This window comes from Burkholderia pyrrocinia, from assembly GCF_003330765.1.
GTDB lineage: Bacteria > Pseudomonadota > Gammaproteobacteria > Burkholderiales > Burkholderiaceae > Burkholderia > Burkholderia pyrrocinia_B.
This window is the reverse complement of the sequence record NZ_CP024903.1, coordinates 1,772,636-1,828,560: the sequence shown is the minus strand read 5'-3', so window position 1 is coordinate 1,828,560 and position 55,925 is coordinate 1,772,636. Positions and strand designations below refer to the sequence as shown.

The window sequence follows — 55,925 nt, the reverse complement described above, 5'->3', positions numbered from 1 at the left end:
GCGGATACTGGCGCAGCCCGAGCACTACACGGTGCAGGCCGACCTGCCGCTGTCGCAGGCGCCGACCTGGCCGGGGCCCGACGCGCCCGACGGCAACGGCAGCGCGCGCATCGTGCCGAAGCCGCTGCTGATGCGCGTCTTCGCGCTCGCGGATGGCGCGCAGCGCTGGCGGCTCTTGCCGGGCGGGCTGTCGCGGGTCGGCACGCGCGACACGCTGTTCAACGCGCCGATGCCGCACGGCGGCAGCACCGTCGATACGTGGGTGATGACCGAAGGCATCGTCGATTCGACGACGCTGCTGCAGACGCACCTCGGCCCCGACGACCTCGTCGAGCGGCCGCGCGCGATCGCGAGCCGCGCGGCCGAGAACCTGTTCTGGCTCGGCCGCTACACCGAGCGCGCGACCAACCTGATGCGACTGGCGCGCGCCGCGCTCGAGCGGCTGCGCGGCGAGGACGATGTCGACAGCCCCGCGCACCTGGAGCTGCTCGACACGCTGTGCCGCGACACGGGCTTGATCGCGGCCGACGCGCCGAACGCCGTCGATGCGCCGCGCGCGTTCCAGCACGCGCTCGCGACGTCGCTGACGCGCGGCGCGGATCGCACGTCGGGAATCGTGTCGTGCCTGTTCGGGATGCGCGCCGCCGCCGCCGCGATCCGCGAACGGCTGTCGAGCGATCAGTGGCGGCTGATCGACGACGCGACGCAGCTGTTCGCGGACAGCGCGGGCCTGCCGGAAGCCGAGGAGCAGATCGGCAACGAGGCGCTGCAGTTGCTGGGGCGCCTCGGCCTGCTGCTCGGCGCGATCACGGGCGCGCAGACCGACAACATGACGCGCGACGACGGCTGGCGATTGCTGTCGATCGGCCGGCAGATCGACCGGCTGGACTTCCTGTGCAGCGTGCTGAAGTTCGCATTCGACGAAGGCGCCGTGCACCGGCAGGACGGCTTCGAGCTCGTGCTGGAGCTGCTGGACAGCACGATCACGTTCCGCTCGCGTTTCCAGCGCGGCTTCGATGTCGCGCCGCTGCTGTCGCTCGTCGTGCTCGATACCGACAACCCGCGCTCGCTCGGCTGGGTCGTGCAGGCGCTGCGCGGCCGGCTGACGAAGGTCGAGCGCGGTGAGGGCTATGCGCTGTCCGAGCTGGCCGAGACGATTCCGGACGTGCCTGCGTGGTCGCTGCACGAATTGTGCGAAACCTCCGACGGTGGCCGGCACGACCGGCTGCTCGACGCGCTCGACGCGACGGTGAAGGCGGTCTGGGAGCTGTCGAACCGGATCGGCGAACGCTATTTCAGCCACGTGCGCGAGGCGGGCAGGACACTATGGTGACGACGAAAGGCGCGGCGAAGACGCCGCCCGGTTCCGGCAATGCTCGACAGGCAGCGGCACCGGCCGCACCGGCGGCACCGGCCGGCGGTGCCGCCGGCCGGTTGCTGCGCGTCACGCACGATACCGAATACCGTTACGCGGCACGCGTCGAATCGGCGCAGCACCAGGCACGCCTGCAACCGCTCGCGACGCCGCGCCAGCAGGTGCTGTCGTTCGCGCTCGACATCGAGCCCGCGCCGGAATCGGTCGGCATGGAGATCGACGCGTTCGGCAACGCACGCGCGTCGTTCGCGCTGAACCAGCCGCACGATGCGCTGCTCGTGCGCAGCCGCAGCACGGTGCGCGTGACGCCGCCCGTGTGGTCGCTCGGTGCGCGCGGCGAGCCGCCGCCCGCGATCGCGCAGCCCGATGAAAAGCAGGCAACCGCGTGGGAAACCGTGCGCGACCGCTTGCAGTTCCGCGCGGGGCAGCCTTACGACGCGGCGAGCGAATTCGTGTTCACGTCGCCGCACGTCGCGTGCGATCCCGAACTCGCCGCGTATGCGGCCGCAAGCTTCACGCCGCAACGGCCGCTCGTGCAGGCCGCATGGGACCTGATGCGGCGCGTGCATGCGGACTTTGCCTATACGCCGAACAGCACCGACATCACGACGTCGGCACTCGACGCGCTGCGGCTGCGCAAGGGTGTCTGCCAGGATTTCGCGCACGTGATGATCGGCGCGCTGCGTTCGCTCGGGCTGGCCGCGCGTTACGTGAGCGGCTATCTGCTGACGCAGCCGCCACCCGGGCAGCCGCGGCTGATCGGCGCCGACGCGTCGCATGCATGGGTCGAGGTGTACGACCCGGCGTGGCCCGAGGACGGTGGCTGGCTGCAGCTCGATCCGACCAACGACCGCGCGCCCGGCGACGACTACGTGATGCTGTCGATCGGCCGCGACTACGCGGACGTGACGCCGCTGCGCGGCGTGATCCGCGGCGGCGGCGCGGATCAGGAGCTGAAGGTCGGCGTGACGGTCGAGCCGCTCGACACGCCGTAACGCACGAAGAACCGGAAGGGCTGCTCGACGACGCGATCCGCAGGATCGGCGACGAACAACTCGTCGAGCGGGCGATCCGCGGCAGGACGATCGTCGAAACCGCACTGTGACCGAACACGCGCGGCGCGGTGGGCCGCATCAAGGCGTATGCTGCGGGTCCGACCGGCTCATCGACGCTGCCCCATGCCCACGACTGGCGCTGCCATTCCCGCTTCCCGCCGCTATACGACGATTCGCGTGATCGCGTATCACGGCATCCTGCAAAACGTCACGTCCTTGCTGGCGTTCGTCCCGGTGCTGCTGTTCCTGCACGACCGGTCGCTGGCCGCGCTTTCGTCATGGTCCGGGCAGCTTTGGGCGCTGCAGGGCGTTTCGGGCGCGGCGGCGATGGCAAGTCTCGTCGGTCATATCGCACTCGCATGTCGCCGCCGATGGGGGCGTACGCTGAATGTGGCGATCTGGGTGGCGCTGAGTGTCGCGTCGCTCATGCTGTCGGCGTGGATCACGGTGCTCATCGCGCTGCCGCTGGCTGTTGCCGGCCTCGCGCTGATGTACAACCGGCTGAGCAACGACTATCTGAGTCTGTCGCACGCCGTGATAAAACCGACGGTTCGGCGCTTCGCATCCGTCGGCCTGCTGGCCACTGCGTCCACGCTGCATTACTGGGCAATCTCGTTCGCGACGATGCGGTCCGGCACCTTCGGCTACCTGTTGCCGAATGGGCGACCGATGGACCTGCTGATCGCGGCAGCGGCAACGCTGCTCCTCGGCACCGCTGTCGCGCCGGGCGGGCAGCGCGCGTGGTGCTGCGGAATGTCGTTGATGACGTCCGCCGTCGCGATGCTGACGATGCTGCTGAGCTACGTGTCGGTCGCGACGCCGCTGGTGCGCTACCTGCCGCACGAATACCGGCGCATCGTCATTCCGTGGCAACCGATCACGATCTATGCAGTCGTGACGTTCTGCATTGCGCTGGTGCTGATACGCGCGACGAAGCCGCCGAAGCTCAGCGACTGGGAGCAGTGGTCGAATCCCGACGCTTCCGCGGATTCGGGTGCCGCGCGCCGGGAAACGACCGCCTGATGCGTCGCGGCTAGCCCGCGAAGCGGTCCGTCGCCGCGAGCAGCGCCTGCAGGATCCCCGGCTCGTTGTACGCGTGCCCGGCGCCGGGCACGATCTCGAACGTCGCGTCCGGCCATGCCTTCGACAGGTCCCACGCGGTGCGTGCGGGCGTCGCGACGTCGTAGCGGCCTTGCACGATCACGCCCGGAATGCCGGCGAGGCGATGCGCGTCGCGCAGCAACTGGCCTTCTTCGACGAAGCCCTGGTTGACGAAGTAGTGGTTTTCGATCCGCGCGAACGCGAGCGCGTAGTGGCCGTCCGCGAAGTGCGCGGCGAGCGCGGGATCGGGCAGCAGCGTGATCGTGCGGCCTTCCCATATGCTCCACGCGCGCGCGGCTTCGAGCTTCGCGGCTTCGTCGTCACCGGTCAGCCGGCGATGGTAGGCGGCCATCAGGTCGCCGCGCTCGGCTTCCGGAATCGGCGCGACAAAGGCTTCCCACAGGTCGGGGAACAGCCACGACGCGCCTTCCTGGTAGTACCACAGCAGTTCCGCGCGACGCATCGTGAAGATGCCGCGCACGATCAGCGCGCTCACGCGCTCGGGGTGCGTTTCCGCGTACGCGATCGACAGCGCGCTGCCCCACGAGCCGCCGAATACGAGCCATTGCTCGGCGCCGACCATTTCGCGCAGGCGTTCGATATCGGCCACCAGATGCCACGTCGTGTTGTTCTCGAGGCTCGCATGCGGCGTCGAGCGCCCGCAGCCGCGCTGGTCGAACAGCAGGATGTCGTAGCGCGCCGGATCGAACAGGCGGCGATGGTCGGGGCTGCAGCCGGCGCCGGGGCCGCCGTGCAGGAACACGGCGGGCTTGCCGGCCGGGTTGCCGCAGCGCTCCCAGTAGATGCGATGGCCGTCGCCGGTGTCGAGGTGGCCGTGGGCGTAGGGTTCGATCGGTGGGTACACAGGCAGGCTCCGGGTGAGGGTCGACAGGAGGCGGATGAGGCGCGGGCCGTTGTGCGGGCGGGGTACGCTACTGCGGATATTGCGGCGCCGCAAAAATTCGTTGCGTTGGCATCGGGCCGGCCGCCGCCGGACAAGGCTTGTCATTATGCCAATTCGCCGCCCCGGACGTCGGCTCGCTGGGGCGAGCGCCGCCGCCGATGCCCGTTCCGGGATTTTTGAAGCAATTTCATTCCGATATTTTTCATACAAAATCCCGGCGGCATATCGGCGGGCCGGAACGGCGGCGCCGGTCTGCTGCCCATCCACCGTGCCAACGGAATCCAGCCGATGAACCATCGCGTCACGCAGTTGACCGGGTTGCGCGCCGTCGCGGTGGCGATGGTTGTGATCGGCCATGCCGAGCACGTGCTGCCCGGCGGCTACACGGGCTGGTACGCGCCGTTGCGGCTCGTCGCCGACGGCCGGCTCGGCGTGCTGATCTTCTTCGTCCTCAGCGGCTTCCTGATCACCAACGTACTGCGCGCCGAGTTCGCGCGCACGGGCGGCATCGCGCTGACGTCGTTCTACGTGCGCCGCGCGCTGCGGATCTGGCCGGCCTGCTATGTGTATCTCGCGACGGTCGCGATCGTGGCCTTCGCCGGCTGGTTCGACGTCGATCGCCGGCAGTGGCTGTATGCTGCGCTGCACCTGTGGAATTACTCGGCGTGGTTCGGGCTGACCGGCGACAACGCGTTGCATCCGGACGGCGCGTGGTATCTCGGCCATTTCTGGTCGCTCGCGCTCGAGGAGCAGTTCTACTGGTTCTGGCCGCTGCTGTTCGTGTATGGCGCCCGCCGCGGCGGCACGCGCTGGCTGGCCGCGCTGATCCTGATCGTGCCGCTGGTGCGCGCCGTCACGTATTTCGTTGCGCCGGCGCTGCGCGGGCAGCTCGGGATGATGCTCCACACCGGCGTCGATCCGATCCTGATCGGCTGTTATGCGTCGCTCAACCGCGAACGGCTCGAAGCGTGGATCCGTTCGTGGCGCGGCGAGACGCGCATCGTGACGGCGATTATCCTGATCGTGCTGCTCGGGATGCCGCTCGCCGAACATCGGCTCGGCGGCTTCTGGAATGCGACGTACGGCGTGACGCTCGAAGCCGCGCTGATCGCGATCGTGATCGTCGTGCTGAATTTCCGCAGCGAGTTCTGGTGTGCGCGCTGGCTGCGCACGCGGCCGGTCGTGTTCATCGGCACGATCTCGTTCAGCCTCTATCTGTGGCAGCAGCCGTTCGCGAACCCGGACCTGCCGGTCGCGCACGCGTTTCCGCTCGGCATCGTGTGGGCGCTGCTGGCCGCGACGGCGAGTTACTTCCTCGTCGAAAAACCGTTCCTGAGGCTGAAGGATCGCTATTCGGCGCGCGAGGCGCGACGCGTGCGGGACGACGCGTTGCGGATGCCGGCAACGACCGACGCGATCGGGCCGAAGGTGGCGGAGTAGGCGGGCAACGCTGCGCGTTATTTCATCGCGGAAGGCGAATACCAGAGGTTCCGGAACATATCGATTCCGTACGACTTGCCGTCGTAGCGGACGACTGTGCGTGCGGTGCGCTTGCCCGTGTCCGAGTATTCGTTGTCCTTGCGTTGCGTCTTCGTGATGTGCGCGGTGATCGACAGGTCCGCGAAACCGTGGCTCGAGGTTTTCTCCACGGCGATCGTCATGCGTGCGGACTCGCTGCGCGCGTCGCCGGTAGCGGGGCCGCAGGCCGTGCCTTCGGTGCTGACCCAGCCGTAGAGATTGGTACCGAACACCGGGCGGATGCGGTTGCCTTCGCGTACCCACAGCGTCAGTTCTTCGCTGGCAGCGGCATCGGGGCAGCTCGGCCCGCGCGCACTGCTCGTGAACACGACGCCGAACGCCCGCACGTCGGGCGACAGCCGGTAGGGCGCCGTGTCGATGTGATAGCTGTTCTCGCCGATCTCGGTCGCCGCATCTTCCTGGACCACCGACCGCTCGGCCGCCACGACCTTGCCGCCCTCGACGAGCGCGACGATCTGCAACTTGTTGCTTTCGTCCGGGTTCTTGCTTTTGGGAAGCGAATCGAACGCCACGGCCGCGATCGTTGTGTCCGGCGCATTCGGCATGACCTTGCACGCCGACGCGACGACGAGCCGGTCCGCGTCGCGCGTGGCGATGCGTGCGCTCGCGATACCGGCCCAGCGGGCGATGGCCGTGACCGCTTCATCGCTGCAAGTCTGGTTGTTGGCGGCATGGACGGCGGGTGTGGCAACGAGTGCCAGCAACGAAACGCAGCGAAGGATTTTCATTGTCATCATGGGGAAAAGGGTTCTTCGCGGATTATCCTGGAACGCGGGGTAGACCGTCGGCGTTCGGCCATCAATGGCCGCTCGACCAAAGTCGGAAAGGGACAATCGAGCGCCAAAAGTACGCCTGTGACGTGACGCACACAGTCGATGCCGCGAGTGCTACCGAACCCGCCCGATCGCCCATTCGCTGCCGGGTGGAGATGCCTGCTGGCCACCTGAAACAAGGCTACACTCATCCATGCCCCGCGCTACCTGAATACCAGCCACCACATCAGTTCGACGGGCGCGGGCGGACATGTTCGTTCCTCATGGCGCCGCTCATTCGCGGCAAAGGAGAAGCCATGGAAAAGATCCCAAATACCACGGCCTTGTTCATCGCAGGCTTTGGCCCGATTGTGATTGAAGCCCGGGCAAGCCGTGAGCTCTACAGTCGCGCCTTCGGTATCCCCTTCAAGGAAGAGAAAGGCGGCTACCTCCATACGGAAAGTCTGAAAGGCGCAAACACTTTCGCCTTGTGGCCGCTCGCTCAGGCAGCTCAGTCGTGCTTCGGCACGGATTCGTGGCGTAGTGACGTACCCATCCCGCAAGCCTGGATTGAGTTTGATGTCGACAACGTCGAAGCGGCTACGGCAGAACTTGAATCACGAGGGTATCGGATGCTGGTCAGGAACCGGAATGAGCCGTGGGGCCAGACCGTCAGTCGCTTCATCGGGCCGGAAGGATTGCTGGTAGGAATCACCTTTACGCCATCGATGCGGGAAGAGAAATGATGGCGGCCACAGTGGCCAGCCCTGCGTGCGGTGACTGTTCTGGCCGGGGAGCCGCACGCGCTTTCCCAGGTAAATGGCTGATGAAGTACCGGGAACGGTCCTCGCCGCCCTTGTGGACCGGGTGGCGGCAACGGGCCGTCAAGCGTCTATCGCCGAGCTTGTCCTTTGGCACGGGCCGGATGCCCTTTGGCGTCACTGCGATCACGGAGGATGACGAATTGTCGAGAGTCGGATTTGCCAATACGGTCTCCTCGGCAGTTGCCTGACGTTCGTCGCGGGCTTGACGGCGGATCGATGCGACTGCCGGGGTTGCATACGGAATCGTGGAAGCTAGACTGGAAGCTCCCCATGCAAACCATGGAGGGAGACATGACGACCATCTATGTCGTGAAGACCGGTGAGCAGTTCCTCTGCACCGCTGAGGATGGCGACATCGGCATGGCACCGGCGATTGAAGGAGCCATGTCATTTCTGTCGTACGAGGAAGCGAAAAAAGCGGCGAACGAGAACGCCGACCCCGGATACGAAATCGTGGCCGTCAACATCACCGGCCGCTGACGCGGAGTTCGTTGCTGGGCGCTCGGTGAGGGAGGGGACCGGCAATTTTTCTTGCTCCATGCGATACGGTGTCCGGTTGGCTGCGTCCAAAGTCATCTGCGAACAGGCTGCATTGCGCATCGAGATTCACACGATGCGGCCAACCAAATACCGCCGCAGTGCGGGCGCCACGGCCTCGCGAGCACGGTGCGGCGTTGTCTCGGTTCGGCCAGTATGCGTCGTTCGACGGCCGAGACCGGATTGACAACAATCGCTGGCATATGGGTGCGGCCGAACGTTAGCTCAAGCCATCGGCCACTATGACTGCGTGAGCAGCAAGTTCAGGTTCTGAACCGCAGCGCCGGATGCGCCTTTGCCGAGATTATCGAAGACAGCGGATAGCAGGACGTGCCCGTGCTCCATGTTAGGAAATACGCTCAAGTGCATATCGTTCGTCCCGTTCAGCACCTGCGGATCCAGGTGCTTTAAGACGCACGATTCGTGTAGCGGCAAAACATGTACGTGGGCCGCCTCGGCATAGTGGCGTGCGAGGCATGCGTGTAACGTGGCGCCGTCCACGTCGGATGCCAGCAGCCGCAATTCCAAGGGCACAGTCAGCACGATGCCCTGGCGGAACGCACCATACGCAGGGACGAAGATGGGTCGCTGCGCGAGCTTGGCGTGCTGCTGGATCTCCGGAGCGTGCTTATGCGCGAGTTCCAAACCATAGACCTGGTAGGACGGTGCGTTGACGGCGCCCTGACCCTCATGCTCTATCACGCCGGCACGTCCGCGTCCCGAGTAGCCGGACACCGCGTGAATGCCGACCGGATAGCTGGCTGGTATAAGCCCGGCCTGTAACAGGGGACGCAGCAGGCCAATCGCACCGGTCGGATAGCAACCGGGATTGGTGACCCGACGTGCGTTCGCGATGCGGTCCGCCTGTCCCGGAGCCATTTCCGGAAAGCCGTATGTCCAGTCCGGGTGCGTGCGGTGGGCGGAACTTGCGTCGATTACTCTGACGGCAGGATTGACGATGGCGTCCACTGCTTCGCGCGCGGCGGCGTCGGGCAGACAGAGGATGGCGATATCGCAGGCGTTGATGGCTTCAGCGCGGCGCCGTGGATCCTTGCGTTCCGCTGCGGGAAGCGTGAACAGTCGCAGGTCGGTTCGGTCGTGCAGCCGTTCGTGGATTTGCAACCCGGTGGTGCCCAGGTCGCCGTCGATAAAAACAAGGGGAAGGCTCATGCGGAAAATACTCCGGTAACTGAGTCTGACAAGTAGATCGAGCTCCTATCTTCCGCGCAGCGCTAGAATAGAGAAAGTTGAATTCGATAACGAAAACATTCAGCTTTTCTGAATCTGGAAGCCGCCATGCGAGAAATCAGCCTGGACCGCTTGCGAACCTTGGTCGCCATTACCGACCGTGGCTCATTTGCCGATGCGGCGCGCGCGTTGCACTTGGCGCCGCCAACGGTCAGCCTTCACATCGCTGAACTGGAGGAACGCATTGGGGCTCCGCTCCTGTCACGCAAGCGCGGACATGTTCGGCCATCGGCGATAGGCGAGGTGTTGGTGGAGCGCGCGCGTCGACTGCTGGCCGATGCAGAACAGGCGTTGGAAGATGTTCAGCGCCAGGTGCAGGGGCTTGCCGGACGCGTGCGGCTCGGTGCGTCGACCGGTGCGATCGCGCACCTGTTGCCGCAAGCGCTGGAGGTGCTGCGCCAACACCATCCCGCTATCGACATTCACGTTGCGGTACTTACTTCGCATGAAACGCTAAACCGACTGGCGGACGGAACGCTGGATATTGGGCTGGTCGCGCTGCCTCAGCCCCCGGTGGCTGGACTCGTGATAAAACCCTGGCGTCGCGATCCCGTCATGGCCTTCGTGCCAGCGCATTGGCGGTGTCCCGCTCGCATCACGCCCGAATGGCTTGCTGCTCAGCCTCTCATTCTCAACGACGCCACTACGCGTCTGTCGCGTCAGACTGCGGAGTGGTTCGCGACCGGTGGCCACAATCCTGCGCCGCGCATTCAGCTCAACTACAACGACGCGATCAAGAGTCTGGTCATGGCGGGTTACGGCGCAGCGCTGTTACCTCATGAGGCCACTACACCACCACCCGACAGGCGTATTGCCATTCGTCCGCTGCGCCCGGCGTTGTGGCGTCGGCTCGGCATTGCGCATCGTGCGGGGCACGTCGAGCGTTCCACGCAACACGTACTCGATGCGTTGTGGGATCTGCGATTGGCGTAGGAATAGCCATTTGCCGTTTCGGTTCGTTCTCGCTGGGACAGCAGCCTATTGCACGCTACGACGAACGAATGGCCGGTTTGTACTGCGGATTCAACCGGTGGATGCAACCGAGCAAGCGACGACCTGGATCTATACTGGGCACCTGGAGGAACTCATGGCCAATCAAGACAGGCTGCACCCGCTACGACCGCTCCTCAAGAACTGGGTTTGGGAGCATGGTCGAATCGGTACTCGCTATCTGGACCGCATCGATGGCGAAATCAAGTTTGACGAAGGCAAGAAGTCGCACTTCGCCACCGAAGAATACTTTTACGTGCCGCTCGACAAGGATGCCGATCTCGATGCCTCTGCCGATGGCCCGGTGATTCAGGAGGCGGGACTTGCCCGTTTTTTGAGGGCAGCGCAGCTGGGCAAGCCGGAGGAAGCCGGTTCCGTGGCGGAGGTCCAACGCGCAGTGCAGGATTGCTTGGAACTTGGTCTGTTCAGCGCATATCAGATTGACGCGCAGCAGGCTTTTGCACGCTATGCGCAGGAACCCATGTTCGACGATGAAATCCGCGCTGCGGTTGTCGACGATATCCGGCGTATCTACGTGGGCGCGCGCGAGAAACTGTTGCTGTACGATTTCAGTGTGCTTTACGGCTTGGCCACGCCGCTGCTCATCAGCGAGGCGCCGTTCGTCGACTGGCGCTTGCGAACGAGTCCGGCCCTTCCGTTCGTCTCGCTTCCTCTTGGGCCTTACTGCCTGCTGGTGGGTGCGCCGTCGGGCCGGAGCAGCCGGATTGGCCCCGTGACCTGGAAGTCCGCTGCCACACTGGGACCGTTGAAGGACCACAACCGCCAGATCGCAGAGCATTCACGTTTGTGGCTGGTCGCGACGACAGATGACCAGCTCGTCGCTGTACAAAGCCATTTGGCTGCATCCGGTAGTCCCAAGCCCGGGGATGTGAAACTCTGATTGAAGTCGGCGGGAAGCCCGCAGCCAGAAGCGGCTACTCGGAAATACCAAGTCGAGCGACCGCTTCGGGTTCGATAAGCGACACCCGCAGAAATCCGCGAAGAACAAAAAAAGGCCCTCGCGGGCCTTTTTTGGTCGACGAACGCGCGGCCGCTTACCGCGTCAGCGCCGCGAAACCATCCAGCAACCGCTCGACGTCGGCCGCTTCGATCGCGCCCATCGTCGAGATCCGGAACAGTTCCTTCGACAGCCCGCCTTGCCCCGCGTAGATCACGAAGCCGCGTGCCTTCAACCCGTCGTGCAGCGTCTCGTACGTGACGCCCTGTGGCAACCGGTACGCGCGCAGCACGACCGACGACGCGCCTTCCGGCAGCACGAGCGGCATCCCGCGCGCGGCGAGGCCGGCCTGCGCCTGGTCGGCGAGCGCCTTGTAATGCGCATGGCGCGCGCGCCAGCCGCCGGCTTCGTCGAACTCGCGCAGCGCCTCGACGAGCGCGTAGTACGCGTGCACGGACGGCGTGAACGGCGTGTTGCGCTGGTCCTGCAGCTTCGCGAGACGGCCGAGGTCGAGGTAGTACGTGCGGCTCGCGGCCTTCGCGAGCGCGCTGCGGCGCACGATCACGAACGCTGCGCCCGGCACGCCGTGCAGGCACTTGTTCGCGGTTGCCGCCACGGCGTCGATGTCGCCGCCGGCGAAGTCGATCGCTTCCGCGCCGAAGCTGCTGACGCCGTCGACGAGCAGCTTCACGCCGCGTGCGCGGCAGACTTCGGCGATCGCGCCGAGATCGTTCAGGCGGCCCGTCGTCGTTTCGTGATGGATCACGGCGACGTGCGAGTAGCCGCCCGCGTCGAGGCGCGCGGCGATCTGCGCGAGATCGGGCGCCTGCATCCATTCGTGCTTCAGCACGTCTTGCGCGATGCCGTACTGCGTCGCGATCTGCGCGATTCGTTCGCCGTACACGCCGTTCTCGATCACGAGCAGCTTGCCGTCCTGCGGCACGAGCGCGGCGATCATGCACTCGACGGCGGCCGTGCCCGAGCCGGTCATCAGCACGGCCGTCCATTCGGCCGGATCGAGTTCGTACGCGGCGACGAGGCGCGCGCGTGCTTCATCCTGCAGATCGAAGAATTCGCTTTCGCGATGGCACAGGTCGGGTTGCAGCAGGCTGCGGCGCACGCGTTCGGTCAGCGTTACCGGGCCGGGGTTCAGCAGCAGCATCAATGGGCTCCTTCAGCATGGGCTTCGGTCTGCGCGGCGCCGATGTGCCGCATCAGACGGGTCTTGACCTCGACCGGCGTCACGGTCGGGCGGGGCAGGCCGTCGGGCACGCCGGTGCGGATCGCGACGCGCACGAACTGCGCGCCATCGCTTGGCGCGGCCAGCGCGGCATCGAGCACGTCGAGCGTGTCGCCTTCGACCGCCGACGCGTAGCCGCATGCAGCCGCGACGCCCGCGAACGACACATGCTGCGACACGGTGGCCTGGCCGCCGGTCGATTCGTGCGCGCCGTTGTCGAGCAGCACGTGCGTGAGGTTGGCCGGGCCGTAGGTGCCGAGCGTGGCGAACACGCCCATCCGCATCAGCGCGGCGCCGTCGCCGTCGACGGCGACCACGCGCAGGTCGGGGCGCGCGAGCGCGAGGCCGAGCGCGAGCGGCGTCACGCAGCCCATCGAGCCGACCATGTACAGCTGGTTCGGGCGATCGTCGAGCGCGTAGAGTTCGCGGCCGCAGAAGCCGGTCGATGCGAGCACGACGGTCGAATCGACCGGCGTGTGCGCGATCACGCGCTGCAGCGCGTCCTGGCGGGTCGGCCATGCAGTGGCCGCTGCATTGGCCGATTCAGCGCGCGACGACGATTGCGCGGCGACATGCGCGCGCGGCTTCGCGGCCGGGTTCGCCTTCAGTTCATACGGCGCGACGCTGCCTTTCTGCATCACGAGCGCGTACGGGCGGCCCGTCGCGTCCATGTGCGCGATCGCGCGGTCTAGCGCCGGGCCGACCTGTTCGGGGTCGGTCGGGAACGTCTCCCACGGGATCTCCATCGTGTCGAGCATCGCGGGCGTGATCGGGCCCATCAGCGCGTGCTGCGGCTCGTCGGCGACGCCCGGCTGGCCGCGCCACGTGACGATCAGCAGTTGCGGCAGGCGGAACGTCCAGGTCAGCGACGTGAGCGGGCTCACCGCGTTGCCGAGCCCCGAGTTCTGCATCATCGCGATCCCGCGCTTGCCGCCGAGCGTCGCGCCCGCGATCAGCGCGACTGCGTCGCCTTCGTTCGCGGCCGACACGTAGTGCAGCGTCGGGTCCTGCAGCACGTAGTTGATGAACGGCGTCAGGTACGAGCAGGGCACGCCCGCGTACCAGTCGAAGCCGCGTTCGCGCGCGGCCTCGACGAACTGGGCCGCTTCGATCATTGTGCGCCCCCGTTGCCGGCGCCCGGTTCGGACAGCGGCGTCTGGCCGTGCGCGAAGTCGCCTGCACGGCGGAAATCTTCCAGATCGTTGACGCCGCGCCAGTGGCCGTGCACGTATTGCACCTCGATCTTCTCTCCGGCGGCGATCAGTTCGTTGAGCAGCGACGGGATGTCGAGCGTGTCGAAATCGTCGCGTGCCTGCAGCGTCGCGAGCATCGTCTTCAGGCGGTCGACACCCGCGCCGCGCACGTTCAGCAGGCCGATCCAGCGGCCGTGCGTCGTGCCTTCGGCAGCGTCGCTCGACACGCGCTGCAGATAGGTTTTCTGGCCGAACAGGCCGCGGTCGTCGGCGGCCGAGCAGACCGCGAAGTCGCGCACGCTCTGGTTCGACGGTTCCGTCAGCGACGAATCGACGACGACGCTGAACTCGGCCTCGCTCTCCGCGAGGTCGCGCAGGATGTAGCTGCGGAACAGCAGGTCGCCGTACGAGATCACGGTGTCGCCGGTCAGGCGTTCGGCCGCGCACGCGAGCGACGCGAGCTCGCCCGTTTGCGCATGGCGCTCGTTGACGACGAGCTTGATGCCCGACGTGTCGATCGCGTCGGCGCGATAGCCGCCGACCACGGTGATGTCGTTTACGCCTTGCTTCTTGAAGCCGTCGACGAGCCAGCGCAGCAGCGGCTTGCCGGCGACTGGCAGCATGACCTTGGGTTTATCTTCGGTGACGGCTTCGAGCCCCTTGCCGCGGCTCGCGGCGAGCACGACCGCCGCGTTCGACGCGCGCGACGACGACGACAGGTAGATGCGCTCGGCCGCCGAGTATTCGTCGGCGTCCTGCAGGCGGAAGATTTCGTTGACCGATGCGACGCGGTCCTCGACGTTGATCAGCGTTTCGTTCTCGTGGATCTCGCGCGTGACGGCCTGCATCGCCGACGCGGACGCGCGGATCAGGTGGTTCGCCCAGATCACGGTGCTGATGCCGGCCTGGCGGAACACGTCGGTCGGCGTGCTGTAGTACTTGGTCGGCACGATCACGAGCGGCGCCTTGCCGCTCCATTCGCGCGCGAACTGCAGGATCTCGTCCGGGCGCGACAGCTTGCTGTGGATCAGGATCGCGTCGGCGCCGGCTTCCGCATACGCATTCGCGCGGCGCAGCGCCTCGTCCATCCCCCAGCCCGCGATCAGCGCCTCGACGCGCGCGACGATCGAGAAGTCGGGATCGGTCTGCGAATCCTTGCCGGCCTTGATCTTGCCGCAGAACTCGTCGATTTCGGCGAGCGGCTGGCGCTCGCCGTCGATGAAGCTGTTCGTTTTCGGGAACTGCTTGTCCTCGATGCAGACGCCGGCGATGCCGCGCTGTTCGAGCTTTCTCACGAGGCGGCGCACGTTGTTGAAGTTGCCGTAACCGGTGTCGCCGTCGAGCAGGATCGGCAGGTCGCTCGCGTCGGCCATGAATTCGAGCACGTCGACGACCTGCGTCCAGCTCGCTTCGTTGTTGTCGCGCACGCCGAACTGCGCGGAGATCGCGAGGCCCGACGCCCAGATCCCCTTGAAGCCGGCTTCGCGGACGATCCGCGCGGACAGGCCGTTGTGCGCTTCCATCAGGAACTCGAGGTCGCTGCTGACGAGCATGCGGCGCAGGCGTGCGCTGCGCGATTCGGTGAAATTGGGTTCGCGTGCGTTCATCGTGCGGCTCCTGCGGTGGTGCGTTGAATCAGGGGGAGGATGTCTTGCGTGGCGCGCGCCACGTCGTTCGGGAAGTCGATCTCGATCCACGGCGAGCCCGTCACGTCGGCGACGTCGAACGCATGGCCGCCTTCGAGCAGCAGGTCGCGCACGGCTTCCTCGTGCGGCATGTTCGCGCGGCCGCTGTCGACGTAGCCCGCGACGATTTTCGCGAGGCGGCGCGCGGTGCCTTCGGTGAAGCGGAAGAAGCCGACCGATTCGCCGATCGTGTCGTAGTCGAGGTCGACCGCGAGCTGCTTGCGCAGCTCGACCGGCACGCCGTTCTTCAGGCACAGCTTGACGGGTTCGTCGCCGGCCTCGAAGTCGCGGTCGATCAGCAGGCGATCGACCGTCTTGTCGGGATCGGCCACCAGCGCGTGCAGGATGTTCTCGTCGTACAGCACGTCCGCGTCCATCAGCAGCACGTCGCCGCCGCGCGTCATCGCATCGGCGACGGTATGCACGGTCAGCACGCTGCCGAGGTCGTAGCGCTCGTTCAGCACGATCTCGGCCTGGCGGCCGAGGCGCTTCAATTCCTGCTCGACCTTCCCGGACTGGAAGCCGAGCCCGAGCACGATCTCGTCGACGCCCGCGGCGTCGAGCACGCGCAGATGGCGCTCGAGCAGCGAAACGTCGTCGAAGCGCAGCAGGCACTTCGGGAACTGCGCTTCGGGCGGTTGTTGCAGGCGCAAGCCGAGGCCTGCCGCAAGAATGATGGCTCGCATGGGTTCTCCAACCATAAAAGCCGGCGGATCTGAACGATCAGTCGGCGAGCGGCTGCGGCGCACGGCGCCGCTGCCAGTTTCTTTCACTGAAATGCAGATAGAGCAGGCCGGGCAGGCCGAGCGCGAGTTCGCGCGCGCGCTTCGCGAGCGACAGCGCGAGCGCCGCGTCGGGCGGCAGGCCGACCAGCGGCGCGAGCAGCAGGTAGCCGCCTTCCTGCGCACCGAGCGAACCAGGGATCGCGAAGGCCGCACCGCGGATCGCCTGGCCGACGCTTTCGAGCAGCAGCGCGTCGAGCCAGCTCACCGGGTGCCCGAGGAAGTGCAGCGCGAGCCACACTTCCGCGGTGCCGACGATCCAGCCGACGAGGCTCAGCGCGAAGGTTTTCGCGACCTTCGCACGATCGCGGTACAGCGCGCCGACCGCGTCGTCGATCGCGTCGGCTCGGGTCGCGAGCGACGACCAGTCGCGCGGGCCGAGCAGCTTCGACGCGAGGCGCAGGCCGCGGCCGAACAGCCCGCGCCGCTGCGCCGCATAGAACAGCACGGCGAGGGCGCCGAGCACGCCGGTGGCGATCAGCGCGGGCGTGCGCAGGTGCGCGACCGACTCGTGCGTTGCATAAAGGCTGAATGCGGCGATGCCGATCAGCGCGAACGCCATCTGCGCGAGCGCCTGCATCGTCGTGCTGACGGTCACGGCCGCCGCCGCATCGGCCATCCGCGTGCCGCGCTGAGCGAGGTGGCGCACCATCAGCACGGGGCCGCCGATCTGCCCGGCGGGCAGCAGGCTGTTCACCGATTCGCCGACCCAGCGCGCGCGCAGCGCGTTGCCGAGCTCGGCGCCCGGCTGGCCGCGGCGGAACATCACGGAGATCGCGATCGCGTCGATCGCGAGCGGCACGACGTGGAACGCCGCGACCAGCGCGAGCCCCCAGCCGGCCGCGAGGAACGTGGACGCGACCGCGCCGACGCCCTGCCATGCAAGGAGTGCGATGAAGAGTGCCGTCCCGAGGGACAGCAGGATCAGGCCGGCGCGTGTCATGACCCGGTCGTGCGTCGCGTGGCCAGTTGCTTGAACACCTGGCGGAAACCGAAATACGCGATCGCGTCCTTCATGTTCGAGATGAAGCGCTTCCACGGCCGCATGCCGGGGTTCGTCACGTATTCGAAAGTCAGCGATACGCGCGTCTCGTTCTGGCCGAGCGGCGTGATGCGGTGGCGCAGCTTGTCGCCGTCGAACAGCACGATGCCGCCGTCGGCGATCTGCACGGAGCCGGGTTCGTCGGCCACGTCCGGATTGCGCGTGTGCAGCTCGTAGTCGAGCCGGCACGACGATTCGTCGATCACGCCGATCAGCAGTGTGTAGCGGCGGCCGTCGTAGTACGACGTGTCGTAGTGCCAGCCGATGTGGTCGCCGGGCTTCGTGTAGTAATACAGCGCGTACGCGTGCGGATCGTTGTCCGGCGACAGCATCAGCTTGTCGCCCGTGACCTTCTCGAGGAAGCCGATCAGCGCCTTCGACCGGTACAGTTCGGCGATGTACGGCGCCTGCTCGTCGATCGCATGCCGGCTGACGCTGCCGCCCTGCTTGTGGCCGGGCAGGTAATTGCGGTTCAGGCCGGCCTGCATCGCGCGGGCGGCGTCCGCGAGCTTCGCGTGCGCGTCGGCCGGCAGGAAGGTGTCGAGATACAGGAACGACCCCTGGCGCGTGTAGTCGCCGCGCAGGCGGTCGAGGTCGAGATGGCCGACGCGGTCGGCCACCGTGCGATCGGGGCCGGACGCGGCCGCGCGCGCAGGCGCGGGGCGTGCCGGGCTCAGCACGGAGTCGTCGCGCGTGCTCGGAGTCATTTGGAAGCCTGGATTTCGGTTGAGTTCTGAGGGAGGTTGCCGCGCCGAACGATGCGCCACCAGTCGATCACGACCCAGGCGGCGAACAGCGGGGCACCGATCGACGCCGCGAGCAGGAACGGCTCGACGCCGTTGGTGAGCGTCACGAGCGGCAGCAGGTAGAGCACGTCTTCCGTTTCGAAGCCGCCGGCGAATGCCTGCTTGGTGCCGGCCTTGCCGGCGAGCGATTCGATCCGCATGCGCAGGAAGAAGATCAGCGCGACGGCCGTGCCGGCCACCGCGCCGAGCAGCACCGGCGACGCGGCCATCTGGCCGCCCTGGGCGACGATGCCGAGGCCCATGCTGACGAACAGCGCGATCGTGACGAGCGCATCGGCTGCGAGATCGTAAAAATGACCGATCTTGCTGGACTTGCCGCTGATGCGCGCGAGCTCGCCGTCGGTGTGGTCGACGAAGTTCGACAGTACGATCAGGAACGCGCCTGCATTGCTCCAGCCGAAGCCGCCGTGCGCAAGGCACCAGGCGCCGGCGAGGCCGATCAGCAGGCGAAGGGTCGTGAGGTGATTCGGGGTGACAGGCGTGTCGACGAGCGGTCGGACAAGCGAGCGCGCCAGCCGCGCATCCCAGGTGCGTGGCAGGGGGGGCTCGGAGCGTGTGGCGGTTTTTCTTTGGTCCATCGGCGAAATATATACGGAATTGTAATTTGTTGCTTTTATTCGACCCATGTTCTGACATGCAGGCGTGTTACGCGGTCTTGCTGACATCGAACGGCCGTGAACCGGATGCGCGAAACGGCTGGCAAACGGGGCGGCCGGACCCGTATTCCAGTGTGGTTCGCATCGCGCGGCTGTCAAGGGCGGACGGGCCCTGGAGGCCGGCGCGGCGGCGATTTTCGCGCACGTCGGCGGGCGGCGTGCGGCGCGTGCGAGCTTGATCTGCGTCAGGCCCGGAAAAGCCGCATCGGGCGACAATTGGCCGCGCCGGACGGGTGCCGGCAATTACCGATTTTCTGGCTGGGAATTTCAACGGAAACCGGCCGATTGATGCGCGATGGTTGGTGATCGTAGGCCGGCTATCCGACCCGCTGCTTTCGTGCACCTTTCGTGTACCTTCGGTGCGCGCGCATCACTTGTCACAGAACGGTCGTTCGATACCCGGCAAATTCGGTAAGGATCTTTTGCATTCAGCGGACATTTCGCGACGATCGCCTCTGCGATACTCCGACCGTGCCTGTGGTGCCGGGCCGCCCCTCGCGGCCCCAAGGGCTTCATGTCGCTCCGGAGACACCCCCCGCGACGTCAACGACAGACCAACGCGTCAGAAACCAGCCATGTCTTCATCACGCATCCTCGCTCCCGCCCTGCGTTCGCTCGTCCGCACCGCCGACGAAGCCGCCGCGCTGATTCGTCCCGGCATGACCGTCGCGATGAGCGGCTTCACGGGTTCGGGCTATCCGAAGGCCGTGCCGGCCGCGCTTGCCACCCACATCGACGCGGCGCACGCGCGCGGCGAGGACTTCCGGATCAACGTGCTGACGGGCGCGTCGACCGCGCCGGAACTCGACGGCGCGCTCGCCCGCACCAACGGCATCTCGATGCGGCTGCCGTACCAGTCCGACCCGACGCTGCGCGACAAGATCAACGGCGGCGAAGTCGATTACCAGGACGTCCACCTGAGCCACGTCGCGCAATACGCGTGGTTCGGGCTGTACGGCGATCTCGACGTCGCGATCGTCGAAGTCGCGGGCATCCGCGAGGACGGGCTGCTGATTCCGTCCGCATCGATCGGCAACAACAAGACCTGGCTCGAACGCGCGAAGCACGTGATCCTCGAGGTCAACTCGCGCCAGCCGCTCGGCCTCGACGGGATGCACGACATCTATTACGGCACTGCGCTGCCGCCGCACCGCCAGCCGATTCCGCTGACGAAGAGCGACGACCGGATCGGCGAGCCGTACCTGCGCTGCCCGGCCGACAAGATCGTCGCGATCGTCGAGACCGACGCGCCGGATCGCAGCAATGCGTTCTCCGCGCCGGACGAGACGTCGAAGCAGATCGCGCAGCAACTGATCGACTTCCTGCGCCACGAAGTGAAGCGCGGCCGCCTGCCGGAAAACCTGCTGCCACTGCAGTCGGGCGTCGGCAACATCACGAATGCGGTGCTCGCGGAACTGAGTTCGGCCGGCTTCTCGAACCTGACCGCCTACACCGAAGTGATCCAGGACGGCATGCTCGACCTGCTCGACGACGGCACGCTGGGTTTCGCGTCGGCCACCGCGCTGTCGCTGAGCCCGGCCGCCGTGCAGCGTTTCGCCGACGAGATCGCAACGTTCCGCGAGAAGATCGTGCTGCGCCCGCAGGAGATCAGCAACCATCCGGAACTCGTGCGCCGCCTCGGCTGCATCGCGATGAACGGGATGATCGAGGCCGACATCTACGGCAACGTGAATTCGACGCACGTGATGGGCACGAAGATCCAGAACGGCATCGGCGGTTCGGGCGACTTCGCGCGCAACGGCTACCTGTCGTGCTTCATGTCGGCGAGTACCGCGAAGGGCGGCGCGATCTCGCGGATCGTGCCGATGGCGAGCCACGTCGACCATACCGAGCACGACGTCGCGGTGGTCGTCACCGAGCAGGGCCTCGCGGACCTGCGCGGCCTGTCGCCGAAGCAGCGCGCGCGCAAGGTCATCGCGACCTGCGCGCACCCTGACTACCGGCCGATGCTCGAGGATTACTTCGAGCGTGCGTCGCGCGAAAGCTTCGGCAAGCACACGCCGCACCTGCTCGCCGAGGCGCTGTCGTGGCACGAGCGCTACGTGCGGACCGGGACGATGAAGGCCTGACGCGGCCTGAAGCGCGTGCCCGTCAATCCATCGCCGCGTGCGCGACATCGACGCTCGCCGTTTTCTGCGGCGGGCGGATCAGCAGCAACAACGGGATCATCAGCAGCGTCGCGACGAACATCAGCTTGAAGTCGTTCAGGTACGCGATCATCGTCGCCTGCTGGTTGATCGTGCGGTCGAGCAGCGCGATTTCGAGGTGGCTGCCGGCGATCGCCTGCACGGCCGGGTTGAACGGCGTGATGTGGGTCGCGAGATCGGCATGCGCGACCTGCGTGTTGCGCGTCATCAGCGTCTGCACGATCGAGATGCCGATACTGCTGCCGATGTTGCGCATCAGGCTGTAGGTGGCCGTGCCGTCCGCGCGCAGGTCGGGCGGCAGCGTCGAGAACGACAGCGCGCTGAGCGGCACGAACACGAGCCCCAGCCCGAAGCCCTGGACCACGCCCGGCCACACGATGTCCGATTCGGACAGCACGACCGTGTACTGCATCATCTGCCATAGCGCGAGCGCGGAAATCGCGAGTCCCGCGAGCAGCAGCATCCGCGCATCCACGTATTTCAGCAGCCTCCCGACGAACAGCATCGCGATCATCGTGCCCGCGCCGCTCGGCGCGGTGACGAGGCCCGTCGTCGCGACCGGGTAGCCCATCAGGTTCTGCAGCATCGGCGGCAGCAGCGCGCGCGTCGCGTACAGCACCGCGCCGACGACGAAGATGAACAGCGTGCCCGTTGCGAAGTTCGGGTCGCGCAGCAGTTCCGACTTGAAGAACGACGCCTTGCCGGCGGTCACCGTATGCACGAGGAAGAACGCGAAGCTGAGCGCCGCGACGAGCGCCTCGATGCGGATCTCGTACGAGCCGAACCAGTCGAGCTGTTCGCCGCGGTCGAGCATCGCCTGGAACGCGCCGATCGCGAGCGCCAGCGTCGCGAAGCCGAACGCGTCGAATTTCACGTGCAGGCGCGGTGCGCGCGCGGGCAGGAAGGTCATCACGCCGGCAAGCGCGAATGCGCCGATCGGCACGTTGATGAAAAACACCCAGCGCCAGTTGTAGCTGTCGGTGAGCCAGCCGCCGAGTGTCGGGCCGAGGATCGGGCCGACCATCACGCCCATCCCCCAGATCGCCATCGCCTGGCCTTGTTTCTCGCGCGGGTTGATGTCGAGCAGGATCGACTGCGACAACGGTACCAGCGCGGCGCCGAACACGCCCTGCAGCAGGCGCGCGCCGACGATCTGCACGAGCGATTCGGACAGCCCGCATAGCGCCGACGCGACCGTGAAGCCCGCGATCGACACGATCAGCAGCCGCTTGATGCCGAGCCGGTCGGACAGCCAGCCCGTGAGCGGCGTCGCGATCGCCGCGGCGACGATGTAGGAGGTCAGTACCCAGGTGATCTCGTCCTGCGACGCGGACAGGGTGCCCTGCATGTGCGGCAGCGCGACGTTCGCGATCGTGCTGTCGAGGGTCTGGATCAGCGTGGCGAGCATGATCGACAGGGTCAGCATCGGCCGGTTCAGGGCGGGCGAGGCGGGGGCGTCGGCGGCGGGGTTCAAGCGGGTGTCTCCGTGGGGCGGTCGCCGTGGGCGGCAATCCGGTATGACTCGAATTATAAGCACACTTATTATATATCCGCTTATTGCAGGGCTGCGGGCCATGGGTCGTTGACGGCTTGACCCTATAATCGCCGGATGGACAAGACCTACGAGAACCGGATCGGCTACCTGATTGCCGACGTAGCCCGCCTGAACGGACGCCTGTTCGACCGGCGCGCGAAGCGCATCGGGCTGACGCGTGCGCAAAGCCGCGTGCTCGCGTACCTGACGTGGAAGGGCGAAATGAATCAGGCGCGGCTCGCCGAATGGCTCGAGATCACGCCGATCTCGCTCACGCGGCTGCTCGACCGGATGGAAAGTTATGGCTGGATCGAACGCATCGCGAACGACGACGACCGCCGCGCGTTCGTGATCCGGCTGACCGACAAGGCGCGCGAGATCTTTCCGCAGATGCTCGAAGTCGGCGATACCGTCGCCGACGACGGGCTGCGCGGCTTCACGCCTGACGAGCGCGATACGCTGGTGCGGCTGCTCGGCCGCGTGCGCCACAACCTGATCGACTGCGGCGGGGAGTGACGCGCGTGGACATCCGGGCGCGCCGGATGGAGGGATCGAAAACAACGAGAGCGCCGGAAGACATGGCACAAGCGCGGCGTGTCGCAGGCTTCGGCGGCGCCCGGCTGAGCCGGCGCCGCCCGGCACGACTTCCGCGAAGCCGCGTGCTCAATGGGCCAGCGCCGCGAGCGTGAACGCCGTCAGATAGAGACCCACCCCGTACGACAGATGCGTGACGACGCTGCGCCGGCGCGCGACGCCCGGGTGCGGCGTGCGCGACGCCGCGATGCCGAAACCGAACGCGGGCTGCATCACGAAGAACGGTGCGACCACGCTGGCGAGGCCGGCGACGAGCGCGGGGAGCGGCGTCGGCGTGCCGATCCATTCGGTGCCCGCGATCGCGACGGGCAGCGCCGCGAACGCGATGCCGATCGCGTAATGCGCGATCCAGCCGAGCGCACGCTCGCCCGGCACCGGCGGCGCGGCGACGATCGACGCATGCCGGAACCGGCCATGCATCATGTGGCCGACCCAGCGGCCGACCAGTGCGTAGTCGAGCGACGGAATGCCGAACGCACGCCGCCGGAACAGCGTCCACAGATCCATCACGAGCGTGGCGCCCGCACCGATCGGCAGCAGGTCGAGCAGGACATCGGGCGCGCTCATCGCGCACCTCCGCGGCGGACGGTGACGGCTGCGCGGCGCAGCGGAATACGGGGCGGTTGCAGCGGTCTCATGACGGTCCAGGCTTGTCTTTACGGAGTCGAGCGACTATCTTGCAACTTCAAGTTCACTTGAGGTCAAGCATGAGCCGTCTGGACATTGCGGACGTCGCGCGGCGCACCGGATTGCCCGCGTCGACGCTGCGCTACTACGAGGAAAAGGGGCTGATCGTCCCGAACGGCCGGCATGGGCTGCGGCGGCAATACGACGAGTCGGTGCTGGAACGCCTGGCGCTGATCGCGCTCGGCCGCGAGGCCGGTTTTTCGCTCGACGACATCCTCGCGATGGTCGGCGCGGATGGCCGGCCGGCGATCGATCGCGCGAAGCTCGACGGCAAGGCCGACGAACTCGACCGCACGATCCGCCGTCTCGGCGCCGTGCGCGATGCGCTGCGGCATGCGGCCGTGTGCCCGGCGCCGAACCATCTCGAATGCCCGTCGTTCCAGAAGCTGCTGCGTATCGCCGCGCATCGTCATCCGGCGCGCCGCACGAAGGCGGAGGGCGCGTAGGCGGTCAGCCTGCGCGATGCGCATTCTCTGGAACATTCCGATCGCCGTTCACGCATGCTCACCCATGCGTGTCGCGAAATCGCGTACATGCTCGATGCGGGATTCGACGTCGACGAATCGTCCGACGCATGACTCATCCCGCGTAATACACGCGGCATTCCCTCTCGCGCCCGCGCACGATGCGCTTGCCGACGAGCGAGCCGAACGTTTCGGTGAAGACGGTGCGCTGGTGTTCGCACTGCGTGGCGTCGTAGAAATAAAGCGAAACCCAGTCCATCGTGTGGCCGGATTCCGGCGTGCGCGCGGTGGCGTGCAGGCACAGTGCCGTGAAATGCCAGCCGCCTTTCGTCATGTGCATCACGGGCGGCGGCACGTAGTCGTCCGCGTTCAGGCGTCGGTGCGTGAGCGTCGGCAGCATGCCGGCGGCGGCCTTGTGGCGATACTGGCGGTCGATGTAGAGCAGCAGCTCGACGGGCGGTTCCATGCCGGGGCCGGCGTGTTGTATGCGGCCCTGCCAGCGCCGGCGGCGGCTCAGCACGTCGTCGAGCGCGGTGCGGATGCCGACCGCGCGCCGCGGTCCGACGCCCGGGATCGTTTCGAGCTGGCCGTTGCGGGCCGCGCGTTCGAGCTCCTCGAGCGTGTCGATGTGCAGCGCAGCGTGAATGCGCAGCGCGAGCCCGTGGCCGATGCCCGGCACGGCTTCGAACGCAGAGGTGCGTTCGGCATCGCCGCGCAGCCGGTCGAGCTGGCGCCAGCGTCCCGTCACCAGCAGCTCGGCGATCGCCTGCGCGACGCCCGTGCCGATTTCGGGCAGCGCGCCGAGCGCATCGACGCCGCCGGCCTCGAACAGCCTGCGGATGTCGCGGTCGAGTGCATCGACCGTTTCGGCCGACGCGCGGTAGGCCGCGACCCGGTACGGATTCGCGCCCTGGTCGGCAAGCCACTGCGCGGCCTCGCGCAGGCGTGCCGCGATGTGCCGGTTTTCCTCGTACGTTTGGCTGGCGGTCGACTGCATGGCGGGGGACCCGGGGAAGCACAAACGAAATGGACGCGGCGAGCGATGCGCCGGTCGGCTTTTAACCATTGTCGTGATACGCGATCAAGAAAACTTGACGCACGTCAATGGCAAACGTAGCACAGGCGCGAAGCGCACGGTCGTGCCGGCAGAAGGCACGACCGTGCGCTTCGCGACGCGATCACGCGTCGAGAAACGACTGCGCGTTCTCGGCCTCGGCGGCCGTGCGCAGCGCGGCGAGCGCCCGTTTCTCGATCTGCCGCACGCGTTCGCGCGACATGCCCGCGTCGTGCGCGATCGCGTCGTAGGTATCGGGCTCGGTGCCGCCGAGGCCGAACCGCCGGCGCAGCACGTCGGCCTCGGCCGGCGTGACCGACCGGAGCAGCGACGTCACGCATTCGCGCATGCGCGTGTCGGCCAGTTGCTCGAACGGGCTGGCCGACGCCTGGTCCTCGATCAGGTCCACGAGGCCGGTGTCCGCGTCGGGCAGCGGCGTGTCGAGCGAGACCGGCTCGGCGGGCAGCGCGAGCACCGCGCGCAGCTTGTCCTCGTCGAGCCCGGTTTCGGCCGCGAGTTCGGCCGGCGTCGCCTGGCGGCCTGTACGCTGGCGAAAGCGCAGCGCATGCCGCCGCACGCGCTGGTACTGGTCACCGACGTGCACCGGCACGCGGATCGTGCGTGAGCGATCCGCGACCGCGCGCGCGATCGCCTGGCGGATCCACCAGGTCGCATAGGTCGAGAACTTGAACCCGCGCCGGTATTCGAATTTCTCGATCCCGCGCATCAGGCCGAGGCAGCCGTCCTGCACGAGATCGGGCAGGTCGACGCCGCGGTTCATGTACTTGCGCGCGATCGACAGCACGAGTCGCAGGTTCGCCTCGAGCATCGCGCGCGTGGCGTCGCGCACTTTCTGCTGGCCGTCGGTCAGCGCTGCCGCGAGTGCCCGCCGTGCGACCGCGTCGAAGCAGGCGGCTTCGCCCGCTGCGGTGCCATGCGGCGCTGCCGCGAACGCGCGCAAGACGCGGCTCGCGTCGTCGACGGCCGGCGCGGCCCATGCGATCGACCCGAGCAGGGCGGCCATGCGGTTGCGGGCGTCGCGGTATTCGGCCGAACGGAAGCCATGCGCATGCAATGCGCCGCGCAAGGCCGAGAGGGCTGCCTGCAGCGCGTCGTAGCTGGCGGGCGCCGGCGTGTCGGCGTCGTCGTCATCGGACGGTCTGGCTGCGCCGGCCGCACCCGTTGCGGGGTGACGCGCAAGCAGCGCGTCGACCGCCGCCGGACAGCCGGCGACCGCGTGCAGCACCTGGTGGCGGCCCGTCTCGATCTCGCGGGCGAGCACGATTTCGCCTTCGCGCGTGAGCAGCGGCACCGCCTGCATGCGCCGCATGTAGAGCGCGAGCGGATCGGTGGACGCGCTCGTGCCGCGTGCGAGGTCGCCGAGCACGGCCCGGCCTTCGTCGAGCGCATCGCGATCGACGTCGACAGGCGCCGTGCCGGCAAACGGCGCAGGCGCGGCCGGCTCGTCGAGCACGGCGATGCCGATGTCGGCGAGCGCGGCGCGCACGACGTCGAGCGCGTCGGGGCTGTCGCTTTCAGGCGGCAGCGCGTCGACGAGGTCGGCGTGTGTCAGATAACCCTGTTCGCCGGCGAGCGCCAGCAACTGGATGATCGGATCGAGCGGCGTGTCCGCCCGGGGAGTAGGGCGTGGCGTAGTCATGTCGATGGCGGCGTGAGCCGCGCTCCTGTCTGGGCGGGCCGAAGTCCGCCGGTTTCCGGCAGCCGGGTGCCCGCGAACGCCCGTCCGCGCCGGTCAGCCTGACATCGTTCAAGTTGAGGGCATTTGCGCCAACTTCAACGCGGGCGCGGCAAACGTGCCAGCACGCGGCATGCCCGCACGACGGTCCGGCGCACGAAACAAAAAGTAACCGATCAGACCAGCGGAAATCTGCAGGGGACGTAAGCTAGAGTCAGGCGCGCGCCCGGCGGCGACGCGCGGATTCTGCCGGAGCACGAGATGAACCCGATTCCCGCCGCGAGGCCCGCCGTCATCGCACTGGCCGCGCTGACGCTCGGCGGCTGCTATTACACGAGCCCATACGGCTATGCGCCTTATTACGCGCCGGTGCCCGCCACGGTGACGCAGCGCGAAATCCCGGTTGCACCGGCCACGCGCAGTCCGGGCCTTTCACCGGCACCCGACACGTCGGCCGACGTCGACGCGCAGGCGCCGGTGTATGTCGCACCGGCCTACGTGCCGCCGCCGTATCCGTACTACTACCCCGCCTACTACCCGGGCTGGTACGGGCCACCTGTCACGATCGGCTTCTGGGGCCGTTGGGGCGGCGGATACTGGGGCGGGCGCGGCGGGTATTGGCATCGTCCGTGGGGCGGCGGGCATTGGGGTGGCGGCCACTGGGGCGGCGGCCATCGGCACTGACCGGCGCGCGGCGGCGCCGCGCGGGAGAGCATCATGAGTCACACGATTGTCCGAAGTCTGTGCGTTGCCCTGCTTGGCCTCGCGGCCGCGCCGGGCGTCGCCGATGCGCAGAGCAGCGCTTACACGAACTCGCCGGCCGAGTTGTACGCCGGGCCGGCACCTGATTATCCGGTGGTCGCGCAGATCCCGCCCGACACCGCGCTGGACGTATTCGGCTGCCTGAGCGACTACTCGTGGTGCGACGTCGCGCTGCCGGGCGTGCGCGGCTGGATCGATGCGCAGTTGCTCGAGTATCCGTACCAGGGCAGCTACGTGCCGTTGCTCGAATATGGCGCGATCATCGGTGTCCCGGTGACCGGATTCGCGATCGGCGCGTACTGGGATCGTTATTACCGGCACCGTCCGTGGTTCCACGACCGCGATCGCTGGGCCCATCACGCGGAGCCGAGGCTCGGCCCCGGCGGGGTCCCGCCGGGACAGGGACGTCCACAGCCGGGCGGGCCGATGCAGCGCGAACCGGGCGGCCCGCCACCTGCGCAGCATGATGCGCGGCCGTCGGCCGCTCGCGGTGGCTGGAACGGTGCGATCCGCCAGCCTGCACCGGCACCTGCGCCGATGCAGGGCGCCCCGGGCAATGCCCGTCCGGCGGGCCCGCCGCCGGCCGTGCTGCATGCGCCGACCGGGCAGGGTGGCGAGGGCCGTACGATGCCGCCGCCGATGCGCCAGGGCGGTGGTGGAGGTGGCGGCGGTTACGGCGCGCGATCGCAAGGCGGCGGAAACGGTGGCGGAAACCACGGTGGCGGCGGTGGTGGTGGTGGCGGGGAACGCGGCACCGACGAATTCCGTCGCTGACGGCGACAGCGCAGCAGTTTCTCCCGGCGCCGGGCAAAAAAAAACCGCTCCGGAGAGCGGTTTCTGGATCAGGCGAGCGGGCGATCGTGCGGCCCGCAGCCCGACTGGCTACCCGTCGCCGGCAGCCCGTCGTCGGTAGGCCACCCCGTCAGTCGTCGAGCAGCGACAGGTCGCGCACAGCGCCCTTGTCGGCCGACATGACCAGCTTCGCGTACGCCTTCAGCGCCGCGGACACCTTCCGCGGGCGCGGCTGCGCCGGCTTCCAGCCCTTCGCGTTCTGCTCGTCGCGGCGGCGCGCCAGTTCCTCGTCCGACACCAGCACGTCGATCGTGCGGTTCGGGATGTCGATGCGGATCTTGTCGCCGTCGCGCACGAGGCCGATCGCGCCGCCCGCTGCCGCTTCCGGCGAGCAGTGACCGATCGACAGGCCCGACGTGCCGCCCGAGAAGCGGCCGTCCGTCAGCAACGCGCATGCCTTGCCGAGCCCCTTCGACTTGATGTAGCTGGTCGGGTAGAGCATTTCCTGCATGCCGGGGCCGCCCTTCGGGCCTTCGTAGCGCACGATCACCACGTCGCCGGCCTTGACCTTGTCGTTCAGGATGTTCTCGACTGCCTCGTCCTGCGATTCGGTCACGTGCGCCGAGCCCTCGAACACGAGGATGCTCTCGTCGACGCCGGCTGTCTTCACCACGCAGCCGTCGAGCGCGATGTTGCCGGTCAGCACGGCGAGGCCGCCTTCCTTCGAGAACGCATGCTCGTACGAGCGGATGCAGCCTTCGGCGCGGTCGAGGTCGAGGCTCGGCCAGCGCGTGTCCTGGCTGAATGCGACCTGCGTCGGGACGCCGGCCGGGCCGGCCAGGTAGAACGTGCGAACCGCTTCGTCCTGCGTGCGGACGATGTCCCACTGGTCCAGCGCGTCCTTCAGCGTCGGTGCGTGCACGGTCGGCACGTCGGTGTGCAGCTTGCCGGCGCGCTCGAGCTCGCCGAGGATCGCCATGATGCCGCCGGCGCGGTGCACGTCTTCGATGTGGTACTTGTTCGTATTCGGCGCGACCTTGCACAGCTGCGGCACGGTACGCGACAGGCGGTCGATGTCCTTCATCGTGAAGTCGATGCCGGCTTCCTGCGCGATCGCCAGCAGGTGCAGGATCGTGTTGGTCGAACCGCCCATTGCGATGTCGAGCGTCATCGCGTTCTCGAACGCCTTGAAGCCGACCGAGCGCGGCAGCACGCGTTCATCGTCCTGCTCGTAGTGCTGGCGGGTCAGTTCGACGATGCGGCGGCCGGCGCGCTTGAACAGCTGTTCGCGATCGGCGTGCGTGGCCACCACCGTGCCGTTGCCGGGCAGCGACAGGCCGAGCGCTTCGGTCAGGCAGTTCATCGAGTTCGCGGTGAACATGCCCGAGCACGAACCGCAGGTCGGGCAGGCCGAGCGTTCGACTTCGGCGACTTCGGCGTCGGAATACGACGGGTCGACCGCGATCACCATCGCGTCGACGAGGTCGAGCTTCTTCAGTTCGAGGGTCTTGGTGACCGGGTTCGCGAGGCGCGTCTTGCCGGCTTCCATCGGGCCGCCCGACACGAAGATCACCGGAATGTCGAGGCGCATCGCGGCCATCAGCATCCCCGGCGTGATCTTGTCGCAGTTCGAGATGCACACCATCGCGTCCGCGCAGTGCGCGTTCACCATGTATTCGACCGAGTCGGCGATGATGTCGCGGCTCGGCAGCGAATAGAGCATGCCGTCGTGGCCCATCGCGATGCCGTCGTCGACCGCGATCGTGTTGAATTCCTTCGCGACGCCGCCGGCGGCCTCGATCTCGCGCGCGACGAGCTGGCCGAGATCCTTCAGGTGCACGTGCCCGGGCACGAACTGGGTGAACGAGTTGACGACCGCGATGATCGGCTTCGAGAAATCGTCGTCTTTCATGCCGGTGGCGCGCCACAGCGAGCGCGCGCCTGCCATGTTGCGGCCGGCGGTGGAGGTTTTGGAACGGTAAGTGGGCATTGTGGTTGCTGAAGAAATATCGCGGAAAAGGGTGGAGGCACGGGAATAAAGGCCCCTCTCGCGCCCGTGCGAACAACCTCTTGAGCTGCGCCCTGGGCAAACCGGGCGATTATCCCATACCGCACGGGGACGTGGTGCCCGCAGGGCTTGCCGCGAGTACGCACCACGCCCGAATCCGGGCCGGATAGCCGGGCGCCGGATCCGGTCCGGCCGTTTCGGGCGGCGAGAGGATGATGCGTTGCGCAGGTACCCGGTGCGGGGCGGATGCGCGTCTTCCCGCGCAGAGACGGGCAGCGCGGAACGTCGGGCGGCCGAGCGTCGCGGCACGCCCGCCGACCCCACGCTCCGGCATCGGCTCAATCGAGCAGCGCAAGGATCTCGTCGTACAGCGCCTTCGGAATCCGCACGCCGTTCGCGATGCTGCGCGCGCGGGCGTCGAAGCGCCGTTGCGACGGCAGCCGCGCGCCCTGCGCGACGATCGATTCGAACATCCGCTCACCGCGCGCGAGCCCGGCGTCGAGATCGTCGCCGAGGAACACCTTCGGATCGAACGCGATCACGAGTTCACCGTGGCACGGCGTCGCGCCGACGCCTTCGTCGAAGTCCATCGACTCGCGGCTCGTCAGGTCGCCGATCAGCGCGCCGCCGAGCAGTTCGACCATTGCCGCGAGCGCCGAACCCTTGTGGCCGCCGAACGTGCGCATCGCGCCCTGCAGCGCGGCCTTCGGGTCGGTGGTCGGCTGGCCGTCGGCGTCGATCGCCCAGTGCGGCGGAATCGCCTTGCCTTGCTTCGCGTGCAGCTCGATGTCGCCGCGTGCGATCGCGCTCGTCGCGAAATCGAACACGAACGGCTCGCCGCCCGGGCGCGGCCACGCGAACGCGATCGGGTTGGTGCCGAACACGGGCTCCTTGCCGCCTTCCGGCGCGACCCAGCTGTGGCTCGGGTTCATCGCGATGCCGACCAGCCCCTCGGCCGCGATCGCCTCGACTTCGGGCCACAGCGCGGAGAAGTGGTAGCAGTGGTTGATCGCCATCGCGGCGATCCCGTGCTGCTTCGCCATCTCGACGAGCACGGGCAGCCCGGTTTCGAAGCTCAGCAGCGAGAAGCCGCGATGCGCGTCGACCGCGACAATCGACGACGACAGCCGGCGCAGTGTCGGCACGGCTTGCGGATCGACCTTGCCCTTGCGCAGCGATCGCACGCAGACGAGCAGCCGGTACACGCCGTGCGAATGGCATTCGTCGCGCTGGCCCTGCGTAATCACGTTGGCGATGGCGTGCGCATGCGCGTCGGACATCCCGTTGTGCGTCAGCACGCGCAGCGCGAGCGCGTGGACTTCATCGAGCGACAGGACGACTTCGGTGGTTTGCTCAGACATGGTTCATCTCCCGCGGCGCGGGCACACCGTCGATCCGCTGCGGCACGTTCAGCGGATTGCCGCTGCGGATCGCTTCCGGCAACAGCGCGTCCGGCAGGTCCTGGTACGACACGGGGCGCAGGAAGCGCTCGATCGCGCGTGCGCCGACGGAGGTCGTGCGCGTGTCGGAGGTTGCCGGGAACGGGCCGCCGTGCACCATCGCATGGCCGACCTCGACGCCCGTGCCGAAGCCGTTGACGAGAATGCGGCCGGCCTTGCGCTCGAGCGTCGGGCGCAGCGCGGCGAACAGCGACGCGTCGCCGTCGGCGAGATGCGCGGCGATGGTCAACTGGCCTTCGAGCGACTTCAGCACGCGATGCAGCGTGTCGGCATCCGGGCAGCGCACGATCAGCGACGCGGGGCCGAACACTTCGTCGCGCAGCTCGGGGTGCGCGACGAACGCGTCGGCCGACGTCGCGAACAACGCCGCGCGGGCCTGGTAGCGGCCGCCTTCGGCGCCTTCCGCCAGCAGTTCGACCGCATCGTGATCGCGCAGCGCCGCGACGCCTTGCGTATAGCTCGCGTGGATGGGCGGCGTCAGCATCGTCTGCGCGGCCGCCGCGCGCACGGCATCGGCCGCCGCGGCTTCGAACGCGCGCAGCGCGGGGCCGTCGACCGCGAGCACGAGGCCCGGGTTCGTGCAGAACTGGCCGGCGCCGAGCGTGAGCGACCCGACGAACTGCGGCGCGATCGCAGCGTGGCGCGCGTCGAGCGCGGCGGGAAACAGCAGCACCGGATTGATCGAGCTCATTTCCGCATAGACGGGAATCGGCTCGGGGCGTGTGGCCGCGATGTGCATCAGCGCGACGCCGCCGCGGCGCGAGCCGGTGAAGCCGACGGCCTTGATGCGCGGATCGGCGACGAGCGCCTGGCCGATTTCGCGCGATGCGTCGAACAGTAGCGAGAACACGCCGGCCGGCATCCCGCATTCGCGCGCGGCCTGCTGGATTGCACGGCCGACCAGCGCCGACGTGCCCGGGTGCGCGGAATGCGCCTTGACGATGACCGGGCAGCCGGCCGCGAGTGCCGATGCCGTATCGCCGCCGGCGACCGAGAACGCGAGCGGGAAGTTCGACGCGCCGAACACGGCGACGGGCCCGACCGGGACGTTGCGCAGGCGCAGGTCGACGCGCGGCAGCGGCTTGCGCTCGGGGCGCGCCGGATCGATCCGCGCGTCGAGGAAACCGCCGTCGCGCACGAGCGACGCGAACAGCGCGAGCTGGCCGACCGTGCGGCCGCGCTCGCCCTCGACGCGCGCGCGCGGCAGGCCCGTTTCGGCGACGCAGCGCTCGACCAGGTCGTCGCCGAGCGCCATGATGTGGCGGCCGATCGCGTCGAGAAACGCAGCGCGCGCATCGAGACCCGTTTCGCGATACGTGTCGAACGCGTCGTCGGCGAGCGCGCAGGCCGTTTCCAGGTCGTGCAGGCTCGCGCCGCCGAAAGCGGGGTCGAGCCGTTCGCCGGTCGCGGCGGCGATCGCGTGGAGGGTGCCGTTCTGTCCGGCGACGGCGGACTGGCCGATCAGGAGTTGACCTGTGAGTTGCATGGTTTTCCTCGGAAAAAGCAGGGGCCGGGCGTGGGGCGCCCGGCCGAAGGGATGATGCGAAAGGGCGCGGGCGCGTCAGTCCTCGTCGTCGTCGAGCTGCAGCTTGTCGGAGCGGACGCCCGTGTTGGCGCCCCAGTAGTAGATGACCAGCGCGACGGCCGCGACGACGAACGTGTCGTACGGATGCGCGAGCCGGCCCGTGCCGCCGAAGCCGCCGAGATACGACAGGACGATCATTGCCGCATAGAACGCGATCAGCCACGCGGACGAGCGCACCTGTTCGGCGAGGCTCAGGTGCGCGGTCGGCACCCAGCGGCGGCACGCGAGATAGATGACGAACATCACGATCTGCAGGCCGAGCAGCCAGGACACCGTGCTCCAGCCCGACCAGTAGACGATCAGCGCGGCGATCACGAACGACGCGGGGCCGGTGATGCAGAACGCGCTCGCGCGGAACGGCCGCGGCAGGTCGGGCGCGGTGCGGCGCAGTGCCGCGACCGACACGGGGGCCACCGCATAGCTCAGCACCAGCGCGGCCGACACGATGTTGATCAGCGCTTCCCACGACGGGAACGGCAGCGTCCAGAAGATCGCGAGGCCGAACGTGAGCCACAGACCCGCGCGCGGGATGCCCGACGCTTCGTCGACGCGCGTGAACACCTTGAAGAACGTGCCTGTCTTCGCCCAGCCGTAGACGACGCGCGGCGTCGCGTTCATGTAGATGTTGCCGCAGCCGCTCGGCGAGATCATCGCGTCGGCGACGACCATCACCGCGAGCCAGCCGACGCCGAGCGCGAGCGCGATGTCGCGGTACGGCAGCGAGAACGCCTTGCTCACGTCATGCCAGCCGGCGGCGAGCATGGCCGTCGGGATGCTGCCGATGAACGCGAGCTGCAGCAGCACGTAGATCAGCGTCGACAGCAGGATCGACAGGAGCAGCGCGATCGGGATCGTGCGCTGCGGATTGCGCACCTCGCTCGCGACCGACACGATCGGCGTGAGCCCGAGGTACGCGAAGATGATGCCGCCCGCGGACACGGCCATCTCGATGCCGGGCATGCCGAACGGCGCGAAGCCATGCACGGTCAGGTTCGCGGGCTTGAAGAACGTGAACAGCACGCCGATCACGGCGAGCGGCACGATGAACTTGAAGATGCTGATGATGTTGTTCGCCTTCGCGAACGTCTTCACGCTCGAATAGTTCAGGTAAAAGAAGAAGCAGAGCAGCGCGGCCTGCACGAGCCAGCCGAGCGTCGTCGGGTCGCTCGACCCAACGACTGTCAGGCCCGGAAACCACGCGGCCGCGTACTGGCGCGCGGCGACGACTTCGATCGCGATCAGGCTCGAGAACGCGATCAGCGTGATGAAGCCCATCAGATAGCCGAGCAGCGGGCCGTGCGAGAACACCGGGTAGCGGACCACGCCGCCGGCGCGCGGCAGCGCGGCGCCGAGTTCGCAGTAGACGATGCCGAGCAGCAGCACCGCGAAGCCGCCGAGCAGCCACGAGAAGATGCCGGCCGGGCCTGCGATCGTCGATACGTGACTCGCGGCGAACAGCCAGCCCGAACCGAAAATGGCGCCGAGACCGATGAAGGTGAGATCGGTCAGCGACAACTGTTTCTTGAACTTGCCGTGACCCGCGTCGGGGTGCGCGGAACGGGAAAGCGGGACGGACGGGTGAGCGTTGCCTTGGCCTGGCATGGGCTTGTCTCCTGGGGGGAATGTCGGTGCAGGCGTCATGAGCGCGCGCTCCGACGGAGCAGCGCGCACGCCTGCCGGCCGGCGTCGCCCGGTTCGAACGACCGGGGCGGGACGCGGGCCGTTCGCGAGCGGCGCGGGCTGGCGCCGGTGCGAACGGGCCCGCGGGCCATGCCGGACCGGAGGCGGCGGCACGCCGGGAAAGCCGGTGCGCCGCCGCCGGGGGAGTCGATCAGAGACCGACGTCGGGCAGCGCCGGGCGCGTTTCGAGCGCCTTTGCGACGATCGCCTTCACTTCCGCGAGCGTGTCGCCCTGCAGCGCGAGGCGCGGCGGACGCGTGATCGCGCTGCCGCGGCCGACCAGCTCTTCGCACAGCTTGATGCACTGCACGAGGTCGGGGCGCGCGTCGAGATGCAGCAGCGGCATGAACCAGCGGTACAGCGCGAGCGCTTCGTCGAAACGCTTCTGCTTCGCGAGGCGGAACAGCGTCTCGCCTTCCTTCGGGAACGCATTCGACATGCCCGACACCCAGCCTTCCGCGCCCACCGCGATGCTCTCGACCACGACGTCGTCGAGGCCCGCGAACAGCACGAAGCGATCGCCGACCGCGTTGCGCAGGTCGATGAAGCGGCGCGTATCGCCCGACGAATCCTTGAAGCAGACGATGTTCTCGCAATCCTGCAGCGCGATCAGCACGTCGGGCGTCACGTCGTTCTTGTAGATCGGCGGGTTGTTGTAGACCATCACCGGCAGGTCGGTGCTTGTCGCGACCGCGCGGAAGTGCGCGGCGGTTTCGTGCGGCTTTGCCGAGTAGACGAGCGCGGGCATCACCATCACGCCGTCGACGCCGACGCGCTGGGCTTCACGCACCGTGTTGCGTGCGAATTCGGTCGTGAATTCGGCGATGCCGGCGATCACCGGAATCTTGCCGCCGGCCGCGTCGCGTGCGGCCTCGATCACCTGGAGCTTCTCGCTCGTCGACAGCGATGTGTTTTCGCCGACCGTGCCGCAAACCACGAGGCCCGACACGCCGTCGTTCACCAGGTTCTTCACCACGCGATGCGTGGCGTCGATGTCGAGGGAAAAGTCCGGCTTGAACTGGGTGCTGACGGCCGGGAAAACCCCGGTCCACTTAATGGCGTTTCGGCTCACTGAAATCTCCTACGTTCGTATCGGTCGGCCGACAGGTGTGTCGGTGTGGCAACCAGTATCGCCGCGCAAATGCCCATCACGCTTGAGTCGTATCGCGGGGCAAAATGACGAAATCGGCACAGCGGCCGCGCGGCGCGCGACGGGCGCTTCGCGCTATGCCGATTTCGTCGTCGTCCTCATCGAAAAGCCACAAGCGGACGGACGCGCGACGGAGGAAGCTATGCTCCTTTCCCCACTTCGGACGGCTCATGATGAAGCGCATCCAGATCATCGATTCGCACACGGGCGGCGAACCCACTCGGCTCGTCGTGTCCGGTTTTCCCGCGCTCGGCAACGGCACCATGGCCGAGCGGCGCGACGTGCTCGCCCGCGAGCACGACCGCTATCGCACCGCGTGCATCCTCGAGCCGCGCGGCAGCGACGTGCTGGTCGGTGCGCTGCTGTGCGAACCCGTGTCGCCCGACGCGGCGGCCGGCGTGATCTTCTTCAACAATAGCGGCTATCTCGGGATGTGCGGGCACGGCACGATCGGCGTCGTGCGCACGCTGCATCACATGGGGCGCATCCGGCCCGGCATTCATCTGATCGAAACGCCCGTCGGCACTGTCGAGGCGACGCTGCACGACGATCTGTCGGTCAGCGTGCGCAACGTGCCCGCGTATCGCCATGCGAAGGGCGTCGCGGTCGACGTGCCGGGTTACGGCCCCGTGAAGGGCGATATCGCATGGGGCGGCAACTGGTTTTTCCTGATCAGCGATCACGGGCAGCGCGTCGCCGGCGACAACGTCGCGGCGCTCACCGCGTATTCGTCGGCCGTGCGCGAAGGGCTCGAACGCGCGGGCATCACCGGCGCGAACGGCGGCGAGATCGACCACATCGAGCTGTTCGCCGACGATCCGGAGCACGACAGCCGCAGCTTCGTGCTGTGCCCGGGCCTGGCGTACGACCGTTCGCCGTGCGGCACCGGCACGAGCGCGAAGCTGGCGTGCCTCGCGGCCGACGGCAAGCTCGCGCCGGGCGCCGTATGGCGGCAGGCGAGCGTGATCGGCAGCGTGTTCCACGCGCGCTACGAGCAGGCCGACGGCGGCATCGTGCCGACGATCCGCGGCAGCGCACACCTGAGCGCGGAAGCGACGCTGCTGATCGAGGAAGACGATCCGTTCGGCTGGGGCATCGTGTCGTGAGCGCAGCGAAGACCGACGTCGTCGTGATCGGCGCCGGCATCGTCGGTGCGGCGTGCGCGCACGAACTCGCGCAGCGCGGGCTGCGCGTGCTCGTCGTCGACGACGCGAGCGGCGGGGCGACCGGCGCGGGCATGGGGCACCTGGTCGCGATGGACGACAACGCGGCCGAACTCGCGCTGAGCCATTACTCGATCGAACTGTGGCGCGCGTTGAGCGGCGAGATGCCGGCAGGCTGCGCGTACCGCAACTGCGGCACGCTGTGGCTCGCGGCCGATGCGCACGAGATGGATCTCGCCCGCACGAAGCAGGCGACGCTTGCCGCGCACGGCGTGGCCGGCGAACTGATCGACGCGGCGACGCTCGCGCAGCTGGAGCCGATGCTGCGCGCGGGGCTTGGCGGCGCGCTGAAGATTCCCGGCGACGCGATCCTCTATGCGCCCGTCACCGCGAACTGGCTGCTGCAGCGCGCGTCGCGCATCACGTTGCGCCGCGACAGGGTCGTGGCGGTCGACGGTCCGGGCGTGACGCTTGCGAGCGGCGATACATTGCGTGCGGAACGCGTCGTCGTCGCGAACGGCGTCGCGGCGCGCACGCTGTTGCCCGAATTGCCGCTGCGCCCGAAAAAGGGCCACCTGCTGATCACCGACCGTTATCCGGGCCAGGTGTCGCACCAGCTCGTCGAGCTCGGCTATGCGGCGAGCGCGCATGCGAGCGACGGCACGTCGGTCGCGTTCAACGTGCAGCCGCGGCCGACCGGCCAGCTGCTGATCGGCTCGTCGCGCCAGTTCGACACCGAGGACGCGCGCGTCGAGCCGCCCGTGCTGGCGCGCATGCTGCGCCGCGCGGTCGGTTATCTGCCCGATCTGGCCGACCTGAACGGGATCCGCGCATGGACAGGATTCCGTTCGGCGAGCCCCGACGGCCTGCCGCTGCTCGGCGAGCACCCGGCGCGGCCGGGCGTGTGGCTCGCGGTCGGGCACGAAGGGCTCGGCGTGACGACCGCGCCGGGCAGCGCGCGGCTCGTTGCCGCACTGATGACCGGCGAGCGGCCGCCCATCGACATCGAACCGTATTTGCCGGGACGCTTCCTGACCGCGTCCCCTGTAGCCGGAGCGCTCACATGAAACGACCCCCACGCTCACTTCGTTCGCTGCCCCCCGCGGGGGCGGTCAGCCTCCTTGGGGCGGCCCGGCGGAGGCTGATCATTCATCTGGACGGCCGTGCGCTGACGGTGGCCGACGGCGCGACCGTTGCGGCCGCCGTCGCGGCGAGCGGCGACGACACGACGCGCGTGTCGTGCACGGGCGCGGCGCGTGCGCCGTTTTGCGGAATGGGCATCTGCCAGGAGTGCAGGATGACGATCGACGGCCGCCGCCGGCTGGCTTGCCAGACGCTGTGCCGCGACGGGATGCGGGTGGAGCGCACGCGATGAAACAGGAACGACTGAGCGTCGATGTCGCGATCGTCGGCGCGGGCCCGGCCGGGCTGTCGGCCGCGCGGGCCGCTGCGCAAAGCGGTGCGACGGTCGCGATCGTCGACGACAACCCGCGGGCAGGCGGGCAGATCTGGCGGCAGGCCGTGGCTGCCACGCCCGTGCCAGCCGCCGCCGAACGCCTCGCCGTATTGCGGCAGCCGAACGTCACGCATCTCGCGGCGACGCGCATCGTCGCCGAAACGCAGCCGGGCACGTTGCTGCTCGAGGATGACGAACGCGGGCTGCTGCTCGATTACCGGACGCTGATTCTCTGCTGCGGCGCACGCGAGCTGCTGCTGCCGTTTCCGGGCTGGACGCTGCCGGGCGTCACGGGCGCGGGCGGCTTGCAGGCGCTGATCAAGTACGGCCTCGACGTGCGCGGGCAGCGCACGGTGATCGCGGGCAGCGGGCCGCTGCTGCTGGCGAGCGCGGCGACGGCCCGTCACGCCGGCGCGCGCGTGTCGCACGTGCTCGAACAGGCCGCGTGGGGCGACGTGGCCGGTTTCGGCGCAGGGCTGTGGCGCTGGCCGTCGAAGCTTGCGCAGGCTGCGAAGCTGGTCACGGCTGCCTACCGGCCCGATGCGCATGTCGTCGAAGCGTTCGGCGACAAGCGGCTCGAACGCGTGCGGATCCGTCACGGCGATCGCGAGTTCGACGTCGATTGCGACCGGCTCGCGTGCGGGTTCGGCCTTGTGCCGAACACCGTGCTGCCCGGTCATCTCGGTTGCCGGATCGAAAACGGCGCGGTGGCGGTCGACGCGCACCAGCGTACGAGCCGCGACGGGCACTTCGCGGCCGGCGAGTGTACCGGCGTTGGCGGCAGCGAACTGGCGATGGTCGAAGGCGAGATCGCCGGCTATGCGGCGACCGGGCAGACGGCGCTGCTCGCGGCGCTCGTCGCGCGTCGTGCGTACTGGCAAGCCTTCGCGGACGCGGTGCGCGAGCGCTTCGCGATTCGCGAGCCGATCCGCCAGCTCGCGCGGCCCGATACGCTGCTGTGTCGTTGCGAGGACGTCCGCTTCGACGCGGTCGCGCAGGAGCCGGGCTGGACGGCCGCGAAGCTGCAGTCGCGTTGCGGGATGGGCGCGTGCCAGGGCCGCGTATGCGGCGCGGCCGCGCAGGCGCTGTTCGGCTGGACGCCGCCGGTGGCGCGCACGCCGCTCGTGCCCGCGCGGGTCGGCACGCTGATGCTGGACGGCACGGCCTCCTGCGACGGCGCGTGACGCAGTGCGGCGAAGCGGCCCGGTTGGCGCCGGGCCGCCCCGTTCACTCCACCAACACGTTCTCCCATCCGCCGACCTGCGGCGCCGCACAGGCACGCAGGCACTCGATCGTCGCGGCCACGGCCGCGCGGTTCGTGCTGTCGGGGTGCCAGTACATCGACACGGCGCCCTGGCCCTCGAGCTCCATCGGCAGGATGCGGATCGCGTTGAGTTGCGCGAAGCGCCGCGCGGCGCGGTGCGACGCGACGCCGAGCAGGTCGGTGTTGTTCAGCAGCGTGAGGTTGAGGATCGACGAATTCGATTCGACGCAGTGCGGTGGCTGCACGCGGCCGGCGGCCGTCAGCGCGGCCTCCAGCGCATTGTGCACGGGCGTGCCCGATGGCCACACGATCCACGGATAGGCGAGCACGTCGTCCCAGCCGACCGACGCCGCGCCGGCAAGCGCGTGGCCGGGCCGCGCGACGAACACGACCGGATCGACATACAGCGCTTCGGCCTGCAGGTGCGGATCGACGGACGTCGAGCCCGAGCGGCCCACGACGATGTCGAGTTCGCTGCGTGCGAGCTGCGGCATCAGCTGGTTCATCGTGCTTTCGGTGAGCCGCACCTGCGCGCGCGGCATCCGTTTCAGCAACTGCGACACCGCGAGCGGCACCGTGTCGGCCGCCGCGACCCCCGACGTGCCGATCGTCACGAGGCCGCTGCCGCCTTCCCGCAGCGCGGCCATGTCGTCGCGCGCGACGTCAAGCTGCGCTTCGACGCGGCGCGCGTGCTCGATCAGCGCTTCGCCGTAGGGCGTCGGCCGCAGGCCGCGCGCATGCCGCTCGAACAGCGGCAGCCCGACATCCTCCTCCAGTTCCTTCAGCCATTTCGACAGCGCGGGCTGCGTGGTCGCGAGCGCCACCGCAGACTGGCTCAGGTTGCCGGTGCCGGCAAGGCTCAGCAGTACCTGCAGATGCCGCAGTCGCAGCCGGTGGGTCCAGTCCATCGCATGCCTCGTCGCGAAAAGGTATATCCAGAATTATATGGATCAGATGATTTCACCATTTTACCGGGTATGGCTGCGTCGAATATAAATCGGCTAACGGACTGAAACACGGTCCCCGACCTGACCCGACACAGCGCCGACGCCGATCGGCCGACGCCAAGGAGACATCATGACGACCCGCCATCCGGACGCGTCGCGCGCCGCCTACTACGCCAGGATCGCCGAGCAGCGCCTGGCACCGCTGTGGGAATCGCTGCACAACCTCGTGCCGACATCCCCGCAGCCGGCCGCGCAGGCCGCGATCTGGAAGTATGCGCAGGTGCGCGACCTCGTGATGCAGGCCGGCAGCGTGATCAGCGCGGAAGAGGCCGTGCGCCGCGTGCTGGTGCTGGAGAACCCGGGGCTGCCCGGCAAGTCGAGCATGACGCCGAGCCTGTACGCGGGCCTGCAGCTGATCCTGCCGGGCGAGATCGCGCCGAGCCATCGGCATACGCAGTCGGCGCTGCGCTTCATCGTCGAAGGGTGCGGCGCATGGACGGCCGTGAACGGCGAGCGCACGACGATGCATCCGGGCGACTTCATCATCACGCCGTCGTGGGCCTGGCACGACCACGGCAATCCGTCGGCGGAAGCGGGCGGCGAGCCGGTCGTGTGGCTCGACGGGCTCGACATTCCGCTCGTCGCGAGCCTCGATGCGGGTTTCGCGGAGAACTACCCGGAAGCCGTGCAGCCCGTGAGCCGCCCGGAAGGCGACAGTTTCGCGCGCTTCGGCCACAACATGGCGCCGGTGCGGCATCGCGCGAGCGAGCCGACGTCGCCGGTGTTCAGCTATCCGTATGCGCGCACCCGAGAAGCGCTCGACGCGCTGTACCGGAACGGCGAGCTCGATGCGTGGGACGGCGTGAAGCTGCGCTATGTGAACCCCGCGACGGGCGGCTGGCCGATGCCGACCATCGCGACCTTCATGCAGTTCCTGCCCGCCGGCTTCGACGGCCGTACATACCGCAGCACCGATGCGACGATCTACTGCGTCGTCGAGGGCAGCGGCACCGCGCACATCGGCGGCACCGCATTCGCGTTCGAGCCGCACGACATCTTCGTCGCGCCGTCGTGGGCGCCCGTGCGGCTGTCGGCATCGTCCGACAGCGTGCTGTTCAGCTATTCCGACCGGCCCGTGCTGTCCGCGCTGAACCTGTTGCGCGAAGCGCGCGACTGACGCCGGCCGGTTTCATCGATTCGTTTTTCGTGCGTCGCCGTGGTGGCGCGCGCCCCTTCGTTCATGCCTACGCTGGAGCCATTCATGACTTTCGTTTTCCCGCCCGAAGCGCCCGTGGCGCTGCCCGTCGCCGGCAGCGACGCCCGGTTCGCGGTACGCCGCGTCTATTGCGTCGGCCGCAACTACGCGGCCCATGCGCGCGAAATGGGCTTCGATCCCGATCGCGAGCCGCCGTTCTTCTTCTGCAAGCCGGCCGATTCGATCGTGCCGGTCGCGTACGGCGAAACGCTCGATCTCGCGTATCCGTCGCAGACGCGGAACTATCACTACGAAGCCGAACTCGTCGCGGTGATCGGCAAGGGCGGCGCGGACATCCCGCTCGAGCGCGCGCTCGAACACGTGTGGGGCTACGCGGTCGGCCTCGACATGACGCGCCGCGACCTGCAGATGAAGATGCGCGAGATGGGCCGACCGTGGGAGATCGGCAAGGCGTTCGACCGCTCGGCGCCGATCGGGCCCGTGCATCCGGCGAGCGAAGCTGGTCATTTCGAGCAGGGCGGCCTGTGGCTGACCGTCAACGGCACGACGAAGCAGAAGAGCGACGTGTCGCACCTGATCTGGTCGGTCGCCGAAACGGTTGCCGACCTGTCGAAGTTCTTCCGCCTTGAACCGGGCGACGTGATCTTCACGGGTACGCCCGAAGGCGTCGGCGCGGTGGTCGCGGGCGACGTGATGAAGGTCGGTGTCGAGCGGCTCGGCGAACTGACCGTGCGCGTGGTCTGACGCGTTTCCTCGAAAGGTCCCATCGTGCAACTGCATAGCTTCTTTAACAGTTCGACATCCTACCGGGTGCGCATAGCGCTCGCACTGAAAGGGCTGCCGTACGACACGCTGCCCGTGAACATCCGCACCGGCGAGCATCGCGAGGCCGGCTACGTCGCGCAGGTGAACCCGTCGGCGTCGGTGCCGGCGCTGGTCGACGGCGATTTCCGTCTCGGCCAGTCGGTCGCGATCCTCGATTACCTCGACCAGATCCATCCGGAACCGCGGCTGATTCCGCTCGAACCGAGGCGCCGTGCACGTGTGCTGGAACTGGCGGCGCTGATTGCATGCGACATCCATCCCGTCAACAACCTGCGCGTGCTGCGCTATCTCGACAGCGAGCTGAAGGTCACGCCGCAGCAGAAGAGCGCGTGGTACCGGCACTGGATCGCGGATGGGATGGCCGGCGTCGAGCGGCTGCTCGCGCGCGCGGATGCAGGCCCGTGGTGCTTCGGCGACAAGCCGACGCTGGCCGACGTGTGCCTCGTGCCGCAGGTTGCGAACGCGTTGCGGATGGATTGCGACCTGAGCGCGTATCCGCGCAGCCTCGCAGTTTATGAACACGCGCGGTGCGAGCCGGCTTTCGACGCGGCGCAGCCGCAGCGGCAACCGGATTACGTCGCGTAACACGAAGAAGGAGACAGACATGGACGAGACAGACAACAACGGCCGGCGCGTGCTCGTGATCGGCGGCGGCATCGGCGGGCTCGCGGCGGCGCTTGCGCTCGCGCGCCAGGGCATTCGCGTGAAGCTGCTCGAACAGGCCGAGCAGATCGGCGAGATCGGCGCGGGAATCCAGCTCGCCGCGAACGCCTTCAACGCGCTCGATGCGCTGGGCGTCGGCGAGGCCGCGCGCGGCCGCGCGGTGTTCACCGACTGGCTGCAGCTGATGGATGCGGTCGATGCGCGCGAGGTCGTGCGCGTCGATACGGGCGCCGCGTACCGTGAGCGCTTCGGCAATCCGTATGCGGTGATCCATCGCGCGGACATTCACCTGTCGATCTACGAGGCGGTCAAGGATCACCCGCTGATCGAATTCCGGACGAGCACGCAGGTGTGCGGGTTCGAGCAGGACGGCAACGGCGTGGCCGTGACCGACCAGCACGGCGAACGCTATCGCGCCGATGCGGTGATCGGCTGCGACGGCGTGAAGTCCGCGATCCGTCACGCGCTGATCGGCGACGCGCATCGCGTGACGGGCCACGTCGTGTATCGCGCGGTAGTCGACGTCGACAACATGCCGCGGGATCTGCGGATCAACGCGCCGGTCGTGTGGGCCGGCCCGCATTGCCATCTCGTCCACTATCCGCTGCGCGGCGGGCGGCAATACAACCTCGTCGTCACGTTCCACAGCCGCGAACAGGAGACCTGGGGCGTGCGCGAGGGCAACAAGGAAGAAGTGCTGTCGTACTTCGACGGCATCCATCCGCTGCCGAAGCAGATGCTCGACCGCCCGACATCGTGGAAGCGCTGGGCGACCGCCGACCGCGACCCGGTCGAGCGCTGGAGCGCGGGCCGCGCGACGGTGCTCGGCGATGCCGCGCATCCGATGACGCAATACCTCGCGCAGGGCGCGTGCCAGGCGCTCGAGGATGCGGTGACGCTCGGCGCGGCCGTCGCTCTGGCCGATGGCGATTTCGAGGCCGCGTTCGCGCTGTACGAGCGCGTGCGGATTCCGCGCACCGCGCGCGTGCTGTATTCGGCGCGCGAGATGGGGCGGATCTATCACGCGAAGGGCGTCGAGCGGCAGGTGCGCAACGGGCTCTGGTCCGGCCGCACGCAGGCGCAGTTCTATGACGCGCTCGACTGGCTGCACGGCTGGCGCGCGGAGGATTGCCTGAAGTCCGGCGCGTAACGCACGCGTTCAGCCCGATTCCGGCGGTGCGCATTTCAACGACACGACGCGCGACCGCCTTCCTGGAGGAGACACCATCATGACCAATACGCTGCCCATCGACGTCAGCGAATGGATCGACCGGCATCGCGTCGCGCCGTTTCAGGCCGCGATCGTCGTACTGTGCTTTCTGATCGTCGCGATCGACGGTTTCGATACCGCGTCGATCGGTTTCATCGCACCCGTCATCCGCGCGGAATGGGGCTTGTCGCCTGTGCGGCTCGCACCCGTGTTCGGCGCGGGGCTGGCCGGGCTGATGGCCGGCGCGCTCGTGTTCGGGCCGTTCGGCGACCGCTTCGGCCGCAAGCGCCTGCTGCTCGCGTGCGTGGCGTGCTTCGGCATCGCGAGCGCCGCGTCGGCGAGCGCCGGCGGCCTGACCGAACTGATCGCGTGGCGCTTCGTCACCGGGCTCGGGCTCGGTGGCGCGATGCCGAACGCGATTACGCTGACGTCCGAATACTGTCCGGCGCGGCGCCGTTCGCTGCTCGTGACGACGATGTTCTGCGGCTTCACGATTGGCTCCGCGCTCGGCGGGCTCGCGGCCGCGTCGCTGATCGAGCACCACGGCTGGCGCGCAGTGCTCGTCGTCGGCGGCGCCGCGCCGCTGCTGCTCCTGCCGGTACTCGCGTGGCGGCTGCCGGAATCGGTGCGCTATCTCGTCAATCAGCGCGCGCCTTCCGCACGGATCGCGGCGATGCTCGGCCGCATCGCGCCGGATCCGCATCTCGCGCACGCATCGTTTATCGCACCGGGCGGCAAGCCGGCCGGGTCGCCGCTCGGCCGCCTGTTCGCCGCCGACCTGCTGCGCGGCACACTGCTGCTGTGGCTGACGTTCTTCATGAGCCTGCTCGTCATCTACCTGCTGTCGAGCTGGCTGCCGACGCTGCTGCGCACGACCGGCGCGACGTTGCAGACGGCCGCGCGCGTGACCGCGATGTTCCAGGTCGGCGGTACGCTCGGTGCGATCGTGCTCGGCTGGCTGATGGACCGCTTCGACCCGCATCGCGTGCTGGCCTGCAGCTATGCGGCGGCCGGCGCATTCGTTGCCGCGATCGGCGTGTTTGCCGCGTCGCCGTGGGGCGCGGCGCTTGCCGTGTTCGCGGCCGGCTTCTGCGTGTCGGGCTCGCAGGTTGGCGCGAACGCGCTGTCGGCCGCGTTCTATCCGACCGAGTGCCGGACCACCGGCGTGAGCTGGGCGAACGGGATCGGCCGCGGCGGTTCGGTCATCGGATCGATGGCGGGTGGCGCGATGCTCGCGATGGGCGTGCCGCTGTCGACCGCGTTTGCCGTCGTCGCGGCGCCATGCATGATCGCGGCGATCGCGATGCTGGCGCTCGGCATGGTTCGAGCCGATGCGACGCGCGCGTCGGCCGCCAATGTGATCGCGGGCGAGCAAGCCTGAGCGAAGGAGGGCGCAAGGTCGCCGACGGGCAAGCAGCGGGAAGCAATATTATATAAAGTGATATAATATTGTTTCTTTAATTGTCTTCCTGCGCTGATGAACGACGATCTTCCCGCCGGGCTGCCCGAGCCCGCCCAGATGCGCGCCGCCGCCGAATCGGCCTGCGCGCTGCTCAAGGTGCTATCGAATCCCGACCGGCTGCTGCTGCTCTGCGAACTGTCGCAGGGCGAGTGCTGCGTGAGCGATCTCGAGACGAGGCTGGACATCCGCCAGCCGACGCTGTCGCAGCAGCTCGGCGTGTTGCGGGACAACGCGCTGGTCCGGACGCGCCGCGAAGGCAAGAACATCCACTACTCGCTCGACAGCCCGGCCGCGATCGCGGTGATGGGTGTGCTGTACGAACAGTTCTGCGGCCCGGCCGCGAAGGGGCGGCGCGATGCAGCTTGATGCGCTTCATTTCACGCCGTGGCTGTCGCTGGCCGGCGGCGTGCTGATCGGGCTCGCGGCCGCGTGGCTCGTCGCGTTCAACGGCCGGATTGCCGGCATCAGCGGCATCGTCGGCGGCTTGTTTACGGCGGGCGCCGGAGAGCGCGACTGGCGCGCCGCGTTCGTCGCCGGGCTGATCGTCGCACCGTTCGTGATGCGCATTGCCGGAGCCGGCCTGACGCCGCAGGTCGATGCGGGCTGGTTCGAACTGCTGGCGGCCGGGCTGCTGGTCGGGATCGGCACGCGGTACGCAGGCGGATGCACGAGCGGCCACGGGGTTTGCGGGATGTCGCGCGGCGCGCTGCGTTCGGTGGTCGCGACGGCGACCTTCATGGTCGCGGGCTTCGTGACCGTATTCGTGCGGCGGCACGTGCTGGGAGGCTGACATGCAGGCAGGATTCGCGTTTCTGGCCGGGCTGCTGTTCGGCGTCGGCCTCATCGTGTCGGGCATGGCCAATCCGCAGAAGGTGCTCGGCTTTCTCGACCTGGCGGGCAGTTGGGATCCGTCGCTCGCGTTCGTGATGGCCGGCGCGACGGGCGTGGCCGTGTTCGCGTTCGCGTGGGCGAAGCGCCGGACGCGGTCGTGGCTCGGCTTGCCGATACAGTTGCCGGCCGTGCGGGCGATTACCGTGCGTCTGGTCGCCGGAAGTGCCATGTTCGGCATCGGCTGGGGGATTGCCGGGTTCTGCCCGGGGCCCGCGATCGTGTCGATCGGCTTCGGGGCGGCCAAGGGGATCGTGTTCGTCGTCGCGATGCTGGTCGGGATGGCGGTATTCGAGTGGATCGAGCGCCACCGAAACGCGCGGTGAGGGTGGCCGCGCGTGGCGGACAGGCTGCGGCGGTCGTGGCGGCTGTCGAAACGCTCGGCCGCCTCATACGCGAGGCCGCGGCTGCTGCGTAAGCGCGGCGGCTGCCGGCCGGGCTCGCGCATTCGCGATCGCTCCGGCTTGCAGCGCCACCGCGGCGGGGCCGGACGCCGCCATTTCAGCGGCCGGCCGAGTGCGTGGCGAGGTGCTGGCGGATCAGCGACAGGTAACGATCGCCGACCGAGAAATCGCGGGCGGCGCGCGGCCGGTCGGCCTGGCGCAGCGTGGCCGGCGCACTCATGCCCAGATACCGGCATACGGCGGACGGAAAGGGCTTGCGCGTATGCCCGAGCTGGCGAGCCGCGCGCTCGACGCGGGTGTCGCCGACCTGGGTGCGAAGCCACGCCAGCACTTGGCGATCGGTTTCGTTGACGATACGGACCAGATGTTCCATCGCGCACCTCACTGTTCATAAATACAGTACTGTAAATATAACCAGTATTCGAGGCGACCGCAAGCGGGCGCGCATGCGGCTGGCCGTTCGGCCAGGGTCAGCGCGCCTGCGCGGCGGTTCGGGTGATCCGGGCGGTGGGCGCCGCGGCGGCGATGCCCGTATAGCGTGCGTCGGTCAGCGTGCCGAGGAACGCGACGATGTCGTCGATTTCCGCGTCGGACAGCGCGGGCGGCGTGCCGGGCCGGCGGTTCATCGGCGTCGAGTTGACGTTGATGTTGCCGCGATAGGCGGCCGGCACGTCGTCGAACGTCCCGGCGCCGTGATACCAGAAGCCGGGGTCGGTCGAGCGCGTGTTGTAGAACGCGACCGCATCGCGCAGCGTCGTGAATACGCCGTTGTGCATGAACGTCTGCTTGACCGCGACGTTGCGCAGCCCCGGCGTGCGCAGGTAGCCGCACCATTGCGTCGGCTCGGGCCAGCGCAGCCGCCGCGCGGTGTCGCACAGCCCGTTGTCGAAATGGCGCGGATCGCGGTTCGCCGGCAGCGCGCGGTTGCGCGGCACCGCGATCGCGTCGTAGCCGAAATCGGTGAAGAGCGAGCGCTCCGGGCGGCTCGACGTCTCCGACAGCGTGTGGCAGGTCATGCAGTTGCCCTTGTCCGGATTCCGGAACAGCGCGAGGCCGCGCATCTCGGCCGGCGCGAGCGGCTTGCGCGTGCGCAGGAACGCATCGAAGCGCGACGTGAACGGCGCCATCTCGTCGCTCTGCAGATAGGCCTCGACGGCCGAACCCAGCGCGCGCACCAGTTGCTCGGGATCGCGCCGCACCGGCGCGCCGAAGCGTGCGGCGAGATCGGGCGCGAGTTCGGTTGCATTGACCTTGCGCAGCAGCGCGGCCGGCGACCGGTTGTTCATCTCGTTCGGATCGAACAGCGGCCCGCGGATCTGCTCGGCGAGCGTATCCGCGCGGCCGTCGCTGAACAGGCCGCCGAACGGCGACGGCGCGGGCGCATCGTCGTCCTGATAGAAGTGGCGGCGCGGCACGTAGCGCACATAGAGCAGCGACGGCGCATTGCGCTGGCTGAAGCGCCCGCGCCGGCTGCCTTCCGGCACGCCGGGCCCCGCGAGCGAAGCCGCCGACAGCGACGGCGCGAACGCGCGGCCCGGATCGTGGCAGCCCGCGCACGACATGCCGCGCGGCTCGGACAGCCGCGGGTCGAAGAAGATCCGGCGGCCGAGCGCGACGAGCGTCGGGTCGGGTGCGAAGCGCGCGGTGGCCGCATCGACCTTGCCCGTTACCTGCGGCGTGCCGTTGCCGATCGTGTCGACGACGCGCGACGGCGGCGCGCCGGGGAGCAGAACCGTTTCGGACGGCGCGGCGTGGGCCGCGAGCGCCAGGCAGGCGAGCGTCGCGGCCGCAAGCGTGCGGACCGTTCGCCGGCTGCGCGCGGCAGCGGAACCCGAAGCCGGAACCGAACCTGTGCGCTGCCGTGTTTCCACCGTCAGCGCGCGCCAATCGACCGCACGCATCAAACCGCCATCCCGTCGAACCTTGTCACTCACGGCGCAATGAACCCCGTCTTGTCGCAGGCGAGCGTCGTGCCCGACTGGTTGCACGACGCGAGCAGCTTGCCTGCCGCCGAATACGCATGGAACACCCAGCCCGTCGCCGGTGCGGCGCGGCGCTCCATGATCAGGAAGCCGAAGCTGTTGTTGTGCGACAGCCGCTCGATCACGGCGCCCGGTGCGGGCGTCAGGCCGGCCGGGAACGGGTCGGGCAGCGCGACGTCGAGGTTGTCGCCGCCGTTGCCGGACACGATCGTCGCCGGGTGTCCGGACGAGAAGTTGATCGCCTGGAAGTCGTGCACGTGCCCGTGCAGCGCGACGTGCACGCCGGGCGGGTAGTACGCCTGCGCGTTGAGGCTCGACATCACCGACTGCAGCGCGAGGTTGCCCGGCGCGGGCGTGCTGCCGGCGATCGGCGCGAACGCGAGGATCGGATGATGGTTCGTGAAGATCGTCGTCGTCATGCCGGCCTTCGATGCGAGCGACGCCACCGTCTGGAACTGCTTCTGGTAGATGCGGAATTGCGCGTCGGTCGTCTTGAGCGGCGTGCGGCCGACCTTCGCCGTGTCGAACACGATTACCTGCGAGCCGCTGCCGAGCGACACCGCATAGGGTTCCGAGTAGTTTGCGTCGTTGTCGTTGGCCGGATCGTCGCACGAGCGGGCGGCCGAATACGGGCGCGGATCAAGGAAGCGGAACCAGCCCTGGCCCGCACGCGCGCATTCCTCGTGGTTGCCGCGCACGACGACCCACGGCGCCTTCGCGAGCAACGGCGCGGCCGGGCGGAACAGGTCGGCCTGCCACGTATCCCAGCCATAGCCCCACGGGCTGTCCTTGCAGCCGGCGATGTCCGGCGGGCAAGCGTTCTCGCGATAGTGGTAGTCGCCGATGTGCAGCACGAGATCGGGCGACAGCTTCGCGACGCTGGCCGCGATCGTGTCGAGCGGCCAGACCGTCGCGTCGTTGCACGCCTGCCATGCGTTGTCGGCCTTCTTCATCCGGCAGCCCGTGTCGGCGATGATCGCGATGCGCTGCGGCTGCGCCTTCGGCAGCGGCAACGTGCGGCCCGCGACGCTCGCCGCCTGCGCATCGGCCGGCAACGTTGCCTCGCACACGGATACCGGGAAGCTCGACGGCTTCGAATCGGAAGGGTCGCTGGCGGTCGGCCGCTGGGCCAGGGTCGCGGCGCCTGCGCGCAGCGCCATGCGCGACAGCTTGCCGTCGACGGTCAGTTGCGGACACAGCGGCTCGCTCGTCGACACGGGGCTGTAGTTCGTGATGACGCGCGCGATCGCCTGATTCGCGTCGCCGATCTCGACCCATGCGGCCTGGACGTTGATCGACGCACTGGCTGGATCGGCCGGCGTATCGATGTGATTCGAGCAAGCGGACAGCGCGGCGAGGGCAACAAGGGGGGCGCAGCGCGCGAGCAGTGCGCGCGGGAGGAGTCGTCGCATGGGAGGCACCGTAGGAAAGTCGTCAACGATACGCAACACGAATGTAAGAAATATGAAAAGCAGGGCGCTCGCATAAGGGCCGGGCGCCGGGCATTGCGGCGGCGGATTGCGGCCGGGCCTTGACCTCAAGCCGGCTTGAAGCAGCACAGTCCGGTTCAGGATCAATGAACCAGAAGGGGAATCGACGATGGAAACCAACCGGCCCAACGACGAACAAGCCGCGCTGTGGAACGGCCCGTCGGGGCGTGCATGGGTCGATGCACAGGCGCCGATCGACCGGATGTTCGAGCCGTTCGAGACGCTGCTTGCGGATGCGGCGACTGCGTCGTCTGCGCGCAGCGTGCTCGACGTCGGCTGCGGCACGGGCGCGGTCACGCTTGCGATCGCGCGGCGGCTCGGCGCGAACGCGCAATGCTCGGGCATCGATATTTCGGCCTGGATGATCGACGCCGCGCAGGCACGCGCGGAACGCAGCGGCCTTCGCGCCCGCTTCGTGCGCGCGGATGTGCAGACGCATGCGTTCGCGCCCGCGAGCGTCGACCTGATCGTGTCGCGCCTGGGCGTGATGTTCTTCGACGATCCGGTCCGGGCTTTCGCGAATCTGCGGCACGCGGCGCGGCCAAACGCGCAGATGCGGTTCGTCGCGTGGCGCAGCGCGGCCGACAACCCGTTCATGACGACCGCCGAGCGGGCCGCCGCGCCGTTGCTGCCGAACCTGTCCGCGCGGCGGCCCGGCGCGCCGGGGCAGTTCGCGTTCGGCGACCGGCAGCGGATCGCGGCGGTGTTGTCGGACAGCGGCTGGGCCGACGTGGCAATCGAGCCGGTCGATAGGGCGTGCGCGCTGCCCGAGCCCGCGCTGGACGACTACATCGCGCGGCTGGGCCCGGTCGGGCTCGCGCTGCTGGAGACGGACGCAGCGACGCGGCGGCGCGTGGTCGATACGGTGCGTGCCGCGTTCGAGCGTTACCTGCACGGCGCGGAGGTGCGCTTCGACGCGGCGTGCTGGCTGGTGACGGCGCGCGCGACGTCCGCATGAGGCGTTGCGATAAAAAGCGAATAAAGAAAAGGGGCGGCGGCCGCCTGTTCGCCCCGCACGTTGCCGTTCGCGCGTGACGAAGCCGGGCCGCGCGACGCGCACCCGTCAGCGTCGCCGCGCGCGCAGCATCAGCCACGCGCAACCCGCGGCAACCAGCACGAGGCCGAGCAGGACGGCTTCGACGCCGAGCGCGAAACCGGGCGGCATTTCGCCGCTGTTCGGCACGGGCGACAGGTTGCCGCCCATCGCGATGGCGCCGCCGGCCAGCAGCGCCATGCAGACGATCCAGTAGACCTTGGCGCTCGGCGCCGCGGCCCGGATCCGCCACAGCGCGACGCCGGCTCCGCCGAGGTAGAGCACGGCGAGCGTGCCGAGCGCGACGACGTCGGCGGCGCGATCGTGCAGAAGCCCGTTCATCGCGCGGCTCCGTCGGGCACGGCAAACCGGCGCGGCGTAGTCGCGGCTGCGACTGCAGCGTGCGCGTTCACTCGGCCTCCGTCGCGTGCCCCGGCGCGCGGCTCAGCAGATGCGTGCGCTGGTCGGCCGCGAGCGACACGTAGCGTTCGTACTGGCGCAGCACGTCGGCGATCACTTCGTCGCCGCGCAGGTATTCGACGTCGTAGCCGAGCCGCCCGTCCTCGAAGAACGTGACGATTCCGTACACGTGCGCACGCGCCGCTTTCGGCTCGGCCGCCTCGCGCACCAGGAACGCGGCCGCGGATTTCACCGTTACGCGCACGCCGTACACGAAATCGCGGTGTTCGGCGGTCGGCACGGTGAGCCGCACGGCGTCGTCGCTGTCACGTTGCACGTGCGCATCGACGCCGCTCGCGCGCAGTTCATCGGCGACTTTGCGCAGCGCGGGCTCGACCGTCTCGGCGACGAACTGGCGCGCCTCGACCTCGGTCGTCTGCCGCAGAATGTGCGTCAGGCGGTGGCGCCAGTGCTGGCCGGTCCAGAAGCTTGTCGCGGGCGCGACGTCCTGCGAGTAGTGCGCGCGGTCGGCCGCGAGCCCGCGCCACAGCCCGTAGCAGAGCGCAAGCATGATGATGGCGACGGGCAGCGCGGCGATCAGCGTCATCGCCTGCAGCGCGCCGAGCCCGCCTGCGACGAGCAGCACCGAGGCCGTCACGCCGAGCAGCGCGGCCCAGAACAGCCGCTGCCAGACGGGCGAGTGCGCGTTGCCGCGCGTCGCGATCTGGTCGATCACGAACGCGCCCGAATCGGCGGACGTCACGAAGAACACCGCGATCAGCACGATCGCGACGATCGACAGCAGTTGCGGCAGCGGCAGGAAATCGAAGAAGCGGAACAACAGCGCGTCGACGTTGGTGGCCGTTTGCGCGAGCGCGCCTGCCGCACCGTGCGTATCGAGCCAGATCGCGCTGTTGCCGAACACGGTCATCCAGACGAGGTTGAACGCGGTCGGCACGAGCAGCACGCCGATCACGAACTGGCGGATCGTGCGGCCGCGCGAGATGCGCGCGATGAACATGCCGACGAACGGCGACCACGATATCCACCACGCCCAGTAGAGGATCGTCCAGCCGCCGAACCAGCCTTCCTCGCGCGGCGGCGCGTAGGCGTACGTGCGGAACGACAGGTCGACGAGGCTCGACAGGTACTGGCCGATGTTGTCGCCGAGCGCACGCAGCAGGAATGCCGTCGGGCCCGCGACGACCACGAATGCGAGCAGCAGGAACGCGAGCAGCAGGTTCAGTTCGGACAGCCGCCGCACGCCCTTGTCGAGGCCGGTCGCGGCCGACACGCCCGCGAGGATCACGACGACCGCGACGAGCCCGATGCGAAACACGTTGCTGCCCGTGTCCCAGCCGGCGACCGTATGCAGGCCCGCGCTCAGCTGCATCACGCCGTAGCCGAGCGTCGTCGCGATGCCGGCGACCGTGCCGACCAGCGCGAACGCATCGACCGTGTGGCCGATCCAGCCGTTGATGCGCTCGCGCAGCACGGGATACAGCCCCGAGCGCAACGTCAGCGGCAGGTTGTAGCGAAAGCCGAAGTACGCGAGCACGAGCCCCATCAGCCCGTAGATTGCCCACGCATGGAAGCCCCAGTGGAAGAAAGTCATCAGCATCGCTTCGCGCGCGGCGGCGGGCGTGCCGGGGTCGACGGTCGGCGGTTTCAGGAAATGCTGCATCGGCTCGCCGACGCCGAAGTACATGAGGCCGATGCCCATGCCGGCCGCGAACAGCATCGCCGTCCACGACACGAAGCTGAATTCGGGTTCGGCGTCGTCGGGGCCGAGCCGGATGTTGCCGAAATCGCTCGCGGCGATCAGCACGAGAAACACGAGGAAGCCGGTGACGACCAGCACGTAGAACCAGTCGAAGCGCGCGATGACCCATTGCTGGCCGGCGGAGAACAGCGCGCCGGCTTCGCTCGGGCGCAGCGCGCACACGACAAGCAGCGCGCCGATGACCGCGAGCGCGGGCACGACGACCTGCGGCTTGAATGTTGTGCGGGGCGAGGAACGGGAATCTGGCATGGCTGGCATCCAGTTGTGGGCGCAACGAGGCGCGACGCCGCCCGGCGCGCTTCGTTGCGCGTCGGACCCTGATACGGCGTGCGTCGAGTGTACCGCGGTGTCAGGACTGCAAGAAGGGGCATGCAGAAGAGATAAACCTGACGAATTGTAAGGTATCGGGCTGATCGAGAAAACCCGCGCGACTTGCGCGGCGGGCGGACGGGACGCGGAAAACGCTGCGGCGGCCGTGCATCGGGTGCCCGGACGGCGCGCACGGCATGCGCATCGTCCGGGGCAGAGGCAGCGCGCTGAAGGCACTGCCGTGCGGGTTCAGAACGTGACGGCGATCCCGGCCATGCCGACGAACTGGCCGTGCGTCGTCGACGGCGTGAGCTGCTGCGAATCGCCGACGATCGGCGCCGCGTCGATGACGTGGCCGGCGCCTTGCGCGCCGAGCGTCTGCCCGCTCGAATGCGTGTAGGCCTGCAGCGCATAGAGCGTCGTGCGCTTCGACAGGCTGTACGACTCCTTCAGCGAAACCTGCTGGTAGCGGGCCGCGCTCGCGACGCCGTTCGCTTTCGACGCGAGCGTGTACGCGAACGCGCCGGCCACCGAGAACGTCGGCGTGAAGCGGTACGCGGCGAGCGCGCCGTAGGTGTTGAACACGACCGTGTCCGTGAATGCGGAGCCGTTGCCGGGCAGGTACTTCACGTTCGAATAGTTGACGCCCATCGTCAGGTCGCCGAGCGTGTAGTTGCCGGCCGCCGCGATCTGTTCGACAGCCTTCGCGGTCAGGTAGCCCTGGTTCAGCACGGACACCGCGAAGCTGCCCGACGACGCGGTGGCCGGGTTCAGGAAGCCCGCGGACGAGCCCGAGCTGTTGATGCGCAGGTAGCCCGCCGCGATCCCGATCGGCCCGTTCGCGTAGCGCAGTGCGGCGCTGAACGTGTTGCCCTTGCCGGTCGCGCCGGCAATGCCGCCGAATGCGTACATCGCGCTCGCGGTCAGCCCGGCGAAGGTCGGCGACGTATAGGTGACCGAGTTGTTCACGCGGATCGTCGTGTCGAGGCCGTCGATGTCGCCCGGATGCGCGCCCGTCGCGCCGGTCAGCCAGCTGCTCGACGCGTACGGGCCGACGAGCAGGAAGTAGGGGGTGTACTGGCGGCCGGCCGTCAGCGTGCCGTAGCGATC

52 protein-coding genes (2 of these 52 running past the window's edge) are annotated in these 55,925 nt (G+C 68.4%); 26 read left to right on the top strand and 26 right to left on the bottom strand.

The features are described 5' to 3' along the window. From CUJ89_RS25775 to CUJ89_RS25765, 3 genes are all read left to right on the top strand, one after another. A protein-coding gene (locus tag CUJ89_RS25775; protein WP_114180192.1) for a circularly permuted type 2 ATP-grasp protein crosses the window boundary here: on the top strand, positions 1–1,333 show its 3' portion. The gene continues 1,274 nt to the left of window position 1, outside the view; 1,333 of the gene's 2,607 nt are visible here — the last part of the coding sequence; its start codon lies beyond the left edge, outside the window; the stop codon is at positions 1,331–1,333. Further along, complete coding sequence (locus CUJ89_RS25770) at positions 1,327–2,370, top strand: transglutaminase family protein (RefSeq protein ID WP_114180191.1); 1,044 nt, start codon at positions 1,327–1,329, stop codon at positions 2,368–2,370. The genes CUJ89_RS25775 and CUJ89_RS25770 overlap by 7 nt, the downstream gene beginning before the upstream one ends. 183 nt (positions 2,371–2,553) lie before the next feature. Then, complete coding sequence (locus CUJ89_RS25765) at positions 2,554–3,453, top strand: hypothetical protein (RefSeq protein WP_236654958.1); 900 nt, start codon at positions 2,554–2,556, stop codon at positions 3,451–3,453. 10 nt (positions 3,454–3,463) lie between these two features. Here CUJ89_RS25765 and pip read toward each other — a convergent pair whose 3' ends face one another. After that, the gene (pip, locus tag CUJ89_RS25760; RefSeq protein ID WP_114180189.1) at positions 3,464–4,396 is read right to left on the bottom strand and encodes a prolyl aminopeptidase; all 933 of its coding nucleotides are present in this window, start codon (positions 4,394–4,396) and stop codon (positions 3,464–3,466) included. Positions 4,397–4,723: 327 nt separating this feature from the next. On the opposite strand from pip, the gene CUJ89_RS25755 reads away from it, so the two are divergent. After that, positions 4,724–5,875: an acyltransferase family protein gene (locus CUJ89_RS25755; RefSeq protein WP_114180188.1), complete on the top strand. Its 1,152-nt coding sequence runs from the start codon at positions 4,724–4,726 to the stop codon at positions 5,873–5,875. Positions 5,876–5,892: 17 nt separating this feature from the next. On the opposite strand, the gene CUJ89_RS25750 is transcribed toward CUJ89_RS25755, so the two are convergent. Next, complete coding sequence (locus tag CUJ89_RS25750) at positions 5,893–6,702, bottom strand: multidrug ABC transporter ATPase (protein WP_114181562.1); 810 nt, start codon at positions 6,700–6,702, stop codon at positions 5,893–5,895. A 341-nt stretch (positions 6,703–7,043) separates the two neighbouring features. Between CUJ89_RS25750 and CUJ89_RS25745 the strand changes: the two genes are divergently transcribed. Continuing rightward, the gene (locus CUJ89_RS25745; protein ID WP_114180187.1) at positions 7,044–7,472 is read left to right on the top strand and encodes a VOC family protein; all 429 of its coding nucleotides are present in this window, start codon (positions 7,044–7,046) and stop codon (positions 7,470–7,472) included. A gap of 369 nt (positions 7,473–7,841) precedes the next feature. Then, complete coding sequence (locus tag CUJ89_RS25740) at positions 7,842–8,030, top strand: hypothetical protein (protein WP_114181561.1); 189 nt, start codon at positions 7,842–7,844, stop codon at positions 8,028–8,030. A 297-nt stretch (positions 8,031–8,327) separates the two neighbouring features. On the opposite strand, the gene argC is transcribed toward CUJ89_RS25740, so the two are convergent. Further along, positions 8,328–9,257: an N-acetyl-gamma-glutamyl-phosphate reductase gene (gene argC / locus CUJ89_RS25735; RefSeq protein WP_114180186.1), complete on the bottom strand. Its 930-nt coding sequence runs from the start codon at positions 9,255–9,257 to the stop codon at positions 8,328–8,330. A 126-nt stretch (positions 9,258–9,383) separates the two neighbouring features. Between argC and CUJ89_RS25730 the strand changes: the two genes are divergently transcribed. Together CUJ89_RS25730 and CUJ89_RS25725 are read left to right on the top strand one after the other, a co-directional pair. Continuing rightward, positions 9,384–10,268 (top strand): LysR family transcriptional regulator, encoded by an 885-nt coding sequence (locus CUJ89_RS25730; protein WP_114180185.1) that lies wholly within the window; start codon positions 9,384–9,386, stop codon positions 10,266–10,268. Positions 10,269–10,422: 154 nt separating this feature from the next. After that, a complete protein-coding gene (locus tag CUJ89_RS25725) occupies positions 10,423–11,226 on the top strand; it encodes a hypothetical protein (protein ID WP_114181560.1) in 804 nt (267 codons plus the stop codon). Between the two features lie 154 nt (positions 11,227–11,380). Here the strand turns inward: CUJ89_RS25725 and CUJ89_RS25720 are convergent, their stop codons facing one another. The 7 genes from CUJ89_RS25720 to CUJ89_RS25690 are packed head-to-tail and all read right to left on the bottom strand — an operon-like array spanning position 11,381 to position 18,609. Next, positions 11,381–12,445, bottom strand: a complete 1,065-nt coding sequence (locus CUJ89_RS25720) for a 2-aminoethylphosphonate aminotransferase (protein ID WP_114180184.1) — start codon at positions 12,443–12,445, stop codon at positions 11,381–11,383. Beyond that, a complete protein-coding gene (gene aepY, locus CUJ89_RS25715; RefSeq protein WP_114180183.1) occupies positions 12,445–13,638 on the bottom strand; it encodes a phosphonopyruvate decarboxylase in 1,194 nt (397 codons plus the stop codon). The genes CUJ89_RS25720 and aepY overlap by 1 nt, the downstream gene beginning before the upstream one ends. After that, a complete protein-coding gene (gene aepX / locus CUJ89_RS25710; protein ID WP_114180182.1) occupies positions 13,635–15,323 on the bottom strand; it encodes a phosphoenolpyruvate mutase in 1,689 nt (562 codons plus the stop codon). Before aepX ends, aepY begins: the two co-directional genes overlap by 4 nt. Beyond that, positions 15,320–16,087: an NTP transferase domain-containing protein gene (locus tag CUJ89_RS25705; protein WP_114180181.1), complete on the bottom strand. Its 768-nt coding sequence runs from the start codon at positions 16,085–16,087 to the stop codon at positions 15,320–15,322. Before CUJ89_RS25705 ends, aepX begins: the two co-directional genes overlap by 4 nt. Before the next feature lie 37 nt (positions 16,088–16,124). Then, on the bottom strand, positions 16,125–17,126 hold the full coding sequence (locus CUJ89_RS25700; protein ID WP_114180180.1) for an HpnL family protein: 1,002 nt from the start codon (positions 17,124–17,126) through the stop codon (positions 16,125–16,127). Next, entirely contained in the window at positions 17,123–17,932 is an 810-nt protein-coding gene (locus CUJ89_RS25695) for a 2OG-Fe(II) oxygenase (protein WP_114180179.1), read from the bottom strand. Before CUJ89_RS25695 ends, CUJ89_RS25700 begins: the two co-directional genes overlap by 4 nt. After that, positions 17,929–18,609, bottom strand: a complete 681-nt coding sequence (locus tag CUJ89_RS25690; RefSeq protein ID WP_114180178.1) for a CDP-alcohol phosphatidyltransferase family protein — start codon at positions 18,607–18,609, stop codon at positions 17,929–17,931. The genes CUJ89_RS25695 and CUJ89_RS25690 overlap by 4 nt, the downstream gene beginning before the upstream one ends. A gap of 653 nt (positions 18,610–19,262) precedes the next feature. Here CUJ89_RS25690 and CUJ89_RS25680 point away from each other — a divergent pair. Beyond that, a complete protein-coding gene (locus tag CUJ89_RS25680; protein ID WP_114180177.1) occupies positions 19,263–20,777 on the top strand; it encodes an acetyl-CoA hydrolase/transferase family protein in 1,515 nt (504 codons plus the stop codon). Between the two features lie 22 nt (positions 20,778–20,799). Here the strand turns inward: CUJ89_RS25680 and CUJ89_RS25675 are convergent, their stop codons facing one another. Beyond that, a complete protein-coding gene (locus CUJ89_RS25675) occupies positions 20,800–22,329 on the bottom strand; it encodes a DHA2 family efflux MFS transporter permease subunit (protein WP_114180176.1) in 1,530 nt (509 codons plus the stop codon). Positions 22,330–22,464: 135 nt separating this feature from the next. On the opposite strand from CUJ89_RS25675, the gene CUJ89_RS25670 reads away from it, so the two are divergent. Beyond that, complete coding sequence (locus tag CUJ89_RS25670; RefSeq protein ID WP_114180175.1) at positions 22,465–22,905, top strand: MarR family winged helix-turn-helix transcriptional regulator; 441 nt, start codon at positions 22,465–22,467, stop codon at positions 22,903–22,905. A 147-nt stretch (positions 22,906–23,052) separates the two neighbouring features. Here CUJ89_RS25670 and CUJ89_RS25665 read toward each other — a convergent pair whose 3' ends face one another. Beyond that, positions 23,053–23,550: a DUF2938 domain-containing protein gene (locus CUJ89_RS25665; protein WP_114180174.1), complete on the bottom strand. Its 498-nt coding sequence runs from the start codon at positions 23,548–23,550 to the stop codon at positions 23,053–23,055. A 140-nt stretch (positions 23,551–23,690) separates the two neighbouring features. Here CUJ89_RS25665 and CUJ89_RS25660 point away from each other — a divergent pair, with 140 nt between their 5' ends. Further along, positions 23,691–24,116, top strand: a complete 426-nt coding sequence (locus tag CUJ89_RS25660) for a helix-turn-helix domain-containing protein (RefSeq protein WP_114180173.1) — start codon at positions 23,691–23,693, stop codon at positions 24,114–24,116. Between the two features lie 133 nt (positions 24,117–24,249). Here the strand turns inward: CUJ89_RS25660 and CUJ89_RS25655 are convergent, their stop codons facing one another. Beyond that, entirely contained in the window at positions 24,250–25,131 is an 882-nt protein-coding gene (locus CUJ89_RS25655) for a helix-hairpin-helix domain-containing protein (protein ID WP_114180172.1), read from the bottom strand. A 181-nt stretch (positions 25,132–25,312) separates the two neighbouring features. Beyond that, positions 25,313–26,848 carry a sigma-70 family RNA polymerase sigma factor gene (locus CUJ89_RS25650; RefSeq protein WP_114180171.1) on the bottom strand — a complete coding sequence of 512 codons (1,536 nt, stop codon included), beginning with the start codon at positions 26,846–26,848 and terminating at the stop codon, positions 25,313–25,315. Positions 26,849–27,145: 297 nt separating this feature from the next. On the opposite strand from CUJ89_RS25650, the gene CUJ89_RS25645 reads away from it, so the two are divergent. Together CUJ89_RS25645 and CUJ89_RS25640 are read left to right on the top strand one after the other, a co-directional pair. Continuing rightward, the gene (locus CUJ89_RS25645; RefSeq protein WP_114180170.1) at positions 27,146–27,568 is read left to right on the top strand and encodes a hypothetical protein; all 423 of its coding nucleotides are present in this window, start codon (positions 27,146–27,148) and stop codon (positions 27,566–27,568) included. A gap of 33 nt (positions 27,569–27,601) precedes the next feature. Beyond that, a complete protein-coding gene (locus tag CUJ89_RS25640) occupies positions 27,602–28,420 on the top strand; it encodes an SH3 domain-containing protein (protein WP_114180169.1) in 819 nt (272 codons plus the stop codon). Between the two features lie 148 nt (positions 28,421–28,568). Here the strand turns inward: CUJ89_RS25640 and ilvD are convergent, their stop codons facing one another. The 5 genes from ilvD to CUJ89_RS25615 all read right to left on the bottom strand — a co-directional run bounded on the left by ilvD (position 28,569) and on the right by CUJ89_RS25615 (position 36,243). Then, positions 28,569–30,428: a dihydroxy-acid dehydratase gene (gene ilvD / locus CUJ89_RS25635; RefSeq protein WP_114180168.1), complete on the bottom strand. Its 1,860-nt coding sequence runs from the start codon at positions 30,426–30,428 to the stop codon at positions 28,569–28,571. Between the two features lie 356 nt (positions 30,429–30,784). Beyond that, entirely contained in the window at positions 30,785–31,807 is a 1,023-nt protein-coding gene (locus CUJ89_RS25630; RefSeq protein ID WP_114180167.1) for an Ldh family oxidoreductase, read from the bottom strand. After that, complete coding sequence (locus CUJ89_RS25625) at positions 31,800–33,392, bottom strand: aldehyde dehydrogenase (NADP(+)) (protein ID WP_114180166.1); 1,593 nt, start codon at positions 33,390–33,392, stop codon at positions 31,800–31,802. Before CUJ89_RS25625 ends, CUJ89_RS25630 begins: the two co-directional genes overlap by 8 nt. Positions 33,393–33,467: 75 nt before the next feature. Continuing rightward, a complete protein-coding gene (locus CUJ89_RS25620) occupies positions 33,468–35,093 on the bottom strand; it encodes an APC family permease (RefSeq protein ID WP_114180165.1) in 1,626 nt (541 codons plus the stop codon). A 229-nt stretch (positions 35,094–35,322) separates the two neighbouring features. Further along, positions 35,323–36,243, bottom strand: coding sequence for a dihydrodipicolinate synthase family protein (locus CUJ89_RS25615; RefSeq protein ID WP_114180164.1), 921 nt, complete (start codon positions 36,241–36,243; stop codon positions 35,323–35,325). Positions 36,244–36,494: 251 nt separating this feature from the next. Here CUJ89_RS25615 and CUJ89_RS25605 point away from each other — a divergent pair, with 251 nt between their 5' ends. The 4 genes from CUJ89_RS25605 (at position 36,495) to CUJ89_RS25590 (ending at position 40,124) form a co-directional block, all read left to right on the top strand. Beyond that, entirely contained in the window at positions 36,495–37,427 is a 933-nt protein-coding gene (locus tag CUJ89_RS25605; RefSeq protein ID WP_114181559.1) for a 4-hydroxyproline epimerase, read from the top strand. After that, a complete protein-coding gene (locus CUJ89_RS25600; RefSeq protein ID WP_114180163.1) occupies positions 37,424–38,551 on the top strand; it encodes an NAD(P)/FAD-dependent oxidoreductase in 1,128 nt (375 codons plus the stop codon). Before CUJ89_RS25605 ends, CUJ89_RS25600 begins: the two co-directional genes overlap by 4 nt. Positions 38,552–38,625: 74 nt before the next feature. Beyond that, entirely contained in the window at positions 38,626–38,859 is a 234-nt protein-coding gene (locus CUJ89_RS25595) for a 2Fe-2S iron-sulfur cluster-binding protein (RefSeq protein ID WP_011658575.1), read from the top strand. Beyond that, positions 38,856–40,124 carry an FAD/NAD(P)-binding oxidoreductase gene (locus CUJ89_RS25590; protein WP_114180162.1) on the top strand — a complete coding sequence of 423 codons (1,269 nt, stop codon included), beginning with the start codon at positions 38,856–38,858 and terminating at the stop codon, positions 40,122–40,124. The genes CUJ89_RS25595 and CUJ89_RS25590 overlap by 4 nt, the downstream gene beginning before the upstream one ends. A gap of 43 nt (positions 40,125–40,167) precedes the next feature. Here the strand turns inward: CUJ89_RS25590 and CUJ89_RS25585 are convergent, their stop codons facing one another. Beyond that, positions 40,168–41,112 carry a LysR substrate-binding domain-containing protein gene (locus CUJ89_RS25585; protein WP_114180161.1) on the bottom strand — a complete coding sequence of 315 codons (945 nt, stop codon included), beginning with the start codon at positions 41,110–41,112 and terminating at the stop codon, positions 40,168–40,170. 169 nt (positions 41,113–41,281) lie between these two features. Here CUJ89_RS25585 and gtdA point away from each other — a divergent pair, with 169 nt between their 5' ends. From gtdA to CUJ89_RS25545, 8 genes are all read left to right on the top strand, one after another. Next, positions 41,282–42,328: a gentisate 1,2-dioxygenase gene (gene gtdA, locus CUJ89_RS25580; protein WP_114180160.1), complete on the top strand. Its 1,047-nt coding sequence runs from the start codon at positions 41,282–41,284 to the stop codon at positions 42,326–42,328. A gap of 84 nt (positions 42,329–42,412) precedes the next feature. Continuing rightward, positions 42,413–43,111: a fumarylacetoacetate hydrolase family protein gene (locus CUJ89_RS25575; protein WP_114180159.1), complete on the top strand. Its 699-nt coding sequence runs from the start codon at positions 42,413–42,415 to the stop codon at positions 43,109–43,111. A gap of 24 nt (positions 43,112–43,135) precedes the next feature. Beyond that, positions 43,136–43,777 carry a maleylacetoacetate isomerase gene (maiA, locus tag CUJ89_RS25570; protein WP_114180158.1) on the top strand — a complete coding sequence of 214 codons (642 nt, stop codon included), beginning with the start codon at positions 43,136–43,138 and terminating at the stop codon, positions 43,775–43,777. Between the two features lie 19 nt (positions 43,778–43,796). Next, entirely contained in the window at positions 43,797–45,005 is a 1,209-nt protein-coding gene (locus CUJ89_RS25565; RefSeq protein ID WP_114180157.1) for a 3-hydroxybenzoate 6-monooxygenase, read from the top strand. A gap of 79 nt (positions 45,006–45,084) precedes the next feature. Continuing rightward, complete coding sequence (locus CUJ89_RS25560; protein ID WP_114180156.1) at positions 45,085–46,446, top strand: MFS transporter; 1,362 nt, start codon at positions 45,085–45,087, stop codon at positions 46,444–46,446. Between the two features lie 96 nt (positions 46,447–46,542). Next, positions 46,543–46,893, top strand: a complete 351-nt coding sequence (locus tag CUJ89_RS25555; RefSeq protein WP_114180155.1) for an ArsR/SmtB family transcription factor — start codon at positions 46,543–46,545, stop codon at positions 46,891–46,893. Beyond that, positions 46,883–47,317 carry a YeeE/YedE family protein gene (locus CUJ89_RS25550; RefSeq protein ID WP_114180154.1) on the top strand — a complete coding sequence of 145 codons (435 nt, stop codon included), beginning with the start codon at positions 46,883–46,885 and terminating at the stop codon, positions 47,315–47,317. Before CUJ89_RS25555 ends, CUJ89_RS25550 begins: the two co-directional genes overlap by 11 nt. Before the next feature lies 1 nt (position 47,318). Beyond that, on the top strand, positions 47,319–47,741 hold the full coding sequence (locus tag CUJ89_RS25545) for a DUF6691 family protein (protein WP_114180153.1): 423 nt from the start codon (positions 47,319–47,321) through the stop codon (positions 47,739–47,741). A gap of 175 nt (positions 47,742–47,916) precedes the next feature. Here the strand turns inward: CUJ89_RS25545 and CUJ89_RS25540 are convergent, their stop codons facing one another. The 3 genes from CUJ89_RS25540 to CUJ89_RS25530 all read right to left on the bottom strand — a co-directional run bounded on the left by CUJ89_RS25540 (position 47,917) and on the right by CUJ89_RS25530 (position 51,213). Beyond that, a complete protein-coding gene (locus CUJ89_RS25540) occupies positions 47,917–48,192 on the bottom strand; it encodes a hypothetical protein (protein ID WP_114180152.1) in 276 nt (91 codons plus the stop codon). Positions 48,193–48,289: 97 nt separating this feature from the next. Further along, the gene (locus CUJ89_RS25535; RefSeq protein WP_236654957.1) at positions 48,290–49,720 is read right to left on the bottom strand and encodes a cytochrome-c peroxidase; all 1,431 of its coding nucleotides are present in this window, start codon (positions 49,718–49,720) and stop codon (positions 48,290–48,292) included. Between the two features lie 29 nt (positions 49,721–49,749). Beyond that, a complete protein-coding gene (locus CUJ89_RS25530) occupies positions 49,750–51,213 on the bottom strand; it encodes a metallophosphoesterase (protein WP_114180151.1) in 1,464 nt (487 codons plus the stop codon). A gap of 187 nt (positions 51,214–51,400) precedes the next feature. Between CUJ89_RS25530 and CUJ89_RS25525 the strand changes: the two genes are divergently transcribed. After that, a complete protein-coding gene (locus CUJ89_RS25525) occupies positions 51,401–52,249 on the top strand; it encodes a class I SAM-dependent methyltransferase (RefSeq protein WP_114180150.1) in 849 nt (282 codons plus the stop codon). Positions 52,250–52,354: 105 nt separating this feature from the next. Here the strand turns inward: CUJ89_RS25525 and CUJ89_RS25520 are convergent, their stop codons facing one another. The 3 genes from CUJ89_RS25520 to CUJ89_RS25510 all read right to left on the bottom strand — a co-directional run. After that, positions 52,355–52,666 (bottom strand): hypothetical protein, encoded by a 312-nt coding sequence (locus CUJ89_RS25520; protein ID WP_114180149.1) that lies wholly within the window; start codon positions 52,664–52,666, stop codon positions 52,355–52,357. A gap of 67 nt (positions 52,667–52,733) precedes the next feature. Then, the gene (locus tag CUJ89_RS25515; protein WP_114180148.1) at positions 52,734–54,755 is read right to left on the bottom strand and encodes a BCCT family transporter; all 2,022 of its coding nucleotides are present in this window, start codon (positions 54,753–54,755) and stop codon (positions 52,734–52,736) included. Positions 54,756–55,064: 309 nt separating this feature from the next. Next, positions 55,065–55,925, bottom strand: the 3' portion of a protein-coding gene (locus tag CUJ89_RS25510; RefSeq protein WP_114180147.1) for a porin. Its footprint extends 327 nt past the window's final position; the window shows 861 of its 1,188 coding nt (coding positions 328–1,188); its start codon lies beyond the right edge, outside the window; it ends in the stop codon at positions 55,065–55,067.

What these genes read in the sequence shown, in the direction of transcription:
- CUJ89_RS25770 (WP_114180191.1), top strand. Translation starts at nt 1,327, where the DNA reads ATGGTGACGACGAAAGGCGCGGCGAAGACGCCGCCCGGTTCCGGCAAT.
- CUJ89_RS25765 (WP_236654958.1), top strand. Translation starts at nt 2,554, where the DNA reads ATGCCCACGACTGGCGCTGCCATTCCCGCTTCCCGCCGCTATACGACG.
- CUJ89_RS25755 (WP_114180188.1), top strand. Translation starts at nt 4,724, where the DNA reads ATGAACCATCGCGTCACGCAGTTGACCGGGTTGCGCGCCGTCGCGGTG.
- CUJ89_RS25750 (WP_114181562.1), bottom strand. Translation starts at nt 6,702, where the DNA reads ATGAAAATCCTTCGCTGCGTTTCGTTGCTGGCACTCGTTGCCACACCC.
- CUJ89_RS25745 (WP_114180187.1), top strand. Translation starts at nt 7,044, where the DNA reads ATGGAAAAGATCCCAAATACCACGGCCTTGTTCATCGCAGGCTTTGGC.
- CUJ89_RS25740 (WP_114181561.1), top strand. Translation starts at nt 7,842, where the DNA reads ATGACGACCATCTATGTCGTGAAGACCGGTGAGCAGTTCCTCTGCACC.
- argC (WP_114180186.1), bottom strand. Translation starts at nt 9,257, where the DNA reads ATGAGCCTTCCCCTTGTTTTTATCGACGGCGACCTGGGCACCACCGGG.
- CUJ89_RS25730 (WP_114180185.1), top strand. Translation starts at nt 9,384, where the DNA reads ATGCGAGAAATCAGCCTGGACCGCTTGCGAACCTTGGTCGCCATTACC.
- CUJ89_RS25725 (WP_114181560.1), top strand. Translation starts at nt 10,423, where the DNA reads ATGGCCAATCAAGACAGGCTGCACCCGCTACGACCGCTCCTCAAGAAC.
- CUJ89_RS25720 (WP_114180184.1), bottom strand. Translation starts at nt 12,445, where the DNA reads ATGCTGCTGCTGAACCCCGGCCCGGTAACGCTGACCGAACGCGTGCGC.
- aepY (WP_114180183.1), bottom strand. Translation starts at nt 13,638, where the DNA reads ATGATCGAAGCGGCCCAGTTCGTCGAGGCCGCGCGCGAACGCGGCTTC.
- aepX (WP_114180182.1), bottom strand. Translation starts at nt 15,323, where the DNA reads ATGAACGCACGCGAACCCAATTTCACCGAATCGCGCAGCGCACGCCTG.
- CUJ89_RS25705 (WP_114180181.1), bottom strand. Translation starts at nt 16,087, where the DNA reads ATGCGAGCCATCATTCTTGCGGCAGGCCTCGGCTTGCGCCTGCAACAA.
- CUJ89_RS25700 (WP_114180180.1), bottom strand. Translation starts at nt 17,126, where the DNA reads ATGACACGCGCCGGCCTGATCCTGCTGTCCCTCGGGACGGCACTCTTC.
- CUJ89_RS25695 (WP_114180179.1), bottom strand. Translation starts at nt 17,932, where the DNA reads ATGACTCCGAGCACGCGCGACGACTCCGTGCTGAGCCCGGCACGCCCC.
- CUJ89_RS25690 (WP_114180178.1), bottom strand. Translation starts at nt 18,609, where the DNA reads ATGGACCAAAGAAAAACCGCCACACGCTCCGAGCCCCCCCTGCCACGC.
- CUJ89_RS25680 (WP_114180177.1), top strand. Translation starts at nt 19,263, where the DNA reads ATGTCTTCATCACGCATCCTCGCTCCCGCCCTGCGTTCGCTCGTCCGC.
- CUJ89_RS25670 (WP_114180175.1), top strand. Translation starts at nt 22,465, where the DNA reads ATGGACAAGACCTACGAGAACCGGATCGGCTACCTGATTGCCGACGTA.
- CUJ89_RS25665 (WP_114180174.1), bottom strand. Translation starts at nt 23,550, where the DNA reads ATGAGCGCGCCCGATGTCCTGCTCGACCTGCTGCCGATCGGTGCGGGC.
- CUJ89_RS25660 (WP_114180173.1), top strand. Translation starts at nt 23,691, where the DNA reads ATGAGCCGTCTGGACATTGCGGACGTCGCGCGGCGCACCGGATTGCCC.
- CUJ89_RS25655 (WP_114180172.1), bottom strand. Translation starts at nt 25,131, where the DNA reads ATGCAGTCGACCGCCAGCCAAACGTACGAGGAAAACCGGCACATCGCG.
- CUJ89_RS25650 (WP_114180171.1), bottom strand. Translation starts at nt 26,848, where the DNA reads ATGACTACGCCACGCCCTACTCCCCGGGCGGACACGCCGCTCGATCCG.
- CUJ89_RS25645 (WP_114180170.1), top strand. Translation starts at nt 27,146, where the DNA reads ATGAACCCGATTCCCGCCGCGAGGCCCGCCGTCATCGCACTGGCCGCG.
- CUJ89_RS25640 (WP_114180169.1), top strand. Translation starts at nt 27,602, where the DNA reads ATGAGTCACACGATTGTCCGAAGTCTGTGCGTTGCCCTGCTTGGCCTC.
- ilvD (WP_114180168.1), bottom strand. Translation starts at nt 30,428, where the DNA reads ATGCCCACTTACCGTTCCAAAACCTCCACCGCCGGCCGCAACATGGCA.
- CUJ89_RS25630 (WP_114180167.1), bottom strand. Translation starts at nt 31,807, where the DNA reads ATGTCTGAGCAAACCACCGAAGTCGTCCTGTCGCTCGATGAAGTCCAC.
- CUJ89_RS25625 (WP_114180166.1), bottom strand. Translation starts at nt 33,392, where the DNA reads ATGCAACTCACAGGTCAACTCCTGATCGGCCAGTCCGCCGTCGCCGGA.
- CUJ89_RS25620 (WP_114180165.1), bottom strand. Translation starts at nt 35,093, where the DNA reads ATGCCAGGCCAAGGCAACGCTCACCCGTCCGTCCCGCTTTCCCGTTCC.
- CUJ89_RS25605 (WP_114181559.1), top strand. Translation starts at nt 36,495, where the DNA reads ATGAAGCGCATCCAGATCATCGATTCGCACACGGGCGGCGAACCCACT.
- CUJ89_RS25590 (WP_114180162.1), top strand. Translation starts at nt 38,856, where the DNA reads ATGAAACAGGAACGACTGAGCGTCGATGTCGCGATCGTCGGCGCGGGC.
- CUJ89_RS25585 (WP_114180161.1), bottom strand. Translation starts at nt 41,112, where the DNA reads ATGGACTGGACCCACCGGCTGCGACTGCGGCATCTGCAGGTACTGCTG.
- gtdA (WP_114180160.1), top strand. Translation starts at nt 41,282, where the DNA reads ATGACGACCCGCCATCCGGACGCGTCGCGCGCCGCCTACTACGCCAGG.
- CUJ89_RS25575 (WP_114180159.1), top strand. Translation starts at nt 42,413, where the DNA reads ATGACTTTCGTTTTCCCGCCCGAAGCGCCCGTGGCGCTGCCCGTCGCC.
- CUJ89_RS25565 (WP_114180157.1), top strand. Translation starts at nt 43,797, where the DNA reads ATGGACGAGACAGACAACAACGGCCGGCGCGTGCTCGTGATCGGCGGC.
- CUJ89_RS25560 (WP_114180156.1), top strand. Translation starts at nt 45,085, where the DNA reads ATGACCAATACGCTGCCCATCGACGTCAGCGAATGGATCGACCGGCAT.
- CUJ89_RS25555 (WP_114180155.1), top strand. Translation starts at nt 46,543, where the DNA reads ATGAACGACGATCTTCCCGCCGGGCTGCCCGAGCCCGCCCAGATGCGC.
- CUJ89_RS25550 (WP_114180154.1), top strand. Translation starts at nt 46,883, where the DNA reads ATGCAGCTTGATGCGCTTCATTTCACGCCGTGGCTGTCGCTGGCCGGC.
- CUJ89_RS25545 (WP_114180153.1), top strand. Translation starts at nt 47,319, where the DNA reads ATGCAGGCAGGATTCGCGTTTCTGGCCGGGCTGCTGTTCGGCGTCGGC.
- CUJ89_RS25540 (WP_114180152.1), bottom strand. Translation starts at nt 48,192, where the DNA reads ATGGAACATCTGGTCCGTATCGTCAACGAAACCGATCGCCAAGTGCTG.
- CUJ89_RS25535 (WP_236654957.1), bottom strand. Translation starts at nt 49,720, where the DNA reads ATGCGTGCGGTCGATTGGCGCGCGCTGACGGTGGAAACACGGCAGCGC.
- CUJ89_RS25530 (WP_114180151.1), bottom strand. Translation starts at nt 51,213, where the DNA reads ATGCGACGACTCCTCCCGCGCGCACTGCTCGCGCGCTGCGCCCCCCTT.
- CUJ89_RS25525 (WP_114180150.1), top strand. Translation starts at nt 51,401, where the DNA reads ATGGAAACCAACCGGCCCAACGACGAACAAGCCGCGCTGTGGAACGGC.
- CUJ89_RS25520 (WP_114180149.1), bottom strand. Translation starts at nt 52,666, where the DNA reads ATGAACGGGCTTCTGCACGATCGCGCCGCCGACGTCGTCGCGCTCGGC.
- CUJ89_RS25515 (WP_114180148.1), bottom strand. Translation starts at nt 54,755, where the DNA reads ATGCCAGATTCCCGTTCCTCGCCCCGCACAACATTCAAGCCGCAGGTC.